This window comes from Myroides sp. LJL115, from assembly GCF_054871665.1.
On sequence record NZ_JBTXLS010000010.1, the window covers coordinates 1 to 57671 of the forward strand.

50 protein-coding genes, 1 tRNA gene and 1 pseudogene (1 of these 52 running past the window's edge) are annotated in these 57671 nt (G+C 33.2%); 18 read left to right on the forward strand and 34 right to left on the reverse strand.

The genetic code is table 11. The features are described from left to right. Positions 1–607: 607 nt before the first annotated feature. The 3 genes from yfdV to ACYSNX_RS04000 all read left to right on the forward strand — a co-directional run bounded on the left by yfdV (position 608) and on the right by ACYSNX_RS04000 (position 2938). On the forward strand, positions 608–1570 hold the full coding sequence (gene yfdV, locus ACYSNX_RS03990; RefSeq protein ID WP_461753399.1) for a transporter YfdV: 963 nt from the start codon (positions 608–610) through the stop codon (positions 1568–1570). A gap of 422 nt (positions 1571–1992) precedes the next feature. Further along, positions 1993–2334: a helix-turn-helix domain-containing protein gene (locus ACYSNX_RS03995; RefSeq protein WP_461753400.1), complete on the forward strand. Its 342-nt coding sequence runs from the start codon at positions 1993–1995 to the stop codon at positions 2332–2334. After that, a complete protein-coding gene (locus ACYSNX_RS04000) occupies positions 2327–2938 on the forward strand; it encodes an ImmA/IrrE family metallo-endopeptidase (RefSeq protein ID WP_461753401.1) in 612 nt (203 codons plus the stop codon). Before ACYSNX_RS03995 ends, ACYSNX_RS04000 begins: the two co-directional genes overlap by 8 nt. 18 nt (positions 2939–2956) lie before the next feature. Here the strand turns inward: ACYSNX_RS04000 and ACYSNX_RS04005 are convergent, their stop codons facing one another. Continuing rightward, complete coding sequence (locus ACYSNX_RS04005) at positions 2957–3481, reverse strand: alpha/beta hydrolase (RefSeq protein WP_461753402.1); 525 nt, start codon at positions 3479–3481, stop codon at positions 2957–2959. 664 nt (positions 3482–4145) lie between these two features. Here ACYSNX_RS04005 and ACYSNX_RS04010 point away from each other — a divergent pair. From ACYSNX_RS04010 to ACYSNX_RS04020, 3 genes are all read left to right on the forward strand, one after another. After that, positions 4146–4838 carry an HAD family hydrolase gene (locus ACYSNX_RS04010; RefSeq protein WP_461753403.1) on the forward strand — a complete coding sequence of 231 codons (693 nt, stop codon included), beginning with the start codon at positions 4146–4148 and terminating at the stop codon, positions 4836–4838. Between the two features lie 577 nt (positions 4839–5415). After that, positions 5416–5994, forward strand: coding sequence for an HPP family protein (locus ACYSNX_RS04015; RefSeq protein WP_461753462.1), 579 nt, complete (start codon positions 5416–5418; stop codon positions 5992–5994). 231 nt (positions 5995–6225) lie between these two features. Beyond that, on the forward strand, positions 6226–7488 hold the full coding sequence (locus ACYSNX_RS04020; protein WP_461753404.1) for a chloride channel protein: 1263 nt from the start codon (positions 6226–6228) through the stop codon (positions 7486–7488). Between the two features lie 242 nt (positions 7489–7730). On the opposite strand, the gene ACYSNX_RS04025 is transcribed toward ACYSNX_RS04020, so the two are convergent. Next, complete coding sequence (locus ACYSNX_RS04025) at positions 7731–9458, reverse strand: amidohydrolase (protein WP_461753405.1); 1728 nt, start codon at positions 9456–9458, stop codon at positions 7731–7733. 61 nt (positions 9459–9519) lie between these two features. Continuing rightward, entirely contained in the window at positions 9520–10293 is a 774-nt protein-coding gene (locus tag ACYSNX_RS04030; RefSeq protein ID WP_461753406.1) for an SDR family oxidoreductase, read from the reverse strand. Positions 10294–10798: 505 nt separating this feature from the next. Between ACYSNX_RS04030 and ACYSNX_RS04035 the strand changes: the two genes are divergently transcribed. Then, positions 10799–12760 carry an oleate hydratase gene (locus ACYSNX_RS04035; RefSeq protein ID WP_461753407.1) on the forward strand — a complete coding sequence of 654 codons (1962 nt, stop codon included), beginning with the start codon at positions 10799–10801 and terminating at the stop codon, positions 12758–12760. A gap of 495 nt (positions 12761–13255) precedes the next feature. Here the strand turns inward: ACYSNX_RS04035 and ACYSNX_RS04040 are convergent, their stop codons facing one another. Next, positions 13256–14626 carry a glycosyltransferase family 2 protein gene (locus tag ACYSNX_RS04040; RefSeq protein WP_461753408.1) on the reverse strand — a complete coding sequence of 457 codons (1371 nt, stop codon included), beginning with the start codon at positions 14624–14626 and terminating at the stop codon, positions 13256–13258. Between the two features lie 457 nt (positions 14627–15083). Between ACYSNX_RS04040 and ACYSNX_RS04045 the strand changes: the two genes are divergently transcribed. Next, entirely contained in the window at positions 15084–16070 is a 987-nt protein-coding gene (locus ACYSNX_RS04045) for a lipoate--protein ligase (protein ID WP_461753409.1), read from the forward strand. A gap of 120 nt (positions 16071–16190) precedes the next feature. Here ACYSNX_RS04045 and ACYSNX_RS04050 read toward each other — a convergent pair whose 3' ends face one another. Both ACYSNX_RS04050 and ACYSNX_RS04055 read right to left on the reverse strand, forming a co-directional pair. Beyond that, positions 16191–16613, reverse strand: coding sequence for a DUF4199 domain-containing protein (locus ACYSNX_RS04050; RefSeq protein WP_461753410.1), 423 nt, complete (start codon positions 16611–16613; stop codon positions 16191–16193). A 74-nt stretch (positions 16614–16687) separates the two neighbouring features. Then, a complete protein-coding gene (locus ACYSNX_RS04055) occupies positions 16688–17113 on the reverse strand; it encodes a DUF1801 domain-containing protein (RefSeq protein ID WP_461753411.1) in 426 nt (141 codons plus the stop codon). A gap of 270 nt (positions 17114–17383) precedes the next feature. On the opposite strand from ACYSNX_RS04055, the gene ACYSNX_RS04060 reads away from it, so the two are divergent. Beyond that, positions 17384–17809, forward strand: coding sequence for a RidA family protein (locus ACYSNX_RS04060; protein WP_461753412.1), 426 nt, complete (start codon positions 17384–17386; stop codon positions 17807–17809). 201 nt (positions 17810–18010) lie between these two features. Next, positions 18011–18508: a GNAT family N-acetyltransferase gene (locus tag ACYSNX_RS04065; protein WP_461753413.1), complete on the forward strand. Its 498-nt coding sequence runs from the start codon at positions 18011–18013 to the stop codon at positions 18506–18508. 43 nt (positions 18509–18551) lie between these two features. Here ACYSNX_RS04065 and ACYSNX_RS04070 read toward each other — a convergent pair whose 3' ends face one another. After that, the gene (locus ACYSNX_RS04070) at positions 18552–18896 is read right to left on the reverse strand and encodes an SdpI family protein (RefSeq protein WP_461753414.1); all 345 of its coding nucleotides are present in this window, start codon (positions 18894–18896) and stop codon (positions 18552–18554) included. Positions 18897–19112: 216 nt separating this feature from the next. Here ACYSNX_RS04070 and ACYSNX_RS04075 point away from each other — a divergent pair, with 216 nt between their 5' ends. Further along, positions 19113–20129, forward strand: coding sequence for a PTS transporter subunit IIC (locus ACYSNX_RS04075; RefSeq protein WP_461753415.1), 1017 nt, complete (start codon positions 19113–19115; stop codon positions 20127–20129). A 58-nt stretch (positions 20130–20187) separates the two neighbouring features. On the opposite strand, the gene ACYSNX_RS04080 is transcribed toward ACYSNX_RS04075, so the two are convergent. The 3 genes from ACYSNX_RS04080 to ACYSNX_RS04090 all read right to left on the reverse strand — a co-directional run bounded on the left by ACYSNX_RS04080 (position 20188) and on the right by ACYSNX_RS04090 (position 23109). After that, entirely contained in the window at positions 20188–21339 is a 1152-nt protein-coding gene (locus ACYSNX_RS04080) for an immunity 26/phosphotriesterase HocA family protein (protein ID WP_461753416.1), read from the reverse strand. Positions 21340–21500: 161 nt separating this feature from the next. Beyond that, positions 21501–22046, reverse strand: coding sequence for a hypothetical protein (locus ACYSNX_RS04085; protein WP_461753417.1), 546 nt, complete (start codon positions 22044–22046; stop codon positions 21501–21503). Between the two features lie 163 nt (positions 22047–22209). Continuing rightward, positions 22210–23109 carry a LysR family transcriptional regulator gene (locus ACYSNX_RS04090; RefSeq protein ID WP_461753418.1) on the reverse strand — a complete coding sequence of 300 codons (900 nt, stop codon included), beginning with the start codon at positions 23107–23109 and terminating at the stop codon, positions 22210–22212. A 154-nt stretch (positions 23110–23263) separates the two neighbouring features. Here ACYSNX_RS04090 and ACYSNX_RS04095 point away from each other — a divergent pair, with 154 nt between their 5' ends. Then, complete coding sequence (locus ACYSNX_RS04095; RefSeq protein WP_461753419.1) at positions 23264–23869, forward strand: NAD(P)H-dependent oxidoreductase; 606 nt, start codon at positions 23264–23266, stop codon at positions 23867–23869. A gap of 225 nt (positions 23870–24094) precedes the next feature. On the opposite strand, the gene ACYSNX_RS04100 is transcribed toward ACYSNX_RS04095, so the two are convergent. The 5 genes from ACYSNX_RS04100 to ACYSNX_RS04120 form a co-directional block, all read right to left on the reverse strand. Further along, on the reverse strand, positions 24095–24676 hold the full coding sequence (locus tag ACYSNX_RS04100) for an SMI1/KNR4 family protein (RefSeq protein ID WP_461753420.1): 582 nt from the start codon (positions 24674–24676) through the stop codon (positions 24095–24097). 351 nt (positions 24677–25027) lie between these two features. Beyond that, complete coding sequence (locus ACYSNX_RS04105; protein WP_461753421.1) at positions 25028–25765, reverse strand: RloB family protein; 738 nt, start codon at positions 25763–25765, stop codon at positions 25028–25030. After that, positions 25749–27065 carry an AAA family ATPase gene (locus ACYSNX_RS04110; protein ID WP_461753422.1) on the reverse strand — a complete coding sequence of 439 codons (1317 nt, stop codon included), beginning with the start codon at positions 27063–27065 and terminating at the stop codon, positions 25749–25751. The genes ACYSNX_RS04105 and ACYSNX_RS04110 overlap by 17 nt, the downstream gene beginning before the upstream one ends. A gap of 756 nt (positions 27066–27821) precedes the next feature. Next, entirely contained in the window at positions 27822–28112 is a 291-nt protein-coding gene (locus ACYSNX_RS04115; protein ID WP_461753423.1) for a DUF805 domain-containing protein, read from the reverse strand. A gap of 588 nt (positions 28113–28700) precedes the next feature. Continuing rightward, positions 28701–29426: a lysostaphin resistance A-like protein gene (locus ACYSNX_RS04120; RefSeq protein ID WP_461753424.1), complete on the reverse strand. Its 726-nt coding sequence runs from the start codon at positions 29424–29426 to the stop codon at positions 28701–28703. A gap of 463 nt (positions 29427–29889) precedes the next feature. On the opposite strand from ACYSNX_RS04120, the gene ACYSNX_RS04125 reads away from it, so the two are divergent. After that, entirely contained in the window at positions 29890–30177 is a 288-nt protein-coding gene (locus ACYSNX_RS04125; RefSeq protein ID WP_461753425.1) for a putative quinol monooxygenase, read from the forward strand. A gap of 5 nt (positions 30178–30182) precedes the next feature. Further along, complete coding sequence (locus tag ACYSNX_RS04130) at positions 30183–31169, forward strand: aldo/keto reductase (RefSeq protein WP_461753426.1); 987 nt, start codon at positions 30183–30185, stop codon at positions 31167–31169. 176 nt (positions 31170–31345) lie between these two features. Here ACYSNX_RS04130 and ACYSNX_RS04135 read toward each other — a convergent pair whose 3' ends face one another. From ACYSNX_RS04135 to ACYSNX_RS04155, 5 genes are all read right to left on the reverse strand, one after another. Then, positions 31346–32485, reverse strand: a complete 1140-nt coding sequence (locus ACYSNX_RS04135; protein ID WP_461753427.1) for a zinc-dependent alcohol dehydrogenase family protein — start codon at positions 32483–32485, stop codon at positions 31346–31348. A 12-nt stretch (positions 32486–32497) separates the two neighbouring features. After that, positions 32498–33292, reverse strand: a complete 795-nt coding sequence (gene attM / locus ACYSNX_RS04140; protein ID WP_461753428.1) for an AttM family quorum-quenching N-acyl homoserine lactonase — start codon at positions 33290–33292, stop codon at positions 32498–32500. Between the two features lie 668 nt (positions 33293–33960). Continuing rightward, positions 33961–34743, reverse strand: a complete 783-nt coding sequence (locus ACYSNX_RS04145) for a hypothetical protein (RefSeq protein ID WP_461753429.1) — start codon at positions 34741–34743, stop codon at positions 33961–33963. A 218-nt stretch (positions 34744–34961) separates the two neighbouring features. After that, positions 34962–36230, reverse strand: coding sequence for a Shedu immune nuclease family protein (locus ACYSNX_RS04150; RefSeq protein ID WP_461753430.1), 1269 nt, complete (start codon positions 36228–36230; stop codon positions 34962–34964). Between the two features lie 217 nt (positions 36231–36447). After that, a complete protein-coding gene (locus ACYSNX_RS04155; protein WP_461753431.1) occupies positions 36448–37431 on the reverse strand; it encodes a hypothetical protein in 984 nt (327 codons plus the stop codon). A 399-nt stretch (positions 37432–37830) separates the two neighbouring features. On the opposite strand from ACYSNX_RS04155, the pseudogene ACYSNX_RS04160 reads away from it, so the two are divergent. Continuing rightward, positions 37831–38294, forward strand: a pseudogene (locus ACYSNX_RS04160) (transposase); the annotation flags it as partial. Between the two features lie 546 nt (positions 38295–38840). On the opposite strand, the gene ACYSNX_RS04165 reads toward ACYSNX_RS04160, so the two are convergent. After that, a tRNA-Ser gene (locus ACYSNX_RS04165) sits at positions 38841–38925 on the reverse strand. A 489-nt stretch (positions 38926–39414) separates the two neighbouring features. Between ACYSNX_RS04165 and ACYSNX_RS04170 the strand changes: the two genes are divergently transcribed. Beyond that, positions 39415–39708, forward strand: a complete 294-nt coding sequence (locus ACYSNX_RS04170) for a VF530 family protein (protein ID WP_461753432.1) — start codon at positions 39415–39417, stop codon at positions 39706–39708. A 130-nt stretch (positions 39709–39838) separates the two neighbouring features. Here ACYSNX_RS04170 and ACYSNX_RS04175 read toward each other — a convergent pair whose 3' ends face one another. The 3 genes from ACYSNX_RS04175 to ACYSNX_RS04185 all read right to left on the reverse strand — a co-directional run bounded on the left by ACYSNX_RS04175 (position 39839) and on the right by ACYSNX_RS04185 (position 42822). After that, the gene (locus ACYSNX_RS04175; RefSeq protein WP_461753433.1) at positions 39839–40501 is read right to left on the reverse strand and encodes an ankyrin repeat domain-containing protein; all 663 of its coding nucleotides are present in this window, start codon (positions 40499–40501) and stop codon (positions 39839–39841) included. Between the two features lie 22 nt (positions 40502–40523). Then, the gene (locus ACYSNX_RS04180; protein WP_461753434.1) at positions 40524–41873 is read right to left on the reverse strand and encodes an amidohydrolase; all 1350 of its coding nucleotides are present in this window, start codon (positions 41871–41873) and stop codon (positions 40524–40526) included. Between the two features lie 79 nt (positions 41874–41952). Next, positions 41953–42822 (reverse strand): helix-turn-helix transcriptional regulator, encoded by an 870-nt coding sequence (locus tag ACYSNX_RS04185; protein ID WP_461753435.1) that lies wholly within the window; start codon positions 42820–42822, stop codon positions 41953–41955. Between the two features lie 293 nt (positions 42823–43115). On the opposite strand from ACYSNX_RS04185, the gene ACYSNX_RS04190 reads away from it, so the two are divergent. Both ACYSNX_RS04190 and ACYSNX_RS04195 read left to right on the forward strand, forming a co-directional pair. Beyond that, positions 43116–43451: a hypothetical protein gene (locus ACYSNX_RS04190; protein WP_461753436.1), complete on the forward strand. Its 336-nt coding sequence runs from the start codon at positions 43116–43118 to the stop codon at positions 43449–43451. A 59-nt stretch (positions 43452–43510) separates the two neighbouring features. Further along, positions 43511–43804: a cupin domain-containing protein gene (locus ACYSNX_RS04195; RefSeq protein ID WP_461753437.1), complete on the forward strand. Its 294-nt coding sequence runs from the start codon at positions 43511–43513 to the stop codon at positions 43802–43804. A 216-nt stretch (positions 43805–44020) separates the two neighbouring features. Here ACYSNX_RS04195 and ACYSNX_RS04200 read toward each other — a convergent pair whose 3' ends face one another. From ACYSNX_RS04200 to ACYSNX_RS04245, 10 genes are all read right to left on the reverse strand, one after another. Then, a complete protein-coding gene (locus ACYSNX_RS04200; protein ID WP_461753438.1) occupies positions 44021–45478 on the reverse strand; it encodes an amino acid permease in 1458 nt (485 codons plus the stop codon). A gap of 542 nt (positions 45479–46020) precedes the next feature. Beyond that, complete coding sequence (locus ACYSNX_RS04205) at positions 46021–47448, reverse strand: amino acid permease (protein ID WP_461753439.1); 1428 nt, start codon at positions 47446–47448, stop codon at positions 46021–46023. 181 nt (positions 47449–47629) lie between these two features. Continuing rightward, the gene (locus ACYSNX_RS04210) at positions 47630–48901 is read right to left on the reverse strand and encodes an ABC transporter permease (protein WP_461753440.1); all 1272 of its coding nucleotides are present in this window, start codon (positions 48899–48901) and stop codon (positions 47630–47632) included. Further along, positions 48894–50060 (reverse strand): ABC transporter permease, encoded by a 1167-nt coding sequence (locus ACYSNX_RS04215; protein ID WP_461753441.1) that lies wholly within the window; start codon positions 50058–50060, stop codon positions 48894–48896. The genes ACYSNX_RS04210 and ACYSNX_RS04215 overlap by 8 nt, the downstream gene beginning before the upstream one ends. A gap of 12 nt (positions 50061–50072) precedes the next feature. Beyond that, positions 50073–51059 carry an HlyD family secretion protein gene (locus tag ACYSNX_RS04220; protein WP_461753442.1) on the reverse strand — a complete coding sequence of 329 codons (987 nt, stop codon included), beginning with the start codon at positions 51057–51059 and terminating at the stop codon, positions 50073–50075. 10 nt (positions 51060–51069) lie between these two features. Further along, positions 51070–52464 (reverse strand): TolC family protein, encoded by a 1395-nt coding sequence (locus ACYSNX_RS04225; protein WP_461753443.1) that lies wholly within the window; start codon positions 52462–52464, stop codon positions 51070–51072. Positions 52465–52634: 170 nt separating this feature from the next. Continuing rightward, on the reverse strand, positions 52635–53723 hold the full coding sequence (locus tag ACYSNX_RS04230; RefSeq protein ID WP_461753444.1) for a porin: 1089 nt from the start codon (positions 53721–53723) through the stop codon (positions 52635–52637). Between the two features lie 100 nt (positions 53724–53823). Then, the gene (locus ACYSNX_RS04235; protein ID WP_461753445.1) at positions 53824–55218 is read right to left on the reverse strand and encodes a glutamate decarboxylase; all 1395 of its coding nucleotides are present in this window, start codon (positions 55216–55218) and stop codon (positions 53824–53826) included. Between the two features lie 381 nt (positions 55219–55599). Beyond that, positions 55600–56733, reverse strand: a complete 1134-nt coding sequence (locus ACYSNX_RS04240; RefSeq protein ID WP_461753446.1) for a linear amide C-N hydrolase — start codon at positions 56731–56733, stop codon at positions 55600–55602. A gap of 19 nt (positions 56734–56752) precedes the next feature. After that, positions 56753–57671, reverse strand: the 3' portion of a protein-coding gene (locus tag ACYSNX_RS04245) for a linear amide C-N hydrolase (RefSeq protein ID WP_461753447.1). It continues 134 nt past the right edge of the window; only the last 919 of its 1053 coding nucleotides appear in the window; its start codon lies beyond the right edge, outside the window; it ends in the stop codon at positions 56753–56755.

Sequence of the window (57671 nt, forward strand, 5' to 3'; positions counted from 1 at the left end):
TTAAAGAATGTACATGGTTATAACCGTGCGGATTCTTATGGCCTTTCTTGTATGGAAATGCAAGGAGCTATCACGATTTTTACCGTAAATATTAAAAGAATACTCAAAATAGTGGATAATGAGTAGCGAATGGAGCTACTTTGTATAAAAGATAGTATAAGGCCTTTTTTTAGGCTGTTTAAGCCACCCAATAGTACAGCTAGAAAACAAATAACGCTTACAAAGAGACTTAAAAAAGTCTTTTATAAGCGTTATTTTTTGTCTTTAAAAAAGCTATTTCCTAAAAAGAGGCTACTTTATCAGTGCCCTCACAATTACCCCGAATTTTTTGAACTTCTCTGAAAATAATAAGTAATTACTTACTCAAACAATCCTTTTTTTGGCTACCTCTTGCTAAATACCCATATAGTCTTTTTTAGCTTCTATTTTTATTCAAAACCAAGATTTCTACAAGGGTTTTCAATTTCAAAAATAGGTATTAAGACCTATAAAATTCTATTTACATAATATAACTATGGGAGATATATTTTAATATTAGCATGGTTTTAACTATTTTAGAGTCATATTGACCAAATAGATTTTATTTAAACAATAACAAAATACTCATATGGAAGATTTAATGTCTAAGATACTTTTTAATGATCTTATACCAATTATAGCAATAATGCTTATAGGTTACCTTAGTGGTAAGAAAAATGTTTTTCAGCAAGGACAATCCCAAATTTTCAATAAACTTGTTTTAAATTATGCCTTACCAGCGGCACTATTTATTTCAATTGTTCGCGCTGATAGAAAAATGTTATTTCAAAATGCTACTTTAAGTATTATATCTCTTGTAGGATTAGTAGCTTTATTTATGGTATCTTACTACACTATACAATGGTTTTTCAAACGCACTAAAGCACAAGGTGCAATATGTGGCCTAGTGGCAGGGTCTCCTACAATAGGTTTTCTTGGTTATGCTGTTCTTGATCCAATTTATGGTACTGGAATTGAAACAGGCTTAGTAATTGCCATTATTGCCATTGTAGCAAATGCCATTGTTATTCCAATAGGGTTATATCTTTTAAATTCATCTAATGACTCCAACTTAAATCAAAACAATGACCACTCAAGCGCCCTAATCGAATCTTTAAAACAACCTGTTGTTTGGGCTCCTATGCTTGCTGTTTTGTTTGTCCTTATTGGAATCAAAGTACCTTCACAGATAGATCCAACTTTCCAATTACTTGCTCAAGCAAACTCCAGTGTTGCAGTTTTTGCTTCAGGACTTACCTTGGCCGCTTACCAATTTGAACTTAATTGGGAAACTGCTTATAATACGGTGTTTAAACTAATTATAATGCCTGGTATTTTCTTAATTGTAGGATTAGCATGCAAACTAGATAGCACGGTTTTACAAATGCTAGTTTTAGGAGTTGCTTTACCACCAGCATTCTCTGGTGTAATCATTTCAGGAAAATATAATGTTTATACTAGAGAGGCTACATCTGCCCTAGCTGTTAGTGTTATTGGTTTTATCATAGCTGCTCCGGCTTGGATATATATTACAAAAACACTGAGTAGTTAAGTTAAAAGCTACTTCCGATTATATAAACAAATGCATAACAATGCATATGGCAATAATCTAAACAAAATGACCTCCGTAGTACTACAGAGGTCATTTTGTTTAATACTCTTTCTCATTGGAGTGTTTCTATATTTACGTACTTGGAATATTTCTGCTAGAATATCTCTTTAATAAATACAGATTTTCCTAAATTAAATTTATCATTTCACCGATAAAGAAAAAGAAGCAAAGTCTTCGAGCCTTCTAAATCTTAAAAACTTAGCAAATATCTGCTTTGAATACGGAGTTTATCAACACCAATCTTAAACCGTAACCGCCTGGTATAAAGAGCACTAATTTCACTTTTAGCTAATAAAAAGCATGTTACAAAATACATACAAACATTTTTATCACTATATATGTAACATATAAAACTAGGAATTATGGACGCAACTATCGGAAAGAACATTAAATTACTTAGAGATAGAATTGGCATATCTCAAGATGATTTAGCTAAATATCTAGGTTTATCTAATAAAATGAAAATATCTAGATATGAGAATGGTACAGCCACTGTACCAACAAATCAAATGACTAAATTAGCAAATTTATTCGGGGTTGATGAGTATGACTTTTATGAAGAAGATGAAAATAATATTAAACTAAATGTCGCATTTGCTTTTAAAGCTAAGGAATTAGATGCAACAGACATAGAAACAATGGCTTCTTTTAAAAAACTTGCGATGAATTATTTGAAAAGGAAAAAAGCTATAATAGATGAATAATTTTATTCTTGAGAACAAAGCCAATGAGTTTAGAGTTAGGAATGGAATCGGAGCAATTGAGTCTATTCGCCTTAAAAGCTTATTAAGCAATTTGAATCTAATTACCGTATATAAGCCTTTAAGTAACGAATTTTCAGGAATGGCTTTAAAAATCAACAATGCTGACTCTGTAGAAAGATTTATACTCATCAACAGTAATCATTCCTTAGGAAAACAGCATTTTACAATTTGCCACGAACTTTATCATTTATTTGAACAGCAAGAATTCAATTATATGATATGTAGAACTGGTCTTTTTTATCAAAAAGACAAAGAAGAGTTTTATGCTGATTATTTTGCGGCAGTATTACTTTTACCTGAAAGTGGGATAAAGTCTTTGATACCAGAAGTAGAATTAGCTAAAGATAAAATTACAATTAAAACAATTTTAAAGCTTGAGCATTACTATTCTTGCTCGAGAGAGGCTTTATTATATAGATTACAAGATCTTATGTTGATAAGTAAATCATACGCTGAAAACTTTAAGGCATCTGTAAAGTTAAATGCTATAAGACATGGTTACAATACAGAGTTGTACTCAGCAGGTGTATTGGAATATAAATAATGTGTTTTTAGAAACAAGTTAACTAATAACGTCAAACATTTGCTGACAAATACTCTTAGCTACCTCCCTTTTCTGGTATAATTCATGTCCTTGGTTTACATAAAGCGTATATATGATACTCATTTGCTTGAACCAAGCATCGGAAGGTCTAAACTTATCTTCTTGTCCAAAAAACACCTGGATTTCTCCTTGGGGTTTCTGTGTTTCATACCTCAACCTTGTAGAAGATATTGCAAACAAATAATCGACTTTTAAGCCCGATAAACATGCTTTCCACGCAATATATCCACCAATACTAAAACCTATGATAGCAAAAGCTTCCTTTTCTAATTCTAGTAGGTTCTTGACAGCTTTATCAATACCATTCTTTATAAATTCTAGGTGAATATCCTCTTGGTTATCTTTACCTACAGAAACTCCTCCCAATTCTTGACAATCATAATATTGTAGATCAAAACACTGACCCAATATGGTGGTATAATAAGCCATCCAAGATGATTTCCCCTTTCCCCAAATATCAGAGAGTATAATTATTTTTTTCATTGTTATACTTTTTATGTCCTACATCCAACTAATAAATGCAATGGGTTGAAAAAAACTAGCGAAAGACTTTAATTGATAAATTAAAATGTTTCTGCTAGTTTAGCTAAAAATTTCATCTTCTTTTTGAGTTCCTACACTTAGAAACAGATGTCATATTTAACATTAAAACAAAAATATAAAATAGAGTACAAATTCCTGTCCTACTGTCAAATAAAACTACAGCCAAAGGATAAAAGATGTCATTAATTTCTACTTACAAAACCCTATCATATCTAACTAATAATTATCAATTGACTATATTCTAAGGCTAAGTTGATGAAACTTTCTTTTTAATGGATAGTAAGGCTTACCTTGTTCTAAGAATGGAGTTTGAATTTGTCTTAACTCCTCCTTGAGTTACATGAAGCAGAATATTCCCTTTACACGAAAACACATAAAAATATGGTTAGACTTACCAATGTTCCAATCTCTATAAAAAAATAACCACCTTAGATCATTGTCTACTTGCTTACTCTATAATAAAACACACAAATTGCCTTGTTTTTATTAAGGTAATAAATCAAGGCCTGCCTGCATTTATCCTATCTATTAAACTACTGGACAAATGTCTTTTTTATTTAATTAATACTTAATGAATTTTGTCCTTTAGAAAACATATAAAAAAATGAAGAAGGATATCCACATAATCGCTTTTGATGCTGATGACACCTTATGGGTAAACGAACCTTATTTTCAAGAAGCAGAACGACAATTCTGCGCTTTACTTGAAAGTTACCAGCCCCCATCTATTATTTCCCAAGAGCTTTTTAACACTGAAATGAAGAATTTACATCTTTATGGTTATGGCGTAAAAGGCTTTGTGTTGTGTATGATTGAAACAGCAAATATAGTATCCAACACAAGTGTTAGTTCAAGTATAATCGCTAAAATAATTGAAATCGGAAACCAACTATTACAAAAGCCCATTGTTCTTTTACAAGGCGTGGAGGAAACATTAGAATCCCTACATAAAAATTATAAGCTAGTCCTTGCCACTAAAGGAGATCTACTTGATCAAAAGAGAAAATTACATAATTCAGGCCTTGAACATTACTTTGACCACATAGAGATAATGAGCGAAAAAAAGCAAAGCGATTACAAACAACTACTATCACAGCTCGATGGTAAAGCTGAGAATCTTTTAATGCTTGGTAACTCACTCAAATCAGATATTATTCCCATCTTAGAATTAGGGGGATATGCAGCCCATATTCCATACCATGTAACCTGGGCACATGAAGAAGGTCAAAGTGAATTGGAGCATAAAAAATTACTTCAATTAAAATCTGTGGACCAGATCTTAAAATACTTACTATAAGCTCTCTTATCACCAATTACTCCTTACACGCCTGGCTATATTTTACTGGACTATACCTAGGGTAAATTCTTCCTTTCACAGCAACACTAAAAATCCTATCGTAGTAAATAGTTTGCCATAGCAATAGTGTTGCTTGAAAAGGTAGTCTCTAGAATTTTAACATCTATGCCTTAAAACAAAAAAGACAATTAGCTAAATGCTAAAAAGCTATTCATTATTTTTTTCACTCACAAGTCTATTTATACCAGAAATAATTACTTTATACCTCCATTTTATACCATATCATTTTACAAAACACATATAAAAAGCAATTTTTAAGCCTCCCGGTAAAAAATCTATTACATTTTTTGTGGATATGGCATTCTTAAAAGTGAAAAAAAAAGCAATTTACAGATGCTAATTGCTACATATTTTTTATTATATTTTTTAAATATACAAGCTTTACCAAACAATATTGATTTAAAAACAAACTTTGTTTTTGAAGAAAAACTTTACCTCAAATCCCCATATAAATCGCCTATTAAGTAATATCTTTGCAGTTCATTATAAAAACAAAATGTACATTAAAAAAAATAAAATGTTTCGTCGGACTCGGTATCTACTTTACAAAGAGACCCTTGTAGATTTCAACGAACATATTTGGGCCTTTATTGGGTCATTTATAGGTTTAGGTATTATTAGTTATTTGCATTTTGAACTATTTTCAAAAGCAGATTTCACTCTTTTAATTGGTTCCTTTGGAGCTAGTTGTGTTTTGATTTACGGAGCTATTGGTAGTCCCTTAGCTCAACCTAAAAATTTATTTTTAGGGCATATTATTTCCGCTATAGTTGGGGTGACCATTTATAAGTTAATAGGTCTTCATTTATGGGTAGCCGCGCCTTTAGCTGTTTCCATATCTATTATTGGCATGCAAATGGCCAAGGCATTACATCCTCCTGGTGGAGCTACAGCTTTGATTGCTGTAACAGGTGGGGAGAGTATAACTAGCTTGGGGTATGAATATGTTGTTTCCCCAGTAATAACTGGAGTATCCATTTTATTTGTAGTAGCATTGATATTCAATAACATACCTCATAAAAGGCAATATCCTGTGAAATCTTTTATTCGCATACACAAAATATCGATAAGGAAGTCCTTTTCAAAGCAAACATAAATACTTAGAGCTCTACTTTATGGTATGTATTATCCATAAACTATTTATTATTAGGGCATATAAAAACTTTAAACTAACCTAAATATAGCTATATAGTTAGGCCGTATCTAAAAAACGCTCTATTGTTTGTTTAGCTAATAAAGCAAATGGAGAGTTGAGATGCTTTAGCTATTTTACAAGTTGCATTTTACTTGTGAAGATGCATTAAAGCTTTATTAAAATCAAAATTCAATGATTACTAGAAAAAAAATCACTTATCATAACTTATTCAGACTAGTACTTGCCTCTAGTATGGTTAGTATTGTTAGTGTAATATTAGTTTTTATTACTCAGCAACTAACAGAACACCTAGAAGAATATATTTTCCATCAGGTAAACAATACTCAGAAATTATTATTTATATTTTTACCTACACTAGGAATAACAACGATATATTTTCTGCGTAAATTCCTTTTTAAAGGTCGTAAAAACAAGGGAATAACAGAGATTTATAAAACCTTAGACCAACGAAAAGACCATTTACCTTTATTTAAAATACCCTCCCATTTGATTAATGGTTTTCTTACAGTGATAACTGGAGGTTCCACAGGTATAGAGGTATCCTCTGTGGTGGCTACAGCTACGGTTGGAAATGCAGCCTATACTAGCCATTTTTCTGCTAACGTTTTTAAAAAAGAACTAATTTGCGCTGGTGTCACAGCTGGTGTAGCAGTATTGTTTGCCAGTCCCCTAGCAGGTTTACTTTTCGCTTTAGAAGTGATTGCAAGAAAAAAAAGTAAAACTTTAATTATTAGCTGTGGTACTTCGGCTTTATTAGCTTGGGTTTTCATCTACGCTCTTGATTATAAACCTTTAATAGCAATTCAAGTAGAAAACTGGAATGTATATGCACTTCCTCTTTTTTTAGTACTAAGTATATTTGCAGGATTGCTATCCGTGTATTTTACTTTATTGGTTACTAGAGTAAAAAAAATATTTGGTAATATTAACAACAATTTCATTAGAGTTAATTTAGGGGCAATCTCAGTTGGGTTATTTATATTTACCTTCCCAGCATTATATGGAGATAGTTATATGGGGTTAAAGCAAATTTTATACCAACCTGAGTCCATTTCTTTACTAGGATTAATGCTTTTAATTCTATTAAAGCCTTTGGTAGCATCCCTTACTTTAGGGGCTGGTGGAGATGGTGGAGTCTTTGCTCCAAGTATAGTTGTGGGGGCGTTTTTGGGACTTTTCTTCGCTCAAATATGCAACAGTGTGTTTGACTTTCAAGTAATTCCCATTAATTTTGCTTTAGTAGGGGCAGCAGCGACGCTTTCGGCTTCTATCTACGCTCCCTTTACAGCATTATTCCTCGTATGTAGTATTGCTCCTAATGGTTATCAACTTTTTATTCCAATATTATTGGCAAATCTAACGGCCAATTATTTCTCTAAGATCATCCTACCATACAACGTGTATACGTATGATTTTTATTTAAATAAGAAATAATTACTATTGTATAAAAAACATTATTCCAAATTTGCTTTTATAATATAAGGGTACAAATGAAAGCTATTATATCGGTGGACTTTAACTTCGCCTATTTTTCGAATTAATATAGCATCCCCTAAGTCATACAAACAGACCATACAATAGACTCTTAATCCTAAAGAACTTTATAGTTTAATTCAATAAAATATTTAGCAGTTTATTACTTAAGAGTCTACTAGCTGTTATTTAATTATTTGCATTTATTCACGCAAAAAGATGCTTTGGCCTTCTTTAATGGTTTGCACTACTTTAATGTCTTTAATATCTTGACTACTCACTTTTAATGGATTCTGATCTAGAATCACAAAATCAGCTAATTTTCCAGTACTTAATGAACCTTTTGTATCCTCTTCAAAAAATTCATAAGCAGCATTTTGTGTAATAGCTTCTATGGCCTGATAAGGAGTAATTCTTTGCTCTGGTCCTATGACAACTCCCGAGCGTGATTCTCTATTTACAGCCGTCCAAATAGTAAAAAGAGGATTAATAGGTGTTACTGTAGCATCGGAGTGATTGGTAGGTTTTAATCCTAATTCAATAGCACTAGCCATTGGACTTAGGAAAAAAGCTCTTTCACGACCTAAGTTCTCTAGGTGAACATCTCCCCAAAAATAAGCGTGATTAGTAAAAAAGGAAGGCTCCATATTATACTCTTTAAGAGCTACTAATTGATCAGGTCGCACAAACTGAGAGTGAATAACAATAGTTCTTCTATCCTTATCTAAAGGTTCACCAAGCTTTTCACTAGCATACTGGTGAGCATCTAAAATCATATCAATAGTAGCATCTCCATTACCGTGAATAAAGAGTTGATTATCCTTTGCATATGCAGTTAGGAATATATCTCTTAACTCCTGGGTATTTAAACTAGGAAGTCCTCTACAATCATGACTACATCCAGGAACCTCCGTTAAGAAAGGTTTGGTAAAATAGGCAGTTTTTCCCTGGGGAGATCCATCTGCAACGACCTTAGTTCCTTGTACTTTAAAGTGATTTTTATACGTTTTGAAGTTCATAGTAGGATCACTAAGATTTTGCTCTAAATCATTACTTCCCCCTAAAGCTATTAGATCTATCTTTAACTTGCCTGCATCTGCTTGAGATTGAAAAAAATCAATACTACTACAATCACTCATTCCATCTTGAGCTGTTGTAATACCATTGGATGCATAATATAACTGTGTAGCATCAAAATACTTAGGCTTCCCTTTGGCTAAAATCTCTAACATATTACCAACAAAGGGGTACATGGCTGTTTCTTGAACTAAACCATCTGGCTCATTTGAGTTAGTCATACGTTGAATATTACCCCCTGGTGGATTAGGAGTGTCAGCCGTTACATTCATAAGCTCTAAGGCCATGGAATTGGCTACTCCCATATGTCCACTAATATGTTGTAAATAAACAGGGTTATTAGGTAGTACACGATCTATTTGCTCTTTGGTTGGATGGGTTCTTTCCTTTAACTGTCCATCGTCATAGCCCCATGCAAAAATCCACTCTTTATCGGGTATATTATTTTCCACCTTATAGGCTTTAATCCTAGTTAGGATATCTTCTATATTAGTAACATCACCAATAGGAGCAGGACTTAAGTCCACTTGTCCCATGGTGTTGGAAACCATACCAAAATGGCTGTGAGGATCAATAAACCCAGGTAATAAGGTTTTACCCTGTAAATCAACCTGAGTGGCAGTAGAGTAATTCTCAAAGGCCTCTTCTTTGCTACCTACAAAGACAATCTTTCCATCTTTCTCTACTATAGCCTCGGCATAAGTTGGGCTAGAAGACTCCATGGTAAGAATATCTCCATTGAAATAGACCTTAGCACTTTGCTGCTCTTTTACTCCTTGATCAACTAGAGTAGCTCCGTCTTTACAACTATAAAACAATACCAGCACCAAGGCGCTATATAATATCTTTTTCATTTAATTGCTTTTATATTTTTTCTACTTTTAATCAATTATAATTGCTTCTACTTTTTGAAGTTTATTCCAAGGTTTGCTGGCCTCCTCCGTTTACAAAAATCGTTTGTCCACTTACCCACTGGGAAATAGGGCTAGCAAAATACAGCATCGCCCCTGCAATGTCCTCTGGGGTACCCAAGCATTTAATTGGGGTGTGCTTTAACATAGAGGCTTCTATCTCTGGAGTAAGCACACTTTCTAAGGCCGCTGTTCTTGTGGCACCTGGACCAACTGCGTTTATACGTACTATTGGACCAAAATCATAAGCCAGATTTGCTACCATATGGTTTACAGATGCTTTAGATCCTGCATAACCACTCATATTAGGACTTTTATTTATACTTGCCATTGAGGTGGTAAATACAATAGAGCCATAACCTGCCTTATTCATATGAGGAACGACCAATTGACACAATCTCCATCCACTAAAAACATTTAACTGATAGTCTCTTTTAATGTCCTCTACAGAGATCTTAAAAGGATTTTCACGTCCTCCTCCTCCTCCCCCGGCATTATTGATTAAGATGTGAATACTGCCTAATTCATCTAGGGTTGTTACTACTAGATTCTCTAGGTCCTTATCTTGTAAAACATTACAATGAACAGCTATAGCTTTTACTCCTAACTTTTGTATTTCTAGGGCAGTCTTTGTTGCTTTTTCAATATCGTAATCTCCTATACAAATAGATGCTCCATACTGGGCTAACAAAAGAGCCGTGGCTTTTCCTATGCCACTTGCACCACCTGTTACTATGGCTACTTTGCCTGTTAAATCGAATAATTTATTTTCTTGCATATGCTTTGTTTAATATAGGTTTACTTTCCTATAAAGATACCCCTATTTTAACCATTGCACTAAGCTTTAGATGACTTTTTGGCACAAATACACTTTTTAAAATTATGTGTTTTCCTATTAAAACTAGAATTGTACAACTATGCCAATACCTATATACTATATTTTCTTTTTACAAAAAGTTATCTAACACACTCTTTTTACCATACTTAAAAGTATTCTACTACAAACTACCCATACATTTTACTATTGACTTATCCTCTAATAACACTTTTTGTTATTGCACAAATCCAAATGATAAAATACCATCTACATAAAAGCAAAAAGCCAACAAAGCTCCTTACTAAGCCAATAGTAAAGAGCAACAACACCTTTACAAAAACACACTATCAGTGCTTATTTTACATAAAAATCAACCATACATTGACTTAATTATCAATAAAATTTAGACTTAATAAATATTTTATGTTAATTTTAAGATGTATATTAACCAATATAATTAGAATCTATGGACAATGAAAACCCAATTGTAAAAAAAGTACTCAGTGACGCGTACACTTTAAATCCTGTTGATCACCAGCCAGATGCAAATAAATCTGCCCCTGTGAATAATAAACAGAAAACCATGCCATGGGCAGATGAAATAGGAAATTACCAAAGAAATAGAGGCATACCCACTAAATGCATCAAGGACAGTAAAATCTATATTGTTGGTTCGGGAATTGCAGGTTTATCTGCTGCATATTACTTTATAAGAGATGCTGGGGCAACACCTAGTAATATTGTCTTTTTAGAGCAATTAGACGTAGAGGGAGGTTCTTTAGATGGAGCCGGAAATGCTACAATAGGTTATCTATGTAGAGGTCAAAGAGAAATGGACATGACCTATGAAAACGTTTGGGATATGTACCAAAACATTCCTGCTTTGGAACTACCACCTCCATATAGTGTGCTAGATGAATACCGACTTATCAATGATAATGATAAAAACTATTCTGTATCTCGTTTAATTCATAAAAAGGGAATCATTCAAAGTTTTGATAGTTTTGGGCTAAGTAAGAAAGACCAATACGCTATTGTAAAAATTCTTTTAAAAAGAAAAGAGGAGTTAGATGATATGACCATTGAAGAATACTTCTCAGAGAGTTTCTTAGCTAGTAAATTCTGGACTTTTTGGAGAACCATGTTTGCTTTTCAAAATTGGCATAGTTTATTAGAATTCAAACTATATGTACATCGATTCTTACATGATATTGACGGATTACATGACTTCACAGCGTTAGTATTCCCTAAATACAACCAACACGATACCTTTATTAAACCTTTAGGAGGTTATTTAAATAAGCAAGGGGTAAAACTAGAATTAGACATTCTAGTAGAAGACTTGGATTTTAAAGAAATAGATGGTAAAAAGTATGTAGATACTATTCACACCGTTAAATCTGGCCAAAAACAAACCATTGCAGTTAATCCACAAGATTATGTTATTGTAACTACAGGATCCATGACAGAGGATACTTTCTATGGAAATAATGACAAGGCACCGGTTGTGGAAATTGACAACTCTACAAGTGGAATGAGTCCAGGTTGGAAATTATGGAAAAACTTAGCAGCGAAGGATAAAACCTTTGGTCATCCAGAGAAATTCTGCTCTAATATTGACAAAAGTGGTTGGATGAGTGCTACTCTTACTTGTCGCCCATCTGCCTTTGTAGAAAAACTTAAAAAACACGCTGCCAACGATCCTTATTCTGGTAGAACCGTAACAGGGGGAATTATTACCATTACAGATTCCAATTGGATTTTGAGCTTTACTTGTGAAAGACAACCACACTTCCCTGAGCAACCTAAAGATGTATTAGTAGTTTGGGTATATGCTCTACTAATGGACAAAGAAGGAAATTACGTTAAAAAATGTATGCCAGAATGTACCGGAGATGAAATTCTTGCAGAATTGTGTTATCACTTAGATTTAGAGAATCAATTTGATAATGTAAAACAAAATACTATCGTTAGAACTTCTTATATGCCGTACATTACTTCTATGTTTATGCCTAGAAAAACGGGAGATAGACCTGCTATTGTGCCTCAAAATTATCCTAACTTAGGTTTAGTAGGACAGTTTGTAGAAACAGACAATGACGTAGTATTTACCATGGAAAGCTCTATTAGAACAGCAAGAGTAGCTGTATATGGGTTAACTAATTCTAATAAACAAGTTCCGGATATTGCTCCGTTCCAATACGATATCCGCCAGTTATTAAAAGCAGTTAAAGCTCTTAACGACGGTAAGAGTTTTGTTGGAGAAGGAATTTTAAAACGTTTATTAAAAGGAACCTATTACGAGCATGTCTTACCTGTTGACAAAATAGAAAATCCAGATCCTAATGAAATTGATCCACACAAAGAACCAGAGGGATTCTTTGCTGAACAATTCACCAGATTAAAAGACTGGATGAAACATATGTAAAATTTTCTTGTCTAAATCATTCTTAAACAAAAAAGGGGGAGAAATCTTTTAAAAAGAGGAACTCCCCTTTTCTTTTATCCCTGTTTTCAGCCATTTTATGCGCCTTTTTTGGTGAAAAAAAAATATCATCGTACTATTGTAATGCAGTTCCCATTCTAAAAAAGGTAGAAGCGGCATTTGTTTTAAAGTTGCAAAAAATCGCCTCTCCTTTTTTAAAACTAGAAGTACAAATTGAATTGAAAATCAAAATAGGTGGATTTTATAAAGCATAATTAAATTGGTTTAGAAAGACCCTTGAGGTAAATAATTATTTTTTATAAAATAAATCGCTGTTAGAAAAGACTTGTGGATATATCTATAGGTCTTTTTATTTTTATGGCTTTTAAAAACAAAAAAGGCAGAATTCCCTATGGGGATTCCTACCTTTTTAATAATTTATTTTTCTTATTATAAATGCGATAAGACATAGTGTCTAGTAATGCACGTATTATTTATTTATTTTTTAACCGGTAAGCTTCTAGTAAGCCATCCGCTTCTACTAGCTGTAGCAATAGCATAAGGAGTTATCCAAAATAAAGTAAATGCATAGAAGATACTATAGGTATAGGCCCATAGAGAGTTTTTAATGTTGTATTTTCTAGCATAGAATAAAACCTGAATACTAGAGAATACAAGAATACCTACCAAAGCAGTTGTAATGGATCGCACTGGAAAAGCGATTAAAAAGTAAAGCATTGAGATACATAAAGGATAAGCTAAAATAACTTTAATCCATTGGTTTAAGAGTAAAACCCTTGCCCCTATTTTACTGCTTTCTCTAAAATTAGAAAAGGCAAATTTACTCATCATGATATTTTCTCTAACATTACTTCTCTCCCAACGAATAAACATCTTATAAAGTCCTTTATATTGCTTAGGCGTATTAGTAAGTACATATGCATTCTTTTGAAATAGTACATGATAACCTTGTTTTAATATAAAGTTAGTCATTGATCTATCTTCTCCAATATCCGAGGCCACTCCCATAAAGGTTTGGTTTATCCACTGCTCTAAAATAGGTAAGACTGCCTTCTTTTTGTAAGCCGCTAAGGCCCCTGGAGTACATAAAACCGTTTTTATAGCACTTTGGGCAGAGCGAACAAACTCGAAACTAAACACAAAACTAACATTAAGCATCTTTGGGATAATCCCCTCTTTAGTATTTAAAACCAAAACATTACCCGCCACAGCTCCACATAAAGGATCTACAGAGAATGGACTCACTAATTGTCTAAGGGTATCTCCTTGTACAATAGAATCGCTATCTACTGTTACATACACTTCTCCTTTACCCATTTTAAAACCTCTGTAAAGAGCATGGCGTTTTCCCATATTTTTGGGTTGTTGGAATATTTTTATGCTTTGTCCTAACTCCTTAGCTGCTTTTTGCATCCATTGCCAAGTATCGTCCTTACTTCCATCATCAAAGGATAAAATTTCCAACTTATCCTTAGGGTAATCACTTTGTGCTAAACTATGTAAGGTATCATATACTAAGCGTCCTTCATTATAAGCGGGAACTATAACCGTACAATAAGGTAAATCTTCATCCAAGGCCATATCAACTGGCTTATATCTTAAGTAATTGTAAAACAAATACAATAAAAACAATACCTCTATAGACAATAGTATTCCACTTATAATCACAAGAATTTCTGTAAAACCTCCAAAGTTTGGTGTCTCTTGAAAATAAGAGGAATTGGAGAAATTATACACAAAAAAAGCGCTGGAAAATAATAAAGCCAAACTACAAAAAAGTACTAAGTAGTCTTTTTTGCCCATGGCCTGGTTATTAAAATTAAATTTTGAAAAATCTTTTGCCTGCATAACTCTATAATTATAATTAATTCTATCCAAGCCCTGAATTGTTCTCTAGGAGTATCGAGTTGTTAATTTAACTTTTAACACCAAGACTTGTATAGTATAGGAAACAACATATATGCCAATACCTACGCTAGGTGCAAACCATGGCTATATATCTTATAAAGTTTCTCATTATGGGGTTTATCGCTACATAGATTAACCCTTATGGTGGTAAACTTTCCCTTATTTAACTAACTGATAACAAACATCTTAATTGTTAAATTTTAACATAAAATGATTTTCACCTGACTTTATTTACTTGTTTTGCTCTTATTTTAAGCAAGGATCTACTTCCCTATTGTTACTTAAATTCTCCTTTAGCTGTATAAACAGATTCTAAAAAAAAGCTTGGTTAGTAATTACCCTTATAAAAGACTCTAATGTTATTTTACTTTATTATTTTTGTCAAAAACACTACAACATGATAATCATAGATTCCTTTTCTAATGACGCTTATTTTAACATAGCCTTAGAAGAATACTTATTATATAAATACCCCAAGAAGGATATTTTCCTTTTGTATATTAATGCTCCTTCTATTATAGTGGGTAAGTTTCAAAATACCTTAGCAGAAATCAATCTAGAGTATATAGAACAAAATAATATAAAGGTAGTTAGACGCATGAGTGGCGGTGGGGCTGTGTACCACGATTTAGGAAATTTAAATTTTTCCTTCCACAGTGAGCTTAACCAAAGTGAATTCATGGACTTCTCTAAGTTTACCAAGCCTGTATTAAATGTATTACAAGCCAAGGGAGTACCAGCGGTATTAGAAGGTCGTAATGACTTATATGTAGATGGTAAGAAGTTTAGTGGGAATGCAAAATTGGCGCGCAATGGTAAAGTAATCCAACATGGAACTATCTTATTTGATTCCAATATGGATATCTTATCTGATGCTTTAAAGGTTAATCCATTAAAGTATAAGGACAAAGCTGTTAAATCTAATCGTTCTAGAGTAATAAACTTAAAAGAATGCTTTAAAGATCCTATTACAATTACGGATTTAAAAGAAGCTTTAATCCAAGAAATGATTAGCCTATTCCCAGAATCTACTCAATATACTCTTACTAAGGAGGATGTCAAAGAGATAATGGAATTAGTAGAACAAAAATACAATACATGGGATTGGAATTTTGGTTTCTCTCCAAAATACAATTTCAAAAATGCCATTAAAGTACCTGCTGGATACATTGAAATTCACCTAGATGTACAAAGAGGTGGTAAAATAGAAGCTGCCAAGATTTTCGGAGATTTCTTTGCCTCTAATCCAATTGAGGAATTAGAAGAAATGCTACTAGAGAAAAACCATGATGTGGCTGAAATACAAGAGCTTTTAGAGAGTATAGATGTAACTAAATACTTTGGAAAAGTTACTCCTTTAGAAATCATAGAACTTTTTAAATAGAACAATACTAGAGAGATTATCTTACTTAAATAAATAACAAAAGGTCTATAAAACTAGTTTTATGGACCTTTTGTTATTCTTATACCCAAGGGGGGATAGTTTTAGTAGAGATTATAAAATCTAACTCTTCTTACTCTTTAAGAAAATCATGGCTACAATCGTTGTTGCAATACCAAAAATCATGGCAAAGCTACTAAAGCCTATGGCAAAACTCTCATAATTAAAATACTCCTTGGCTAGATCAACACTTGGATAATAACCTAACTCCACACTCCTTTGAATGGCATTTTGAAAATAATCAGGTGTGATAACATAGGAGATAATCCACTGGGTTAAAGGACCTAATACAGCAATCAACACCGATAACACACTACCACAAAGTAATCCTTGTACATAATTCATAGAGTTATTATACAAGGTCTTTTTGCTATCCTTTAATGCCAATACCATTATCCAAACCGCTGGAATAGCAAATAGATTCGTCCAATACATATGCTGATCGATATAGGTAGAATGAAGACCAACTATTCTCTCTGCTACCATCTATACTAAGGTCATAATACTAAAGTAGATAGCCCACTTAATTTGTGTTAGAATCCATTTCATAACAAGAAGTTTTAAGGTTTTTTATAGAGGTTGTGGATGTCCTTTATGGTCTCTTGGCAAAGTTTGCCTAATACCTCTAGATCTATATCTTTTAGTTTATTGACATAAATACATGATTTTCCCATTTTATACTTCCCTAAAGTCTGTAAAAGAATATTACTTTGAGGGGTATCGCTATAGACATATAAACTAAAGGCTGCTTTTCGAGGAGAAAAGCCTAGTATTGGCGCCTGTCCACTATGTCCGCTTTGGTAGGTATAACTATAACTACCAAAGCCAATAATACTTGGTCCCCACATTGTAGGGGTCAGTCCGCTTAGATTTTGGAAAAAATCAATAAGCTCAAAGGCTTCCTCTTTTTTTTGTTCTGTGGTACAAAAAGAGTTTATAAAGTCCTTTACCTGAACAGAGCTCGGCATTGTTTTATTTTTAGCCATAGACAAAACGCTTGCTTAATCAATACATTTAATACTCTAACTCACTACTACTTAATAAAACAAATCACAAAATAGTCCTTAGTTAAAGTATACTCTAAAGTACTAAATATACTTGCAGCTTTTTTTAAAAAGCTCCACTTTAACACTTGTGAATTTATGGGGCTTTTCCCTAGTGTTTTACTTAAAATCTTTTAATTGTTTAATAATTGCTATTTTTGAAGCTATGCCTTGAAAAACGGGGCTAAATACAAAAAAGAAAAAAATACAACTATGAAAAAAATGATTTTAGCTCTTTGTCTTGGAGCTTTTACTTTAGGAGTTCATGCACAAGAAAAAAAGCAGAACCCAGTTCCTTATACTTCGTCTATAAAAACAGGTGATCTTTTATATATTTCTGGCCAAGTTGGAATTAACCCTACTACTTCTACTCTAGCTAGTGAGAGCTTTGAGGTAGAAACAAAACAGGTAATGGAAAATCTTAAAAGTGAACTTGCAAAACACGGACTTACAATGGATGATATAGTAAGTACAATTATTTACTTAAAAGATATGGACCACTACCAAAGACTTAACCAAGTATATGGTAGCTTCTTTAGCGAAAGATTCCCTACTAGAACTTGTATTGCTGTAGCAAACTTACCTGCTAATGCATCGGTTGAAATATCAGCTGTTGCCGAGTTTAAAAACAAAAAATAACCTATACAGTACATTGTCTATTTTGACAGATAATACTCTAGAGGAAATACCTAAAAAGGTTCACCTATTATGGGTTGAGCCTTTTTGTCTTTTTATAACGTCTTGTTTTTTATTTTTCTATACATTTAAGCAGAGATTTATAGTCGATGAAATCAAATAAAAATACTAACGCATTATCCAACCCCCTTTAAAGTATACTAAATGGATTTCCCAAACACTATCACAGGTAATGATATAACCTTAGAAAAAATAAAAACAAACCAAGCTGGCTTTATTTTAGAACTGGTAAATACCCCTACTTGGCTGGAGTTTATAGGACAAAGGAATGTACACACTTTACAACAGTCGGTAGAGTACATCGAAAAGATAATTCAAAATCAAGACTTTGAGTATTATTGTATCCTAGATAAAGAGCAACAAACCTTAGGGGTGATTAGCTTTATAAAAAGAGATTATCTTCCTCTATGGGATTTAGGTTTTGCACTACTACCTACCAACGCTAAAAAAGGAATTGCCTTTTTAGCCTGTAATCTATTTATAGACTACCTGAAAGAAAATACTTCAATTAAAGAAATTTGTGCTATCACAGATCCTCAAAACCAAAGATCTATCTCTTTACTGCAAAGGCTTTGTTTTAACAGGATCAAATCCATTAGGATAGACCAAGATTCTTTGGAGTATTTTATTTTAGACCTATAGCTTATCTTACACCCCTTACAAATGGATACTCAAAAAACAGGCCTTAGTCTAGTGTTTTTTTAATCTTCTTCTCTGTTATAATAATCAATAAGATAGAATAGCCCACAAATAACCCCATAGATACCTCAGTGACAAACCTATTGCTATAATGATCTAAAAGGATGAATTGCATCCCATAAATAATAGGCAAGATATATATCCACCTCTTAAAAAAATACCGTTGAGAAAATGTCCATGATGCTTGACTTTTCATAGAGCTATTAGTTCTATAGCCTATCCATGTATTTATTTTTTTTACTTGATAGAAGTAAAACACAATAACAATACAAGATATTAAGGCATCAACTATAATTATTTCTTGATAGTTATTTATAAAAGAACTAAACACATTACACTGTATTTAAATAAATTACATCCAAAAGTAAAGATAAATAAAATCCTCTTTTTTAAAAATAAATTCTTTTACGAATACTTAATAAAAGACATATAAAGGTAAATTCAATTTCTATTGTTCCAATTGCTGTTTATTTATTGTTAATTTTGTCTTTGAGCACAAAATAGAAAATTTCAATCCAGCTATAACCTTTAAAACACACCACCACTTATGCAAAAATTTCTACAAAGAAAAGATATCCATATCTCAAGTAAACGCTATTTTATTGATGCTATGGGAGCTATGGCTTATGGATTATTTGCAACTTTACTAGTAGGGACAATTTTAAAGACTATAGGAGAAGAATTTCATATTCCTTTTTTAAATGAGGTCATCTGGCCTTTTGCCAATCAGGCAACAGGTCCTGTTATTGCTCTTGCAATTGCCTATAGTTTAAAAGCTCCTCAGCTTGTTTTATTTTCCTCTGCCGTTGTGGGAGTAGCCTCTTACCAATTAGGTGGTCCATTAGGAGTATTTATAGCCACCATTATAGCCGTAGAAATTGGTAAAGCCATATCTGGGGAAACAAGAATAGATATTGTAGTTACCCCTATTATCACTGTGGTTACAGGAGTGGTATTAGCTCAATTTATTGGACCTAGTGTTAATAGTCTTATGCAGTGGATAGGACAAGTTATTATTTTAGCAACCGACGCTAATCCACTTATAATGGGTGTAGTTCTCTCGGTAGTAGTAGGTATGGTTTTAACCCTTCCTATCTCCTCTGCAGCGCTTTGTTTGATGCTACAATTAGATGGTATAGCTGCTGGAGCCGCAACTATTGGTTGTTGCGCTCAAATGATTGGTTTTGCAACCATTAGTTATAAAGACAATGGTATAAAAGGAGTTTTAGCCCAAGGTCTTGGAACTAGTATGTTACAAGTTCCTAATATTTACAAGAACTGGAAAATATGGATACCACCTACTTTGACTGCTGCTATAATAGGCCCTATTGCTATTTTGTTTTTTAATATGCAAAATACTGCCTTAGAATCTGGTATGGGAAGCTGCGGACTGGTTGGCCAAATTGGTACCTTTAACGCTATGAAAGAGTCCTATTCTATGTCCTATATTGTAATGGCTATTCTAGGCCTTCAGTTTATCTTACCTATGGTAATTTCCTATCTTATTTACCTAGTTATGAAAAAAAGACATTGGATTAAAGATGGAGATATGACTCTGTTTTAACCTCTTTCTAAAAACATAAAATAGAGTTCGCATACTAGAAACCCAACAATATACCATATTACCTTAACTGCGCTAAAGCTATATTTTGCTCATAACTCTTGCTTGCATCTAAGCCAAAGAAAGAGAAAACCTCTTGTTTTATAGCCATATTATTGGGGTTGCGTAAATCGAATTCCCCTTGCCAGTTGTTCATATCATTCCAATAAGGATCATTGCTATTGGCATCTATTGCCTTTTGTAAATAATCTGTATCCAATCCAAAGCCCACCCAAATATTAGTGTAAGGATTATCCATTCCATTATCATCCACATTACAAAGGTACTTATCCAACTTATCTACAGTAGTTTGCTTAAAAATAAGTCCATATTGCAAATAAACGCAATCACTATCTTTAGAATTTATACTTCTCCCATAAGAAATAAGCATATCTAATTCTCCTGGTTCTAAGGGTAAGTTTCCTATAATGGGATTTTGACCATAGAAAAAAACATTGTCCAAAATACTTTGAGAAGGTAATGCCTGACAAGAAGCTAACTCTTTAAGATCAACCATTGGAGTATCACTTATCTTATGATACACTTTTACAATTAAAGCAGTACTCATAATATTGGTTAGTCCATAGTTCTTAGCCTTTTTAAACTCGGGATCTTTTTTCAAACGCGCTACATCAAGCAAGATTCTACCAAAGCCCCACTTTCTACGTTCTATTTTAAAGCTAAAAAAGTCTCCTTCTTTATATTTATAACGCTTACGAGTAGCCATTGAAAAAGCAGTAATCTGCTCTAATTCCTCTTTAGTTGTATCTTTTATCCAAGTATCTAACCACTTTTGCAAAAAAACAATATCCTTATCTTCAAAGGACTCACTATAAAAGGTAGTCTGAGTAGAATAGTTTGCTATACACAAATAAGAAGAGGAGAATTTGAAATAAACTCCTTTATCACTAAAAGAGTTCATAGCTGTGTAATTAAGCTTTTTAGGCTTCCCCTTGGCTGTCTTAGGTAGTAGGATTGACCTATTGTGGCTAGTATGCTCTTGAAGTTCTTTCTCAAAATAGTAATCCTTATCTACTTTAATTTGCTTAACAATAGTATCCTTATCAAAATATAAATAAGAGTCATTTAAAAAAACTAGCTCCCAAGAATCTTGCACTGGTTGTAATCCCAGGTATTTTCGCTGCTCATTATTTAGTAAAAAAGGTGTCTCCATGATAAGTAAAAGTATAATTAAGTCCCTTGAAGAATTCAAGAAAGAAGAAAGAACAATGCACTAATCTAATATAAAAATAACGAGTACATTAAAAAAACCTTATAATTATTGTGTCGCCTACAAAATAGATGGAGTCCATTATTTGGTTAAAATGGTATATTCTATTTCTTTGTCTTTTGTAAAACAATGGTATCAATTTTCTTTTGAATTAGATTTATTCTCTCCAGCCAATAAGCAATACCTTCTAGGTTAGTAACCCCTTGCTTTAGATAGTTTCTATTTACTGCCTGGAGTTTGCCACCATGGCGCTGACCGTCTTTTATTTTCTCTATTTTTGTGGTAGGTTCTACCCTAGAGCGCCAAAACTCTAACTCTTTAAAGTAGCCTTTTTGAATTTTTTTAAAATAAGCTAATAAAGCCTCTTTATCCTTGGGAATATATCCAGGCCCAGTACAGCCACAAGAAGAAAAAACAATTCCAACTTCATATAGATTTCTAAGGTGTTGCCAAGCCTTATCATCCTTTTGCTTAGGGGATTCAAAATCTTTACCAAGATTTGCCATCTCTGACTGACACTGAGGACATACTGCTATAGAATCTTGTTTATTTCCCTTTCGTATATCATAATACAAGCGTCTTTTAAAGGTCTTTTGACAAGTAAAACAAGCAAAGTGATCTTTATAGGGAATCATTGCATACTTACACATATTCTCTTTTTTAAGTGTTCAATAAATACCTCTTCTCTTTAAGTCCTTTTTACTTATTTCTATCCATGAGAAAGACAAAGGGTATTTCCTTTACAAAAGTAATCATCTGAAAAAGAAGTGTACCTCCCTATTTTCAGGGAAAATTACCTTTGTAGAAAAGATTTTATTTCCATTTTTGTTTTAGTAAAGTCTCTAATTTGTTTATCTCGTTGGTATAAATTGTTTTTTTACGCTTTCCAAAGTAAAGGGTATTTTCCAGTGGGGTACTTCCTTGCCAAACTACTTTGATATCTTTATTAAGAACTGCCTCTTTACATAAAAAATCTGGTACTATAGCAAACCCTTCCCCTTGACTAATGCAGCGAATAATGGATCTAATATTAGGTACAATATAATTAGGTCTAAAATCAGGGTGGGTTTTAAAGTGAGCAAGCCAAAAGTTTTTCAAATGCTCCATATCAGCAGCTGTACTATACCATAGCTTTTGTTTTAAAGCATGTTCTAACTCTTCCCACTTAGATTCTTTTATTAGCTTTTGAATTTCAGTGGTATCCGTATTACTTCCTGCCACTAGTATAAGGCGTTCTTTAGAAAAGGCTTCATAACTAATATTGGGTTGATTTCCTTTTTGTGGGGTGATAATCAAATCCAGTAGTCCGTTATCTAAATCTTGTTGCATTTGAGGGTACTCCCCAAATTTAATAATCAAATTAAATGGTAAACTCGCTACATGTTCCTCTAAGGTATATTCAAATGTTTCAAAACACATACCCACACTAATAGTGATACGCTCTTGCTTGGAGCGTTGATGAAAATGCTGTTCTGCGCTTTCGAGTCTTTGTAAAGGATCCAAAACAGTATTGTACAGAATTTTTCCCTTTTCTGTAGGTATCATCTTTCTGGCAGAGCGGTCAAATAATTTAAACCCAGTATATCCCTCCAAAGAGTTTAAATGTAAACTAACTCCTGGTTGTGAAATAAACAACTCCTTAGCAGCACTTGAGAGGCTACCTGTCTCATAAATAGCCTTAAAGGTTCTAATCCATTCTAAATTCCAGCGCATAATTGTTGATTTTATTAAAATCAAAAATAAAACTAATTATTAACCTTAACTACTATTATCTATTATTAAAATAATACAACCTTATTATTTAAGTTATTTTTAGAATACATAAATATCATAGAACTTTGCCCTATCATTCATTAAAATAATAAGCATGAAAAATATATTTATTGTAAACGCAGCTCAAAGTTTTGCACACTCAGGTGGTTATTTCAACAAAACACTTACTACTTGGACACAACAAACTTTAGAAGAATTAGGTTATACAGTTAGAATTACCAATACCGATGATCCCTTTGATCCAGCTGTAGAGGTAGAGAACTATAAATGGGCAGATACCATTATCTACCATACCCCTATTTGGTGGTTCCAAGTTCCAAACAAATTAAAAAAATTCATTGATGAAGTATTTACCTACGGACACAACAATGGTATGTATGCTAGTGATGGAAGAAGCAGAAAAAATCCAGAGATTAATTATGGAACAGGCGGATTAATGCAAGGAAAATACTATATGGTTACTACTTCATGGAATGCCCCAGAGACAGCTTTTACCCTACCTGGTGAATTCTTTGATCAGCATAGTGTAGACAAAGGAGTTCTATTTGGTTTCCATAAAATGAACCAGTTCTTATCTCTAGAGAAAATCGATGGTTACCACTTCCATGATTTAGAGAAAAACGGTAGTCTAGAAAGATTACAAGCCTATGAAATAGATTATAAAGAGCATTTAAAACAAAACTTTAAAAGCATCGTCTAAAACTCTGTTTTATTGAGGTGTTTTTAACCCACATAAATATACGATCTACTAAAAGTAAAATAAGAATTTCTATTGAAATTAGTAGACAAAAAGCAAAAGGCAATAGTTTAAAAACTACTGCCTTTTTTGTATAGTAAAATAATTCGTATCTATTTCTCTAGAAAACACACGAATCCTGTTTTGTTTTAAAAGAAAATAAAAGCCTATCTACTAAGAAAACTTTTCTTAAAAACCATCTGCAAAGGACTCCTCTTCTAAATCATCCTGCTCTTGCTCATCCATAAAATCTTCTTCCTCTACAAGACCGCGGATAAAGGTTTCAAAATCTTTAGCTAAAAATGTCTTTCTATAATCATCTTCTTGATCTACATGTACTACTTCTGGTTCTCCATCTTTACCACATTTCTCATAGTCTAACATAACCATATCATGTCCTGCAGAAGGGCAATCACAGATGTAAATTCCAGTGTCTGGATATCCCCACTCCTCTATCATAAACTGACTTCCTAGTTCACCGCATAAAGAATAGGTTTTGTCTTTTCCTATCCCCATAATCCCAGTAATTGCGCAGTGATCATCTGACCAAGATGTCGCTTGTGTTGTAGCAAAGCAATATTTCTTCACTAAGCCACCATTATGCATTTGCATTAATTCAATATAAGCGGCTGGTAATTTATAGCCAAGTTCTTTTTCAACAGATGCAATAATCTCCTGGGTAGGAAAGGGTTCTGTATACTCTTTTTTAGAGTAATCACAATCGTCCCAGAAATCTGTAAAATCAAAGTCGTGAAATATTTTGTGTTTCATATGAATTGGTATATTCTAAATTTTTCAAATGTAAAAGAGTGTTTAACCTGTAAAAAAATAATATCAAAAAATGGATATATACTTCAATCACATCCCTGATATAAGGAACAGTCAAAATCTTAATAAAAAGAGTAAGTCATGAAGTTTAAGCCACTTTTGCTCTATAAAATAGTGCAAATATTTTCAAAAAACTTTGTCTATGGTTGACATCCCAACCCCAATCGATAAATATCTAATTTATATAACCTATTAAAGAACGGGATCATAAAGTCTAGTTCTTAAAATATATACTAGGTAACACAAATTTATAGTTTATTAAGGCCACAATATCCTCTATTACATAGAGTATTTTTATTCTATATACTTTAACATTTCTTGAACTAACAGATGAACAGTAGTTCCAGAACATCTTTGAGAATGACTAGCATTTATTTTATTATATTCAACCTCTAACCTTTTAGCTCTATTAATAGCTAAATCGATTCTAGTTTGATTTTGGTACCTAGCATCCTTTGCTAAAAAGATTTCAAATATTTCGTCAGTAATAATTTTCCTTCCATTATCTCCATAGGTAAGATTGAATGGTTTTAAGGCATTATTAATCATATCAGCATAATTAACTCTATTGATAGCCCCCCCTTGATGATCATTTAGATGCAAAAGCAACCAATATTCGAAAGCTTGGTTGGAATACGCTACTCTAAAACCATAATGCTCAGCTAAAGATATTGCTTCCTCAAAAGCTTGATTAGAAAAATCATCTTTATCAAAAACGCACCAAACATCAGAATAATCAACTTTTGAAGATTGTTGAATACGATAAGCCTCGTTTACTAAGGAAAGAGTATTAAATCCCTTCCCTACAATTTCCACCGTAGCAGATGTCAACCTAAACTGTTCAAAATAAGAAGGTTCAGTAACTTCTCCTTCGCAAACAATTAAAAAAGTAGGTTTAATCTCTAGACTAGGAATCTCGTTTCTCTCAATTATATTGGATTCTTTTCTTTTTCTCCTTTTCTCTTCTTTTAAACGCTCTAGATGTTGCTGCCTTCCTATTTTATCTTCTTCTCTCTTATTTTTCATTTTCATGGCCAACAAAATTTAGATATTTAAAATAGTTTAAGAATGGAACTCCTCCATATTTTCCCCTAATATAATTCTCTTGAAAATCCTCATTTTTACTCACTTCCTTGGATTTAAAACTAGCTAACGAATATAATTTAGATTCACCATATCTATTTTTTTCCACAAACCAAACTTGATCGCGCCTTAATAAACCTGATTCTAATAAATTAGAATTATGAGTGTTGAAAATTAATTGCGCATTATTCTTATTATATTCTGTTGAATTAAACAAAGCCACTATTTTTTCAACTAGGTTAGGGTGTAGTTTTGCATCTAATTCATCAATAACAAAAATGTATCCATTTTCTAAAACATCTAAAATGGGTCCAGTTAATGCAAAAAACTTTTTCGTTCCTGAAGATTCATCATCGTCTAATGATAAATTAGTAGTACCAACAATCTCATTATGTACATTATACTTATTATGAATTGTATAAATATCTGATAAAAGAGTTGTATTTTCCTCTTTCATTTCAGTGATAATTTTTTCTCGAATTTCAATAGGTAAATCTTTCGGTAACTTAGAAATATCTAGCTTCTCTAAAACAATATCTTTTATTCCTAAATCGGCGGCTTTTAATAAGCTTAAAATCTTTTGTTTATAATTATTATCTCCAGTTTTATTTAACGTAAATCCTCTGAATCCTAATTCATTTAATCCACTTAGTATTCTAACATTTCTAAACCATGTAATAACGTCACTTGTAATTTCATCATTAAATTGTGCAGCAACAGAAATCAGTAAAGCATTGTTTCTAATTAATCCTTCTTTAACAAGAGTTCTTCCTTTAGAAAAAACTCTATTAGTATTAATATTTTCTTGATCCCTATAAAAAATTTCACTTTCCTTTTTTGAAGTACGTTTATATAACCACTCTGATATTACCTCTTCTTTTGTAACCTCAAAACCATATCTGTAAATCGTATCCTTATGTAAGAAAATAATTTCAAATTCGGATGGCTCAAATTCCGTTTCTATGTTTAAAAGGAATGGATCAACATCAATAGAATCACCTAATTGCGTATCCTTTGAACTTGAAATAACAAGTTTTTTCATGAATCCAATAGCTTCAAATAGTTTAGTTTTCCCACTTGCATTAGCTCCATATGTTGCTCCGCTTTTAAGGATTCTAATTCCGAACTTCTCATCTAGATAAACATTCTCTGATTCATTTACCTCTTTATCATAGTTTGAAGCAATCAAACTTAATGTAGCTTTTTCTTTAAATGATCTGTAGTTTTTTACTGAAAATTGTAAAAGCATATGTATATTAATTTTGGTTCTAAACAAAATTAAGTATTTATTTTGAAATAAAAGACATTATTAATATATATTTCAACAATTAATTACTCAAAACAAGGTTTATATTGTCATACTGCACAATATAAAATGCTTTTATGTAATTTATATTTCATTTTTTTGAAGTGTGTATTGCACTCTATAGTGTATAACTACCTAGAACATTTTTCAGAATTTCCATTTGGAGTACATTATTTTCTAAACCTATATGGAACCAAAACTCCTTTTCGTAGATTTAACAACCTTCTCTACTGATAATGAAGTGGAATAAATAAACTTTATTATATTTTAGCTAGTCGCACTAAATTATAATTCGAGGGGTAGTCGTACTATTGTAACTCCCTATAATACATTTTATCAAAAAAATTAATAATGGAACTTTGGCCTAACAATTAAAAGAAAGGATAAATAAAATACATTTATTTTCACTACTCAAAATAACAACGAGACATTCTCTGTTTAACTTAAAAAATACTGTTTGAGCTAGTGAACTAAAGAACAAAGTTTAGGAAAGTAGAATTTGCTTAGCAATGGTACCGTATTACAATGATTGTTTCGAAAAAACAAACAATTTAAAATAACTTATTGAGCACCTTATCTATAAAATCTACCAAAAGTAAAATTATATGTTAATAGTATTTCCTTCCTCCGACCTAATTTACAGAGTAATAAATCCTTGTGCTTTGCTATTCTTTATCAAAATCCAAGACCTTAATTATTTTATTTTTTTGCTGGTAAACAAGCCAATATAATATTTGCACCTGGTATTAAAAAATAATATTTATTAATGCCAGCATCATTTAATCTTCTAAATCCAAGGGCCAAATAAGGCAAAAAAACCATAACCCAAAAAGCATATTTAAGGTTATAATCTAAGTTATAGTGATTGGATAAAATGTTAAGTAAAAAAGAAACAAAGTAGATGAAAATGGTAAAAAACCAAAACTCATTAACCGTTGACTTTCCCTTAAAATCAAATAATTTCACAAATGGAGTAATTAAATAATACATACTAAATAATATTTTATCATTAAAACTTTTTTCTAATTAAGAACTCACTATCCAAGGCATATCCTGGTGAATTATGCACTTTACAACTAATATTACACTTAGCAATCTGCCTAATAGTTACAATAAAGAGAGCTTTAATGTACCCAATTTTTTATGTTCTCTAACAATAGACTTTGTTGATCTAAAAAAACATTGTGAGAGCAGTCCTCTAGGTACTTTACATTACTATCTGTAAGTAGCCTTCTAATTGTATTTATTTCACTTTGCACAATAATCCCAGCCTCTTGAACATAAATTCCATATAGCTTTATATTATTTGCTAAAATTGTTTTTACTACATTTTCTAAATATATAGATGTATAACTTTCATTTTTCCAAAAGCCTAAAGGGGACTTATAATCTAGTGACTAAGAAAATAGCATATAGTAAAACATATTATCTACACACTTTTTTATAAATATATTACTTTAAATACATCACTACTAATGAATTAATCTTTTATGTAAATAAGTATCCAACAAACTATCTAAAACCTTAAAAAAGAAACCTGTTTAAAAATTACCTGATTAGATACTGTATTTGTAGCTTTTACTTAATCATTGTTGATAAAGTCCCAAAAAAGTTACTGAAATTATGAGATAGAATAGCTAACAAAATACTGCGACTTTTTATAGTTATCCATCCCCAGATATATCCAGCAAAACCTGTTTGCACAAAATAAAATAGTTCAAAATCAATAGAATAATCTTCACCAAGAGTTAAGCCATGGGTAAATCCAAAAAGAATTGCAGTTAATAATACACTTGGATTCCCCAAGAGCTTTATTCTATCTTTTAATGAAGTGGCTAGAAGCCCAAGTAAAACTCCACGGAACATAATTTCTTCATCAATCCCGGGAAGCGAAATTTGAAAAGCTAATGTTTCTATATTAAAGTCTGATTTACCTAATATAAACCAAGCTATTGTGGATAATAAAACTATTGCTACTGAACCAAATAAAGCAGGTCTGAAGTTCTTCTTATTTTGCTTAAGGGTTAAAAAATCGTTTTCACGAAAATATTTTCTGAACAATAAATAAGCCAAAACTCCACAAATAATACCGTAAATTTTTCCATCCCAATTCCAGCTACTCTCTATAAAGTCAAAACTTGCATTGATCCTTGGAAGTACGAGGGCTACTTGGTAAACAACGAAAGTTATTGTAAAAATAAAAAGACGTTGAATATTAATCTTAGATCTTTCTCTTAGCAATATAAAAGCGAAAGGGAGCAAGATTATCACTTGTAAAATGGCTTCAAATAAGATTTTAGTCATAATGAATTTCGGTTCTAATTTGCTGGTATAACAAATATTATGTTTTTTTAAAGAAACAAAATACGATGAATTTTTCGTAAAATAATACCTATCTCCATATTTGATAAAAGTAAGGTATAAGAATTTTATTTTTTTGTTCTCTAAGCAATTAAAATGAGAATATTTGAGCAATAACAAAATTCACCATTTAAAAATAAAGCTGTATAGATATGAATTACCAAACAATTCGCTAAAAACAGTACACTAGGACTTGTAGATCAAAATAATTCCATGCATCTAGACATCCTTTTTAATACCATCTTTTATCCAAGACATAATTATTATGATACTTACCTATAATATAACTTATTTTTATAATAAAAGTTAATGATAGAACTTTGCCCTAACAATCATCAAAGTAGTTTACCATCACAACAAAAGAACAATTTCTTATAATACAAACGCAATTAAACACAGATTAATTATGAAATTATATCTAACGGCAGTCATTAAAGCAAAAACACAATTCCGCCAAGAAGTGCAAAGTATGCTTGCAAATATGGTACAAGAAACTAGAAAAGAAAAAGGGTGTATACAATATGACTTACATCAAGAGATAAATGATCCAAACACTTTTATATTTTATGAAATATGGGCAGATCAAAAAGCACTAGATAGCCATAATGAGCAATCCTATATAAAAGAATTTGTCGCACTTATAAACACTAAATTACAAGAACAACCAAATATATATTTAACACACAAAATATAATTGCAATGGAATACAGAAAATTAGCAAATACCGATTTAGAACTATCCGCAATCACTTATGGGGCTTTTGCCATTGGTGGAACTATGTGGGGAGGTAATGAGCAAAAAGACTCCATCGACTCAGTAAGAGCATCTATAGATCACGGAGTAACTACATTAGATACAGCTCCTTTCTATGGTTTTGGTTTAAGTGAACAAATGATTGGGCAAGCTATCAAAGGATATGACAGAAGTAAGATTCAATTACTAAGTAAATTCGGATTAGTGTGGGATGGTAGTAACCAGGGAAAAGGAGAATATTTCTTTGATGCGCAAGAAGCTGGGAAAACCTACCCAATCTATAAATACGCCTCTAAAGCAAATGTAATTAAAGAAGTAGAAGAAAGTTTAACAAGGTTACAAACCGATTATATTGACTTATTACAAATCCACTGGCCAGATAACACCACTCCAATTTCTGAGACAATGGAGGCTTTAGATATTCTAATTCAACAAGGAAAAATACGCGCTGCTGGAGTTAGCAACTACAGCTTAGATCAAGTCAAAGAAGCACGTGAGACTTTGAATATTACAAGTAATCAAGTAGCTTATAGTATGCTAAATAGGGAAATAGAACAAGATTTAGTACCTTATGCATTAGAAAATGATTTAGGTATTATTGTCTATAGTCCTATGGAAAGAGGCTTACTAACTGGAAAATATTTTAATGAAAGTAAACTAAAAGATAATGATCACAGAAATGGGTACTTTCAACAATTTGATCTAGCCAAGGTAGAAGCATTTTTAAAGGCAATCCAACCTATTGCAAATGAAAAAGACGCTACTCTTGCTCAATTAGTATTAAGATGGACAAGCCTTCAACCTGCTATTTCTGTTGTCTTAGCAGGTGCTCGTAATGCAAAGCAAGCAATAGCTAATGCCAAGGCCATGGACCTTGTATTGTCTGAGGATGAAATCCAATTTATCCATACAGAATTAAACAGGATTAAGTAAGAAAACAATAAAATAGAACAGACTACCTCAACTGTTATATCAATGAGGTAGTCTGTTTTTATATTATTATAAACCTGAGAGAACTACAGTCGAGTTGAAAAGGAATTATATACTATATGTATTTACTAACTAAACAAAAAAGGCTGTCTCAAATGAGATAGCCCCTTATGTAGAATTTAATCAAATACAATTATTTGCCTGATAGCTTCTCCACTTGCCAATCTTTCAAAGCCTTCATTGATATCTTCTAATTTAAGTCGATGAGTGATTAATTTATCCACTGGTAGACTTCCATTTTTATATAATTCCAAAAAGTTTGGAATATCAATTTTAGGTACGCAGCTACCTAAATAACATCCTTTCAACGTTTTTTCTTGGCCTACTAAAGTAAGTGGATTTAAACTTAATCTTGCCTTTGGATTGGGAAGTGCACCAGTTACAGTAACACCTCCTTTTTTTGTTGCATTAAAGGCGAAATCTAATGCAGGCATTGCCCCAGCGAATTCAATGGATTTATCCACTCCCTCAGATGGTTTTACCTGATCCTTTAAATCTTCTAAAGCATCTTCACTGCCAGAGTTCAAAGTATGAGTTGCCCCAAAATCTTTAGCCATAGCTAGTTTAGAATCGCTTATATCTGCGGCAATAATCTTAGAAGCCCCCGAGGCCTTGGCTCCTAGAATAGCAGATAACCCTACCCCTCCTAAACCTACAACAAGTAAAGATTCTCCTGCTTGTAGTTTAGCAGTATGTACTACAGCACCAACACCAGTCATAACGGCGCAACCAAATAAAGCAGCTATCTCAAAGCTATATGCCTTATCTATTTTGACTAGAGAATAAATAGAGGCAACACTATACTGTGCAAAACCTGAAACCCCTAAGTGATGATAATATTTCTCTCCTTTGTCGTTTACTATTTTTCGTGTACCATTTAATAATACGCCTTCGTTATTGGCTTTTGCACCTTCAGAGCAAAGTGCAGCTCTACCTGAGACGCAATATTCACAATGTCCACAAGAGGGTAAAAAAGCAAAAACCACATGATCGCCCACTTCAAATCCTTTTACATCCTGTCCAAGCTTTACAATGATACCTGAGGCTTCATGTCCTAGAACCATAGGGGTTTGTCTTGGACGATTACCATCAATTACAGACAAATCCGAATGACATAATCCAGCTGCTTTTATTTGAACTATAACTTCTTCCTTTCCGGGCTCTCTGAGAGTTACCTCTTCTATCTTTAAAGGTTTAGAAGTTGTATATGGCCTTTGGTGACCACCTATTTGATGAAGTACTGCTGCTTTAGTTTTCATAACAAATACGATTTAATTATAAAATTCATTAGGTCCCTTTTTAAACTCTTTCCATTTTTCAGGGTCATGTCCCGTAACAACAAGAGAGTTATGTTTATCGGCAAGCTCACGCAACTTTTTAACCGAGCGAACTGCATCTACTGTGGAGGCTAAGAAACCTGGCAAAGCTTTTTCATCCCAATGATCGGTTGTATAAGCAGCATCTACTGCCAAAATTATACTACCAGTATTGGGTAAATTAATTAAAAAGCTGCAATGCCCAGGTGAATGTCCAGGAGTTGGGATCATTTGAATTACTCCATCCCCATATACATCAAAACTGTCATTATAATTCAGTTCTAAAAATTGCCATTTTAATCCTGGCTTGTCAAAATCCTTTCTAATATATCCACCATCCGCAAACCAATCTGGAGTAAAAGCATATTCATATTCTTTTCTCTGTACAATATGAGTTGCATTTGGGAAATGTCCTATGGCTCCTGTATGGTCTAGATGTAAATGAGATTGTAAAACATATCTTATACTTGAGGGCTCTACTCCTAGGCTTTTAATTACGTTCAAACAACCTTCTGATTCTTGCATCACTGGCCAGTATACTTCTGTAATACCTCCCCAGTGAGCTACAGGATCCTTGGCACAAAGCACAGAGTTTCCTCCATCTATAATAATATTTCCTTTTGGATGAATTAGTAAATACCAAGGCACAGGTATTTCATAAGGGTCCAAAGAAGCATTCATTTTAATGTTGTTTTCCTTACATTTTAAAACTCCTGTTTGGAACATAAAAAGCTTAATTTGATTCTCCATAATTACTTGATTTTTGGTTAGTTGCTGTAATTTATGGATTTTTTTCCATAGAATAGGGAACTTGTTTTTTTTTAACAACTAATACAAAAAGTAAAAATTACTATAAAATCATTTGAATAATGTAAGATAACTTTGTCTAAGTTTTGGGATGTAGTCTAGATTAGTGGCACACATTCATCGGAATGTCCAATATCTTTCTTATTGATTAACCAAATTATTTGCATAAAGAAAGGTTTAGAGGTTAACCCAAACTGATCCCGAATCTTCAATAGAATAATAGGATATCCCTAAAAAGGGGCTATCTCATAAAGGTTACCTAGCTGTCATTCAGGAGTAAATTATTAGGTATAATTTATATTTCAGATTAAATAATTAAATTATACTAAGTAAAGCACGATATTTATTAAGTAAAAAAGGGGCTGTCTTCAATTGTGAGACAACCCCTTTCTTAATAACTTTTTAAAAGTTATTATTTATAATTTCACGGAGAAAGAGGGATACCCTCTTTCTCCGTGAAATTATAAATAGGGATGTTCACTTTTTTCAATTGTAGTGAGCAGCTTATTACGAAAGTTTTAAACTATGATTGAAATCGTTTGATTCTTTAACAAAGATAAATAATCTATTCCAATTCCTAATTATATAGACCAAACACATTGTAAAAAACTTTATGATATTCTAATAATTTCTGCATCAAAGTCAGTCATTAAATATACTCTATCAAACTCAGATAACATTTCATAGTTTTCATTTTCCTTTAATTCATATGATGCCGATGAAAGTGAACCAATGAAAAGCACTAACCAATACTCAAAAATTTCTGTTTCTCCTTCTTTATAAATTTTAAGTCTTGTTTCTTTTTTTCGAATTGCATCTTCTAAACATTCTTTAGGCAAGTATCCAGATTGCCATTCTTTTTCTTTATAAGTAAAGTTAATCTGTGAATGGATTGTTGTTTTAATATTTTCAATAAATACTGGTTTTTCTACTTCAATTGAATTTTTTACGCAGTTAACATATTTAGCAATTTCGATTGCTATTGTTTTTTTCTCACTCTGTTTATATTCAAGATTATCACTAACGATTGAAATAGTTGCGTGAAATTTATCTTCAGGAAACATTTGTTTATAAACTTTTTCTGAATATTCTATTATAGATTTAGTACGATTATAATTATCTGCATTTTTACTAAATATTCTTGTGTGTTCTAATCCTATAAGTTTTGAGTCATATTCAATTATAAAGTCTGGTCTTGGAGGTTTTGGTTTATCTACAATATTTATTTCGCAATCTATTTTATATACAAATTTTCCTATTTGACAAACTTCTATAATTTCCTTTTCTTGCAAATTGTATTGCTCTATAATTGGATTAATTATTCTGCCTAAAACTTCACTTTCTTTTTTTGAACTATCAATCAAGTCTTTTAAAGCTTGTATGTTTATCTGCATTTTTATAAAGTTTATAACTAACGGGCAGAGTATCGGAAATAGGAGATAGTGATGACGAGTTAGCCCATTCTTATACTTTATTAAATAACAGCTTTTTTATTTTCTAAATTTATGAATAAGAAAATATCTAAGATTGCTGCTACAAAAAGTAGAATCTTCTAATTTCTCCCTTAATCCGACATTCACAAAACCGATGTTGTGTGTGCGTTCTTTTCAATTTATTTGGTTGTCATTACTTTTTGTAAACTTTCTATTTTTGTTTGAAGCTCGTCAAACGTGATTATCTCAACATCTCTACTGTTGCTACGAAAAAGTTCAAAAGAATATTTTTGATTTTCGTCTAAATCTTTTGTAGAACCAATAAGTACTACACATTTAGAATTAAAAGTCTCAAAATTCCCCTTTCCTTTGCTTTTACCTTTTGTTGCATAAAATTCCTTTTGAAAATTGTCGCGTTGATTTAAAACTTGAACAATGCAACCAGATAAGTCTTTTGTAGTACTGAAGACATCGTCGCCACGATATGCCGTTTTATCTAATAATTTAGTTTTATGTGTTTTTAGTTCTAAAAAAGAAACGTTATCACTTAAACTATTTTTTATTAAAAAGTCGTTGAATTTGCCATTATGGTTATCAATAGTTTTTCCTCCGACATATGCTTCTCTTTGGAATAGAATAACAGGTTGTGCAAATATTGATGAGAAAATCCAACTATTGTCTTTTAAAAACACTTGCCACTGCCTTTCTAAACTTTCACCATCAGTTCTTAATGCCATCAATTCCTTAAACTTTTTTAAGGTCGCTTGAATATATTTTGTATCAACTAATTCTTTTGTTTTTGCTAACGCTTCACTTGTTAGAAAATCTGTTCCAATTGAGAGCTTATCAAATAAATCTTTAATGGCGTTTTTATCAGCATCTGAAAATTCATCTATACTGTTCCCCCAAGAAGCTAATGAGTTTGCTAAAGCGTCTGATATGTAGTTTTTTGTTGGTTGCGAAATTGTTGATGGAAAAATTTTATGAAGATTTACTTGTAATACAAAATCAACTTCCGCTCTATTTTTTTTAAATATACTTTTAAACGAGTTTTGTAATAAATCTAAACTCGTTTCATTTAAATATAGTTTTTTGTTTTTTAAGTCCATTTGGACTTTTCCACCTTTTTCAATTATTACTTCATCGAAATCATAATTATCGTCAATATATTCAGTAAATGGATATAATGGTTTTGTAAATCCCCATCCATAATTTTCTGATTTGAAAACGCCAACAGGAAGTTTTCCTTTGAACCCGTTATAAATGATTTTTTTAATTGTTCTATACTTATTGCCACCATCAAAACCTCTTGGATAATGAATTACTTGGTCTTTATTTAAAAATATTTCTCTCGAAATTTGATTAATTCCTTTTTCAGTGTCAATGTAATCATAAACCTTTTTTGTCGCTAACGTCTTAACTAGCTTTTCTCCTTTAAAGTCTACCATAGTTTATTTGTTACTGTATTTATTTTCCTAGGCTTTGCGAAGTGGTGCGAATTGAAGTAAAAGTTTCAATTCAGAACAGCATAGAGCAAAAACTAATTAATTGATTAAATTTAAGAAAAAAAGTCAATATAATTGGTTTTTGCGGAATAGAAAGCAGAAACTTTAAATTTTAACCTTAATTCAACATTGCGTCAAATCCCTGTTACAAACTGCCCTTTTACGCCTGATTATTATCATTGCGTCTTGTTAATAAATTTGGAATTACCAAACTTAATATAGTTCCGAATATTGCTATTAAAACTCCTAACATCCAAGCATTTTGAACTTCCATTTGTTTATGCAAGGCGTCAAGTTTAGATTGTGTCAACTCTTTGGTATGATCATATGTTTTTTTTAGCACTTCAATTTCTTGTCGGATTTGCAAAAGTGATAAAGCTTTTTCTGGATTATCTGATATACCATCTTCAATCGTCTTAACTCTTTTTTCAAGTTGAGAAACATTTGAGTTAAAATAGATTGTGTCAGTTTTATTCTTAGTTTTTTCGATTGCAATTACTTGTTTTTCGAGTAAGCCTAGTTTTTGAATTAGTTTTTGGTGTTTAGCTTCCAAGCTGTCACAACAAATTACTAGTTGATTTGATGGATTGTCAAATACTTTTTGCTGAAATAAAATTGCAATTAATGACGTCGAAACACCAAGTATTAAGCTTACAATAGTAAAATACGCACTTTGTCTTGACCTTCTTTTTTTATCTTCAAGTTCCTTGGTTTTCTTTTGTAGTAATTCTCTTTGTTTATGTTTTTCTTCTGTAATTCTTAGGGCAGAAAGTGTTTCAAAATTTGGGAAGTCCTCTTTTGTGATTGGTTGAAAGTAATTGTCTTTTGTAAGCTCAAAGATTTGAAAGTCGTACTTTTCTATGGGAACAATTAGATATGCTGGTATATTTTTAGTCCCTAAATAACCAAAAAAATTATAGAACTGTCCAACTGTACTTTCTTCAATTCGCCTGTCAAACCGGTTTTTGAACTCAATCAATCCTATATATTCTTTATTAATAGTATCTAGAATAATTAGGTCTGGGCGGAACATCGTTCTTTCGCTTTCCGAACGGATAGCAAATTGAGACAATAAATTGTCCATTGTGTAACCACGCTCAAGAAGAAATTTAATAAATATATTTTCAAGTTCTCTTTCTAACATAATGTCGTCATTTTAGGGTTGCTTGTAACGTTTCGGGTATTTCCAAAGGCTAGGTTTTTTAGTATAAAAGTTCAATCGAAGTATGAAAGTAGAGCCTTGCTAAAATGTCCAATCGAAGCTGTTTAGCCCCGTTTTGGAGAATACCATGTTGTACGTAATATTTTATAATTTTTTTATTCTATATTGCTCAATTTGTATAGAAAACTGATAGGTGGATTTTCACCTTAAATCCGCGCCATTAGGAGGAATAGAAAGCCGAAACTTTAAATTTTTAGCCTTACCCTGTTATTGTGCCAAACCGTAGCGCCTGTTGCACAACTCAAAAATAGATAAAAATTGGTATCTTGTTGCATGCAAGGATGAAAAGATTCTACTCCACAATTATTTTACGAACTAAACTTGGACAGATTAGTTCCATCAGATAACTTTTATCGTCGTGTAAATCAAGCATTAAATTTGCATTTTATATACAAATCAACACAAAAATATTACGGAACTCAAGATCAATAAAGTATTGATCCAGTGGTGTTTTTTAAAATTTAATTAGTTGGTTATTTAAACAATATTAATAGCGATAGAGCCTTGATTCGTTATTAATATTGTTTAGATGTTCGTTTGTTTTTGGGGTACGATTTAAATGAAGAGTTACCGTGGGATTCGACTATCAGCCGAACACGTGCACTTTTTGGTGAAGAAGTTTTCTTCCAGCTTTTTCAGTTGGTTTTAAAACTGTGTATAAATAATGTCATGGTTTCAGGCAAACGCCAAGCGGTAGATTCAGCTTTTATCAAAGCCAATGCAAGCATGGGTTCTTTAGTTGAAAAGAAGTTTTAAAAGATGCTTCAGCTTTTGTGAATGAGTTGGTGGACATTCCGGCAAAAGTGCGTCAGAGTTTCTAGTAGTTCAGTTTGGAGTGGAATATCCAGATAGCTCTTCTCTACTCAAAGTTTCTTATTTAGCTTAGTTTTCTTGAGTTTATATTGTACAAATGGATTAGAAGCAATTATCCCTTTTATGACTTAAAGAAGTCTCTTTGCGAATACCATCTACTGTAATTCTAAGGTAAACACCTCTGAAATTACTTTTCTCTTTACTTGGTTTGAGAAAGAAATTAATTGACAACTGTTTTCCTAACATAATTCAACTGTTCTAAATATTAATAAATGTCGAATTAAAACACCCAAAATCACAGTCTAAAACTCTCTGGCACCCTTTGGCTTCTGGGTTTGCTAATTTGAAAGGTGCACATCGCTTACCTATTTTTTTGTGCACCGAATCCCGAATCTTTTTACGTGCACTTTTGAACAGAATGCGATACACCTAAAAAAGAAAAAACCTATAACTCGTTGTGAATCATAGGTTTTGTGCTTTTTTGATGACTTTTAAAAAAGTTATCTTTTATAAATCAGCGGAGAAAGAGGGATTCGAACCCCCGGACCTGTTACAGTCAATAGTTTTCAAGACTACCGCAATCGACCACTCTGCCATTTCTCCAAGGCTTTACCTTTGGTATTGCGAGTGCAAAAATACAATTATTACTTATACTTCCAAACCATTTTCAACCTTTTTTTATTGCTTTAAAAAGCACCGAATTTACCTATCTACAAATCAATACTTTATACTATAAATGAAATATAATCTTTTTACACTCCCCTATCTCAAACTACTTTTTAACTAAAAAGAATTTTTTCAGACATAAAAACAAAAGAGGTAGAAGTTTTCGAATTTGAGAGAAACGACTCAACCAAACTGGTAAATTCAGCTTTAGACAGAGTGCAGTATAATAAAGAATTTTGGGATAATTATACGCCAGATCCTAGTTTAGAAAGCATCTTCAATTAATTTACCTCTTAAACTAAAGAATAAAACGGATCCAAATAGCTTATAAAATATAGACAAAAAGAATATTTTCTGTAAATTACATATAGATTACTACATTTGCTAACTTGTTATATCCCTAGCAAAATAAACAAATAACTTCTTATGCAAAGCAACAACCCATTACACGGAAAAAAACTAGTAGATATTTTAGAGGAACTAGTAGACTATTACCAAGGTTTTGAACAATTGTCTCAGCAAATAAATATTCGCTGTTTTACCCACGACCCTAGTATAAAATCAAGTTTAACCTTCTTGAGAAGAACTCCTTGGGCAAGGGAAAAAACAGAAAGCTTATACCTTTATGTACTGCGTCAAAAAGCAAAAGAAGCTAAAAAACAAAACCTTTTACAACAGCAAAAAGACACTCTTGATTCACCAGAGGCTTCTAAGGAGTAAACCCTCAGTGAAGACTTGTATAAAAAATAAAACTCTAGCTATAAGGTAAACAAACCTTTTAACTAGAGTTTTTTATTTTACTTGTATAATTATTACTTACAAAAAGGCAAACAAGCCAACCTCTAAGTACCTAATCCTCTAACATTTGAGCTATTTTAGTATACCCCATTCTTTTGGCATGGGTTAGAGCGCTCACTCCCTTAGAGTCCGGAATATTTTTATCCGCAGATGCATCTAATAGAATTTGAATAACATCCTGGTAGGTCTTTGAACCATCTCCTAAGACAACTGCCTCCATTAACGCTGTCCATCCTAGACGATTAACGTGATTCACTGGATACCCTGGCCAATTGGCTAAAAGCTTAACGGTTTCTATATGTCCTTTTTCACTTGCGGGAATTAAAGCAGAGCCATTATAGCGATTAAAGACATCAAACTTAGCCCCATTGTTTAAATACAGTTCTACTAACTGGGTTTGTCCACTAGCTCCAGCGTACAAAAAGGCGCTATCTAAATTATTGCCCTGTAAGTTGACATCTGCTTTATAGTCTACTAATAAATTAGCCATAGCATTATCTTTATTTAAAGTTGCTATAAGTATTAATGGGTTATTGCTGGAATCTGTACTATTAACATTAGCTCCTTGTTCTAAAGCGAGTTTAACCTTATCTAACTGTCTGTTTTTTACTAAATCAACTATATCCATATCTACCGTATTTTCTATTGTTCCATTTTGACTTTGACAACTAGTGCTTATGAAGACTAGTGTAAACAAAAAGAGTAATTTTCTCATAATACAATCGTTTTAAACTTTATTAATACACTACTTTTCCTTTGTGAATCAAGCTCTTTACAGGCGATATTCTAGATACTGCCTCTGCAGAACAGCTTGCATCTAAAAAGGCAATATTTGCCTGTGAACCTTTTTGCGGCCATTGCACTTGTCCTTTATCATCTAATGGAGTAATCCCCTGTGTAGCCAAAGCAAGATTTCTGGACAATCCAAATTCATCTGTTTGATTATACAGGGCGCTAGCTAAATTGGCTTTTTGCAACACGCTTCCCGTTCCCATGGTATTCCAATGATCCACTATACTATCATTTCCAGCGCTCACCCTAACTCCATACTGTTTTAACAGTGGAATTGGCATAATTAGTTTACCCATTGGAATAGTAGACATAATACCAATATCATTAGCCGCTAAACCTTGGGCTAACTCTTTTTGTTTCTCTGGGGAGGCAACTGCTAGAGCAAAAGCGTGACTTAGGTATGTTTTTCCTTTTAATTCAGGGTTTTTATCTACTTGGTCTATTAAATATTCAATGGTCTTAATTCCTGAAGGGCCTGTTTCATGTAAGTGGATATCTATTCCCTTATTGTAATCTAAGGCCAATTGCAAAGTTGCATCCATGCTCTTTTGTAAATCTCCATCGATGCTCGTGGGATCAAGACCTCCAATAAAATCGATATCCATTTTTGCAGCTTCCACCATATAAGGCATGGAATCGGTATAAAACAATCCATGTTGAGGGAAGGCTACTAATTCAGTTGAAAAAACATCTTTATTATTCTCTAATACTTCTTGTAAATTAGTCAAGGACTTTAATTTAGAAGTAGGTTCAATATTGACATGACTACGTGCAAAATAACTCCCCTTACTATGTAAAAGCTCGATTAAGCTTTGGGCATTATCTTTAGAGTGCTCTAGCATTTCTCCTAGAGTCTGCTGCTCTAAAGCAATCATTTGCTTTACACCTCCTTTTCTTGGTCGTACAGCTTGCCACTTCTGGCCATAGAATGTTTTATCAAGGTGAATATGCATATCCTTAAAAGCTGGCAGGGCCAGTAGTCCATTGGCATCTAAACAATCTTCACTTGGGTTGTTTTCTCTTACATTTACAATCTGATCCCCTTGTATATCTAAGGTAAATAGGTTTGTCTTAGTAGCAATAACCTGATTGTCTTCATACTCAAATCCCGTCTCTAAACGTACGTTTTTTATACTATAGTTCTCTGGAGAGTTTTTTGTTTGCAGTTCAGTCATCGTTTTGCTATTACTATTATTATCTTTAGCATATAACAGGCTTGGCGCAAGAGAAATACTAGCCATACCCAAGATAGAATTTCTTAAAAAATCTTTACGTGATATATTATTTTTATTCATATAAGTGTTTTATTGAAATACAAAATTGCAAAATAAAGAAAGAAACTATCTTTAGAAATCCACCTGATATTTGTAATTTTTATCTATTTATACGAAAATCTCTTGGTGACATAGAGGTGTGGTTTTTAAATACATGGGAGAAATAGGCCTGGTCCACAAACCCTAACTCCTGAGAAATCTCTTTAATAGATAGATCTGTATTCTCTAATAAACGCTTTGCCTGAAGAACCACCCTACTAGTTATCAAACTATTAGCAGACAGCTTTAAATGTTTTTTACAAAGCACATTTAAATAATTAGCCGTAATATGCAGCTCTTTAGCATAAAAGCCAACATTTTTATGCTCTTTGTAAAACTTATCGATTAGCATATTAAACTCCGCCAAACGGGTATTGCTCTGATAGACTTTAAACTCAGAAAAGCATCCTTGGGCTTGTTTGCTTAATATAGCCGCAATTACCCCAGCTCTAGCCCTTATAATATCCAATAGGATATCTCTATTTTCTAGTTCATTTAAAATAGCCTCAAACTCATAATGCAATAAATCATAAGTAGATGAGTCTAACTTTATTACAGGGTTGTTTTGATAATTGGTAAAGGAAAAACGAAAATAAGGAGCAAAACGCTCAAAGAAACTTCTCTCTACCATGAGCTGATAGGCTTTAGTAGAGGCGTTTATTTCCCATTTGTGCAACTGATCGGGAAAAAGTACATGTATCTCTTTATCGCCAATGGGATAATCCACTGCATCAATGGTATGGACTCCACTTCCTTTATCAAAGAGAATGATAACGAAAAAATCATGGCTATGGGCTTTTTTAATACTTCTTTGCCCATCTAAAGTATTGAAAATAACCTGTTGATTACCCGCCTTTTGTTCCGATCGAAACGCTTGCATTTGAAGTAACTCTTTGGAGGATAAATCCATATGGCCTTGTTTGTTATTCATTCTATAAAAATTTTAAATAGTTTGCTTGCTATTTGGGACTATAACAAAGTAAAAATACAAAAACCTTGTGAGAAACCACTCTGTAAACCAATACTCTTATAGGCACCCCTTTATAAGATAAACTTCTACCCAGTAGGATTACCGCCTCAAGTGTACAGGGCTGTTTTTTTATTCTAAAAATAAACCAACAAAAGAAGAAAAAAGTGACTAAAGTGCGAACATTTAACCAAATATTTTTTTATAACCCGCTTAATATGCTTAAATTTAAGCAAGTAACCTAAAACCATACAATCATGATACACACAGAAAAAACCTTATCTCAAGTGATTAATATCCTAAAGAAAAGAGGATACACAGCGGACTTTAACTTACTGGAGGTACAAGAAAGAGATCAGAACAACCATGACCTAGGAGAAATTGAAGACTTAGTGATTGATAAGATTTACCGTTTTGCACCACAAAATGATGCCGATGACGAGTCCATCTTGTATGCTATTACCAATAGAAAAAACAGCGTTAAAGGTGTATTTGTAAATGGTTATGGTATTTCCTCTAGCGATAAAGCATCTGCAATTGTGGATCAAATCACTGTTGAGATTATTGACCAAAAAGATGATTGGACAAAATAACATCCAAAAGATTAAAGATTGTCCCATTATGGCATAACTAGACACCTTATTTGATAACTATGGCTAAGAATTTAAAAGACCTCCATGAAAAAGAAAGCGATTTTTCAGCAAAACTTCTCTTTGAAGGGAAAACAGGTAAAACCGTTAGTATTTACCTGCAAAAAGGCGCTATTATAAAAGAACATACTACTGCTATAAAGGCGCTGCTTATTTGTGTGCAGGGCCATTTGGTATACCATCAAAAGGACCAGTCTCCTATATCTTTACAGCAAGGACAATATGTAAATATACCACAGAATGTACCCCATTGGGTAGAGGCCCTTAAAGATAGTGAGGCCCTATTATTGAAATAAATAGGCAACAATGAAACTTCTAATTTTAAAGCAAAAGCTAGTACTAAAAGTAAAGAGTACTAGCTTTTATTTTTTGTAGGCAACCCATTCAAGCCATTATGCACACAGGTCTATTATATAATTAAAAAAACCCCTTCTAAGCTACGTTAATAACTCAAAGGGGCTTTTGACTATAAAAAAATGGATTCGTTTTCTTATTTTTAAAAAACTAAATACTTACATTTTAGAATCTTTTCCTTTATTAAATATCCAATAGATAATAAATGGGGCTAAAATAGTACCTATAAAACTGCATATTAAAATAACCATGTAGGTTTCTCCTTCGGATTTACTCATAGAAGAAGGTATAGAGAATGCCGCTGAAATAGCCAATACAGACATAATTAAACCAGCTCCTCCGAATAGTATTTTACCTATTTTTCCACCCGGAACAGCATAAGCTCTAGGCGCATCACTATGCCAGAAAATAACTACAAAATAGGCAATGAAAAATAAGATATAGGCACTTAAATAAATTAGAACAGTTAAAGAGATGGCAGTTTGGAAAGAAATGTTAGCACTATTACTTCCAGATCCAAAAGTTAACACTGCAGCCCAAATAGTAACAATAATACCTTGAATAATAAGGATAAAAGTAGGTACACCTTTATTGTTTTTCTGAGCAAAACGAGCTGGAAGATAACCTTGCTCTGCTACATATTGTAATCCAGAAGTAGGTCCCACTACCCAAGAGGAAACTTGTCCAAAAATTCCAAAGCAAATCAATAATCCCATGAGTATCACAGCCCATGAGTTTTTCCCAGGAGAGATTAATATTCTAAAGGCGTCAATTAACCCCTCGTTAGAAGAAATATCCCCAGTAATTACCATAGCTACAATACTTCCGCCAAGAGTACATAAAACAACTCCCACAACCACACAACCAAGCATAATTAAAGGATAGGTTTTCTGGAAGTTCTTTAAACCTGTTGCATGAGGAGCAGAAGCCTCTATTCCCATATAAGTTAGTACAAAAGCAGTCATTGCAGCAATGTTTCCATCTTTTGGAATAAAAGGTACACCTGTGAAATCGGTAGATATCGTATGACCATTATTAAAGTAGATAATCGCCAAAATAGTCAAAGCACCAACTGGTAAAACAATTCCCAAAGAGAAGGCGTACTTGGCAATTTTTGCCGTGAAGTCAGTACCTCTAAACTGTATAAATGTGGTACACCAAAATAATACTAATACTACAGAGAATTTAATCCAAGGTACTTCATTAATAACGGGTACATCCAAAATAGAAGCAAGTACTCCAATAATAAAATAAAACATAGTCACAAAGCCTACCGTTATCTGGAACCACTGAAAAAATATTGCAGCAAAACCAACAGGAGCCCCCAGAGGTTTACCTACCCAAGAGAAGATCCCTCCATCTGAATAACCCTTGACTGTTGCTAATTCCCCTGCACATAGAGCTACGGGCAAAAACCAAAAAAGTCCACAAATAATAAGGTAAAAAATTAATGTCTGCCCACTTTGAGCAAAAGTAGGATACTCATAAACGGTTAAAAATAAAGAAGCCGTCATTGCAAAGAATGCAAACTTCCCCATCGAACCAGGTACTGCTAGGGAGCTAGATGCTGTTGAAGCAGGTGCTGAGCTAGCACTTGAATTACTTGTTTCTGCCATTGCGTAAAATTATAGTTAATAAATTGATTCGTGGTCAAACCAAACTATCTTAAGTAAATTCAAAAGAGAGATTGGGTCATAAAGCTCTTGTGAAATGATGGGTGAAGCTAATTAGTAAAAGAAAAAAACCTTGATTGTTTTCAAGGTTTTTTTCTAACTCAACACTTAACCTTAAAAAATACATAATTTATAAAGAGCACTGCCCCTCATGACTATAACCAAATATAATAAATTTTAACATACTTTTATACACAAAACTCTATTATTTTTACAATTAATTCACAATACTAGATTTCTATTAACAATATTAATTACATAATTTCGCAAAAAACACTAAAAACTCCAACTATAGGGCTATTGCACTATAGGTGCGACTAAATACAATAGAGCAATCCCAAGAGAAAGTAGTTCGCCTTCAAAAATCTACTTACAAGCATATTACACACACTCCTAGTCAATTTGACTATAGAGAATAAAAAAAGCTTCCAAAAACAAGCAAATGTTTCTGGAAGCTTTTTAACTAGTAAACTACTTATTAATTACTAATTCCATTTTTTATTGTAAATATAAAAAAGAATCAAGGGGGCTAGTAATGTGATGGCAAAACAAATCAGTAGTAAACCAATATAAGTCTTGGCTTCCACAGCAGACATCGTACTAGGAACAACAAAAGCACAAACTAAAGCTACAATGGATAAGAGTAGGCCAATAGAGGCTATGGTAACCTTACCAAACATTCCACCTGGTACTTCATAGGCCCTTGGTATATCCTTATGGCGAAATAACACCACAAAATAGGATATAAAAAATATAATATAGGCGCTTAAATAAATTAACACAGTTAAAGAAATCGCCGTTTCAAAAGACATATTACTTCCATTACCACTGGATCCAAAAGTTAAAATTGCCGCCCAAACCGTAACAACTAAACCTTGAACAAATAAGATATAGGTAGGTACCCCATTTTTATTTTGCCTTTGGAAACGCTTAGGTAATAATCCTTTAGTTGCTACATACTGTAGCCCTGCTGTTGGACTAACAATCCAAGAGCACACCTGGCCTATAATACCAAAGCAAATTAATCCCCCTAATACCAATACCATCCAAGACATTTCTCCTGGAGATATAAGAGCGCTAAAAGCATCTATTAATCCCTCATTAGAAGAAATAGGCCCTACTAGCACCATAGAGACAATACTTCCTCCAATAGTACTTAAACTAATTCCAACTACCACAAGGGCAATCATAATTAATGGGTAACTCTTTTTAAAGTTGTTTAAAGAAGTAGCATGTGGAGCGGAGGCCTCTACCCCCATATAGGCAAGAACAAAGGCAGTAATAGCCGAGAAATCACTCCATTTAGGAAGCAGATTACTTTTTGCAAAATCGGGAGACACTGGGTGTCCTTTACCAATATAGATAAAAGCTAATACCAACATAACACCCACAGGTAAAATAATACCTATTGTAAAAGCGTACTTGGCAAAGCCAGCAGTAAAGCTTGTCCCTTTAAATTGCAATAAGGTAAAGAGCCAAAACATCCCAACTACCATGGAGAACTTTATCCATGGATTATTGTTTAAGGCAGGAATATCAAAAATCGCCGATAGAGTACCTATAACAAAATAAAGCATCGTTACAAAACCTACCGTAACTTGGAACCACTGGAAGAACAAGGCTGCGAATCCTGCTTTTGTCCCTAGGGTATTACCTACCCAAGAGAAAATTCCTCCGCTTTGATCACCCTTTAAAGTTGCCATCTCTGCGGAGCATAATGCCACTGGTAAAAACCAAAAGAGTCCGCAAGTTACTAAAAAGAAAATCAGTGTTTTTCCACTTTGTGCAAAGGTAGGATATTCATAAACCGTCACGAACAAGGAAGCAGTCATGGCGAAAAAAGCAAACTTACTGATGTTCTTTACCCCAATTACCCTAATGGGTAAATTATTATTATTTGGCTTATCAATCATATGATTTTACGAATTATTTATAAAACAAAAAATGTTAAAGCTGAGCGCAATACCATTCCAATATACTAAATTAAAGCGAATTACAATAAATTTCTGTTAAAAAAAAGTCCAAAACAATCATCTGTTTTGGACTTTTAAATAGTTAATAAAGTTTTTGATACCCTAAAGGTATACGTATATTTTAATACCCATCTTGCTTGGCTTGCGCCTGATCTTCTTTGGTTACTTCTTGAGTATGCTCATTGGCCTGTATTACTGTTTTATCCCCTTTATCATCTTCTTTCAATAAGCGGCGATTGGTCCAACATGCAAGAACAAAGTAAAAGATAGCCAAAGCCCATATTTGAAAATACAAATCTTTAATTTCACTTAACTTAGCTCCAAATTGAGATAAGGCAACAAAACCTTGCACTCCAAAGGTAGTTGGAACAAATTTAGCTAAAATAGCCAGCCATGCTGGAAAGGAAACCGTTGGCCAAGAAAGTCCACATAAAGCTAAAGTTGGGATAGAAAATATGGTAACGGTCATAATAGCATCCTCTCTACGTCTGAACCAATTGGTTAAAAACATACCTAAAAAGGTGATGGCTAAAATAATTGGAGTAGCATAAACCATTATCTCCCATAAACTTCCCCTTTGAGGAAATCGGTTAATATGGGTTACTACTGTTAATTCAAACAAAAGAACTAATAAAGAGAAAAACAAATAGGGAATTGCTCTACCTAAAGTAAGAAAAATACTTCCAAATCTTCTTCTTGCAAAACTATAGGTAGAGGCAAATATGCCTCTTTCTCTTAAAGTACCATATAAAATTCCTTGCCCTGTTAACTGCAAGGTTTGAATAGCAATAATAAACACCACAGGTAATACGAAAGTTCCATATCCATCAGCAATATTAAAAAGTGGAAATGCGTTAACATCAAACGGTCTCCGTGTAGCAATAGCCTCCGTTTCAGGAATGCCTGCACTCATCATTTTACTAAGCTCCAATCCTCCACCATAGGTTTGAACCACAGTCATTAAAGTAGACAAACTTTCTTTATAATATAAAATATTAGCTGTATCTATGTAGCCCACAATAGTGGGAATGTTTCCGTTTTGAATATCTCTGGTAAAGCCTTTTTCAATAACGACAATTACCCTTACCTTTTCTTGATTAAAAAGCTCTCTTGCAGCCTCTAAAGAAGTACTTTGTACATGAACATCTAACTCTTGAGAAGCATCTAACATTCTAGTTACTTGCCTACTCATAGAGGTCTGATCATTATCAACTACAGCTATAGGAAGGTTTACAAATATCTCATTGGTGTATACATAAGAATACAAAAGCGATACGGCCATAATGGCCAATATATAAATACTGTATACCGCAAAATCTTTAAATATCAATTTTGTCTCGGTAATAGCCGCTGTTATAATAGAGGCGAAATTTTCTATTGTTCCTTTAAGCATCGTAACCTCCTTTTTGTAATTTTTTCGCATAAAATGGTATGCCTATCATACCCATACAAGTAAATACAGCGATTGCTATGGCATAACCGTATTGGTTAGTGTCAAACATTATCCCTCGCATAGCATAATCTACAGTGAAACGCATATAGGAGGTAAATGGAAAAATGTAATTAATCACTTTTATAAAATTACTCATCCCATCTTCCGGGAAAGTATATCCTGCAAAAGAGAAAGCCAAAGCTGCGTAATCTGCCCCAACATTCATAGCTAGCCTTAAACTATCAAATATAGATGCCAAAAAGAAGGCCATAGACTGAATAGCGATTACAAAACTTAAAAATATCAGGTTAACAACTAAAAAGCTACCATTTAAAGTCACTCCAACCCCATAATACAGCAAACAGTTCATGAAAAAACCAAGAATCATAAATATAATGGTATATGGCAAAAGGGTAGCAAGCATTGCTACCATAACATTTCCATTTGCTTTATCAAGTAACTCCCGACCTCTTTGGTATTTTAAAGTTCGTCCTATAGCATAAACACTAACTATCATCATAACAATCTGAAAGGCCATTGGCATAAAAGACAAGTTCAGATAAATAGCGTAGCTAGTATATGGATTAAACAATATATGAAAGTCGGTATTAATTGGGTTTACCATAGCTAGAGCCTGATCAGGGGTTAAGCCTCCCTGTTCTAAGGTTTGTATCCTAGCTCCAGCGGCGAACATCATTCCCAAGGTTTGAAACTCCTCCATGATTAAACCTCCAGGTAAAATATACTCCCCATTGTAGTAACAAGTTACACTTGTATAAGAATTTTTCTGTATGTTTTTTTGAAAATCTTTCGGAATAATAATCATGGCAAATGCCTTTCCTTGTCGTATAAGTTTCTCTCCCTGCAATGCATCGGCAACTTCCTCATAAATTGCTAAGGTAGAGGTAGACTGTACCATCATCTTTAACTGTCGCGAAAGTTGACTTTTATCATCATCTAAAACCACTATAGGCAAGTTGGTGGGAACTCCTTGATTAAATAAAGAGATATAAAATATAAAAAGGAATATAGGTACCCCAAAGGTTAATAAAATCAACCGCGGAGTAGTAAAAAGCCTTTTTACCTCTTCTTTAAAAATTACTGAAAATCCTTTCTTCACGTTAAATTAATTTTACTTCAAGTTCTTTTGATCAATTAAAGCGCTCATTCCTGGGCGTAATCCCTCTACTTTAGTAGTAGGATAAGCCTTGATTAAGAAAGTCTTCATATCAAAATCACCCTTTGTTTTAGTCGCACTCCATGTAGCGTAATCTCCTTGAGCTGCAATATAACGTACCTCTAACATCACCTCTTGATTGCCCAATCCAGGAATAATTGCTGGTATTTGAGTATGCATTTTAAAATGTGGCATTAAATCTTCTCTTACATTAAAAAACACCCACACATCGTCTAAGTCTACTAAATTAACAAGTGGATAACCTGCGTTAATAATTTCGCCAGCATTAGGCATAATAGTAAGAACTTGTCCATCACGAGGCGCTTTTACTTGGCCTTCTGACTTAAAGATATCCGCTTCTTGTACTCCGGCCTGTGTTTGTTCCACAATGGCTAAAGCAGCCTTTTTATCTTCCACTCTAGCGCCATCTTTAATCATTGTATAATTAGATAAAGCCACCTTTTCCATTTCCATAGAAGCTTTATATTGAGCAAAAGCCTCATCTCTTTTTTGAGCAGGTACAACTTTTTCATCATATAAATTTTGCACTCTTTCATAAGTACTCTTTGCTAAATCCATTCCTGTTTTAGCTTGTTGCCACATATTGAAAGCTGCCTGCACTTCTTCTTTTCTTGCTCCAGCTTTTACTTTATCATCTACCGCTTGGGCAGCTTTTTCTAAAGCTTGAGCTTGGGCTAGTTTTGCATCAATCTCCGGTGTACTGATTTGCATCAATACATCTCCTTTTTTTACATCCTGCCCTTCTATGACAAAAATCTCCTCTACTCTACCTGGAATTTTTGAAGCTACATTAATTTGCGTTGCATCTACTTGTCCTTGCATATAAGACTGATCCGGAGCCGCCATATACCATAAAGAGACACCTAGAACCACTCCTATGATTAATATACCTACTAATGCATTTATAATATTTTTTTTCATTGTCTTGAATTTAATTAGTGTATTGTAAAAAGTTCTTACTCATTCCAGCTAGTTCTAATAAAGCAGCTAATTCCACTGCATACTGAAAATGAGACTCAAGGGTTAAAAGTTGTACTACAGATAAAGCAACTTCAGCATCCACTACATCAGAAGAGGTAGCAAATCCTTCTGCAAAGGCTCTTGTTTTAACGCGTACAAACTCTTGAGCCAATTCTAACTGTACTTTAAGATTAGCAATTTGCTCTTGTTGCTTTTCTAAATCTTGGTATAATTTAGCTACAAGCATTCTAACATCACTAATAGCCTTAGTTTGTAAGTATTCTACTCCTTCAACAGTTGCTTTAGCAGCTTTTATTTCATTTTTAGTTTTAAACCCTTCAAATAAAGAGTAACTCACTCCTACACCAATGGTCCAAGGTTTGTTGTTATTATATAAAATATCTAAACCGCTTATTGGGTTATTATGAGCTAAAATAGTTTGACCAAAAGCAACAACTGTTGGTAGCCTACCACTTCTTGCTACTTTAACCCCTTGCTGGGCTAACTGTTTTTCTAATTCAATTTTTTGAAGTAATGGATAATTCTCCTGAGCTGCATTACGGTAAAACTCCATTGTCTCTAAGTTATCTACTTGAAAAAACTCACTAGATAAATCTTCTTGTACACTATCTACTTCTAGAGTATTAGCTAGAGCAATACGAGCTAAAGCAGCATCTTTAATGCCAGCTTCCAATTCTCTATTCGCCTCGGAAACAGCAACCTCTGCTACTAATTTCTCTACTGGAGCAATCATTCCATGTGCTTCTAATTTTGTAGCATCTGAAAGGTGTTTCTCCATAGCTTTAAGCACTTGTCTTTTTACCTGCACAGCTTGCTCGGCTAGCTTAACCATAAAGTAACGCTCAGCTAGTTCGGTTACTAAAGCACTTTGCACATTGTCTAATTCAGTCGCCGCAATTTCACTTTGGATCTTCTCTGCATCAATAGCTGCGTTTATTTTACCACCTGTATAAAGTGGCATAGTAGCTAAAAAGCCTCCTAAGACCATATCGCGTTTATTGAAATCCATTTTCCAATCCCCTAGTGCATTAGCATCAGGAATTTGGATAAAATCAGCTACGCCATTACGAAGCCCATTTAAATTGATTCCCAAAGAACGGTCCGTCCAAAGCCCCATACCATAAGCCTTGATACTTGGATAGCGCAAACCTTTAACGGCTTTTTCCTTAAAACTTTGTACTTGCTCCATCTTCTCCGATGCCTTCAAGCTACTATTATCCTTATTCATTTGCTGATAAGCCTGTGAAAAGGTCATACTTTGGCTATAGGCAGTACCTGAGAAAAACAAACAAGTAGCTCCTATTATTGTGAATAAAAGGTAGCTCCTTAACTCTAAAATTTTCATTAAATTAAATTCTTGTTTATACTTTCAAATATAAGTACTTTTTAACAATTAAACCCTATTAAATACCAATATTTTTAACTTATCATTACCATAATTAATGTAAAAAGCACCATTATTAGTGGTGCTTTTTCTAATTTTTATATATTAATCTACTATAGGTAACTGCCTAACTATTTAACTTTAAACAGCCAGCGAATTCCTACTAATATTCGGGTTTCGTTTTTAGTAGGTAAACTTTCATACTCATTTTTGAATTCCGTTGAAGTATAAGAATAAGCGGTATGAAAACGCAAGTCTTTCAAAAGCTCACTGGTAAATGGATAAAATTCCACTACAGCCTCCCCTCCTTTTACATTATAAGCTTGAGCATTTAACTCTTTATCAAAACGCTGGCTATATACCCCTTTGATAAAAGGACGCCATTTTCCAAAATTATATTCGAATTTAGCAGATACTGCTTGATCTTCTACTAAACGCAATTCATTAGGAGCTATAGAAACAATAGAATTATAATCCATTTGTCTATCTCCTATATAATAATCCAATTCGGTTGTGAATTTACCAACGTTAATTTGATTACCAACGGTAAACCAATTGTAGAACTGACTATCGGTATGCTCAAAAAGTCCGTATCCCCAACGCGTTTTATAAACTCCATCAAAAAGACTTCCTACCCATAAAACATTATAAGCTAAAGTTTTATCCTCGTTCTTCTTATCGGAGAATTCGCTATATGGAGAGTTGATAATTTGAGCATTGAACACTTGATTTTTCCATTGATAGGATACATTAACTCCTACAGCCGAAGAAGTTAAGTCGTTATAAATAGTAGTTGGAGAGTAAACATCAGCAGAGTTGTAATTATACTCAAAGGTTCCAAACTGAATGGATTGCATACCTACTTTAACATTCCAATTCGGGGCAAAATCAAAACTAACCCAAGCCTGATCTGTAGCCGAGGATAACCCATCGCGATTATCCGGTGATTGATCTTTATTTAAACGTTGACGAAGGCGATAATGGACCTTAGGGGTAATATCTCCTACAAAGAGTACCTTTAATATATCGGCATGAAACCCCTTATTATCATTTTTACCATTATCTAAGATATAGCGAAAATCATAACGAGTATCTAACATAATATTTAGCATCTCATCGTCCCACTCCAGTTTTTTATTTAAATCCTCGTCTTCCCTATGTTGAGCATATCCTGCTGTGGAAAGACAGATAAAAGCAACAAAAAATAATATTTTTCTCATAGGCCTAGTTTAAAATTTGCAATTAAAAAGCCAAGCTATTTAAAAAAAAACAGCTTGGCTTTTATATTTACATTAATTCATTACAATAACGAACTTCTTCCTAGTGGTGGAAGCTAGTTCCTTCCTCTTTAGTTAAAGGAACAGAAACTGGATGTTTCTTAAAGTAGTCAATACAGTGTTGTAAGTCTGTTAACATTAAGTCAGCCATATCTCTAGAGAAACCATGGCGGATTAATACACGTTGGATTACTAAATCCTCACAGTTATTTGGTAAGCTGTACGATGGTACTTGCCATCCGCGTGTACGCATACGGTCCGATAACTCATATAGGTTGAACCCTGGATCGATTCCTTTTTTAAGAATCCAAGCAGCCCCAGGAACTCCTCCTACCCCATCATAAACAATGTCGAAAAGTCCCATTTTTTTCACTTGCTCAGCAATATACTGTCCATGATCCGCACAAGCCTGCTGAATCTTAGTATATCCTTCACGACCATGGGTTAAAAAGTTATGGTATTGCCCCATTATTTGTCCTCCTGGACGAGAGAAGTTAAGTGCAAAAGTTGCCATGTTTCCACCTAAGTAGTTAACATTAAAGATTAATCCTTCTGGTAAATCTGATTTCTCACGCCAAACAACCCATCCCACACCAATTGGTGAAAGTCCGAATTTATGCCCTGAACTATTAATAGATTTAACTCTTGGAAGTCTAAAGTCCCATACCAAATCTCTTTGGATAAATGGAGCTAAGAATCCTCCTGATGCACCATCTACGTGAATAGGAATATCTAATCCTGTATCTTTTTGTAATTTATCTAAACAATCATGGATAAGCTTAACATCCTCATATTGTAAAGTAAAAGTAATCCCTAAAGTAGGTACTACTCCGATAGTATTCTCATCTACTCTTTTTAATACTTCTTCTGGGGTCATAACCATTCTTCCGTGCTCCATTGGAATTTGACGAATTTCTACATCAAAATAACGTGCAAATTTCTCCCAACATACCTGAACAGCACCAGTAATAATATTTGGTTTATCCGTTGGCTTTCCAGCTTTTTGCATTTTTTCTCTCCATCTCCACTTCATCGCTAATCCTCCTAGCATCGCAGCCTCAGAAGAACCTGTAGTAGAACATCCGATAGTTTCAGATGCCTCAGGAGAATTCCATAAATCTGCTAAAATATGCACACAACGCGACTCAATTTCTGCAGTTTGCGGATATTCATCCTTGTCAATAGCGTTCTTGTTAATACATTTATCCATGATAATGTGAAGATCCTCACTTACCCCTGTCTGACAAAATGTGTTTAAGTTTTGTTTCGCGTTTCCATCTAGTAACATCTCATCTAGAATTAAATCGCGTACTGTAGCTGAATCGCTTGACTTCTCATTCAATTTGTACTTCGCAAGTCCTTTTAAAGAAATCTCTTGAGAATATTCATCTGAATATTGCCCGTCTTTTCCACCAGGGTTTACAACGTGTAATGCCATAATTTTTTATTTTTTGTGTTAATTTAAATATTCAATCAAGACCCAAATCTTAATTACAATACAATATAATGATTTTTAACATAATTTCAAGATTAAATTATAATTATTTTAGATATTATTCACTCTTTATAGAAATGCCCTATCTTCAATATTTTTTCAACTACTACACTATTTATAAACTCTCTCTATCATCCCATGCATATTGCATTATTTTGAGTGCTATTAAAGACCATACCTGCAAAACGAAAGAAATACCACCTATTTTATAGGTTTTTGATAGTTTTAAAAAAACAACAATCTCATGGAAATTAGTACACAAAAAAAGCTTCTTGTTTAAAACAAAAAGCTTTTTTTAAAATATTCACGTTAAATATTGATCTATTAATATAAAGGTACACTCACCATCTGAGTACTTTGAGCATATTGAGCAAAAGTGAACTTAGTATAATTCATATCTGCATAAGCTCTCACGTATAGTTCTCCTTGGCTTAAATCTGTTAGTACAGTCCAAATGGTAAATTCTGTCATGTACGTTGTTTTGCTAGGATCACCAGGCGAGGGAACATTCATTGCAGAAATGTTCTTTGGTCTATCAAAATTATTCATCACATGAGCAAGTTCAACAACTTGCTTTTGTGGAGTATCTACTACATTGGCAAAAGTGGAAAAGAAGAATGCCTTAACAAAACGCCCTACTGAAGTACTTGAAGAAGGCAGTACAGAAGTGGCAGTTCCACTATCTGGCTGCATTAAGGTCATTTTTCCAATTTTACTTACATTAACCTCCATATTATTCATATTAGAATAGTTATTTAAGTTTGTTAGATGCCATGGAAATGCAGGACCATTAGTCATCACTCCTGTGGGGTTATCATAGATAGTTAATGCCCCTTGACTTACCTCTACCACTACACTTTGTCCTGATCTATCGTATAAAGCAAAGTGGAAAGGAGCTTTTAATCCTCCAATTAAAGCAATAGACTCACTCCAAAAGCTAGCCGTATTAATACCTTGCTTTAACTCTGTTATATTAGCAAAGTTTGCAATAGCCCATTCTCCAAAAGAAGTAAAAGGAACACTATTTGGGTAAGCAGAACTTGGTAGATCTTTTAAATCTGAATCCGTCATCATATTTAAGCTAAAAGACAGTCCTTGATCGTTCACTCCTTGCATAGCTCCCATTGGATCTATCTTACTTACAGGCACTGTTAATGCCATCATAGGATATTTTGCCTGGTAGGCAAGACCTGGAGTATTATCCGGAGCTGGATGTTGAAACTTTTGTCCTTTTGGATAGTAAGTCAAATTAGTTACAATTTGATCGGTTGTAAATTCCATTGTTCTACCATGGTAGACATTATTTTGCTTATCCTTAATCATTAAAGAAGTACAAGCAAAAGGAATATTACTTTGGATTTGTTCTTGGCTAAATGGTGTATACTCAACAAATTTAACTTCTTGCCCACTTTGGGTATCTTGGTTTACACTGTTTGGTAAATGATTTGATGTATTCATCCTATTTTAAGGTTATTAGTTAATCTAAATTAATATATACAGGTGCTGTATTTGAAGTAAAATCAGAAATACTGTGATCTACAAAATTAAAGCTGTTGTAGCTGCGCACTAACAAACGGCCGTTTTTTAAATCCGTTAAACTAGTCCACAAAGTATATTCACATATGAGTTGTCCATTTGGACTTGTTGGATCGCTTTTTGAAACGCTCATGTTTTTTGGTCTATCAAACTTGTTCATAATATGAGAAAGCTCTAAAAGGGCACCTTGTGCACTAGAGGCTTGCTCAGCGAAGCTACTATAGAAGGTAGCACGAACAAATCGGTCTACAGAGGTATCCGAAGAAGGCAAGCTTGCTAAGGCTATACCAGAATCAGGCTGTTTTATAGCCATATTACCTAAAGAACCCTGATTTACATCTAAATTGGTTAAATGGGTATAATTATCAAGATTGGTTAAATGCCATGGAAGTTCAGGTCCATTAGTCATTACCCTAGTTGGGTTATCGTAGATGCAAACTTTTCCAAAATTTATCTCTACCACTAAGCAAGCTCCTGTAGTATCGTAAAACGCAAAGTGAAACGGAGCGCTCATACCACCTACTTCATCCAATTCCCTGCAATAGAAAACTTGGCCTTTTAAAGCTTCTTTGATTTGCTTCACATTAGCAAAACTAGCCAAAGCCCAATGACCTAAACAATCAAAGGATACCACATTGGAATAATCTGTTATTACCTGAGCATCTAACTCTGAATTAGTTTTCATATTTAAACTAAAGGATAACCCTTGAGAGTTTACTCCTTCTAATAATTGTTTTTCAAGTCCTTTACCATTATTGTCCATTGGCATCCCCACTCCAAGCATAGCATACTTACACTCAAAGGCCATTAAAGGTGTGTTGTCCTTAGTAATGGGAGCAAAACTAGTACCCTTTGGGTAA

Excerpts from the sequence above, each read along its gene's own strand:
- yfdV (WP_461753399.1), top strand. The coding sequence starts at position 608 with ATGGAAGATTTAATGTCTAAGATACTTTTTAATGATCTTATACCAATT.
- ACYSNX_RS03995 (WP_461753400.1), top strand. The coding sequence starts at position 1,993 with ATGGACGCAACTATCGGAAAGAACATTAAATTACTTAGAGATAGAATT.
- ACYSNX_RS04000 (WP_461753401.1), top strand. The coding sequence starts at position 2,327 with ATGAATAATTTTATTCTTGAGAACAAAGCCAATGAGTTTAGAGTTAGG.
- ACYSNX_RS04005 (WP_461753402.1), bottom strand. The coding sequence starts at position 3,481 with ATGAAAAAAATAATTATACTCTCTGATATTTGGGGAAAGGGGAAATCA.
- ACYSNX_RS04010 (WP_461753403.1), top strand. The coding sequence starts at position 4,146 with ATGAAGAAGGATATCCACATAATCGCTTTTGATGCTGATGACACCTTA.
- ACYSNX_RS04015 (WP_461753462.1), top strand. The coding sequence starts at position 5,416 with ATGTTTCGTCGGACTCGGTATCTACTTTACAAAGAGACCCTTGTAGAT.
- ACYSNX_RS04020 (WP_461753404.1), top strand. The coding sequence starts at position 6,226 with ATGATTACTAGAAAAAAAATCACTTATCATAACTTATTCAGACTAGTA.
- ACYSNX_RS04025 (WP_461753405.1), bottom strand. The coding sequence starts at position 9,458 with ATGAAAAAGATATTATATAGCGCCTTGGTGCTGGTATTGTTTTATAGT.
- ACYSNX_RS04030 (WP_461753406.1), bottom strand. The coding sequence starts at position 10,293 with ATGCAAGAAAATAAATTATTCGATTTAACAGGCAAAGTAGCCATAGTA.
- ACYSNX_RS04035 (WP_461753407.1), top strand. The coding sequence starts at position 10,799 with ATGGACAATGAAAACCCAATTGTAAAAAAAGTACTCAGTGACGCGTAC.
- ACYSNX_RS04040 (WP_461753408.1), bottom strand. The coding sequence starts at position 14,626 with ATGCAGGCAAAAGATTTTTCAAAATTTAATTTTAATAACCAGGCCATG.
- ACYSNX_RS04045 (WP_461753409.1), top strand. The coding sequence starts at position 15,084 with ATGATAATCATAGATTCCTTTTCTAATGACGCTTATTTTAACATAGCC.
- ACYSNX_RS04050 (WP_461753410.1), bottom strand. The coding sequence starts at position 16,613 with ATGGTAGCAGAGAGAATAGTTGGTCTTCATTCTACCTATATCGATCAG.
- ACYSNX_RS04055 (WP_461753411.1), bottom strand. The coding sequence starts at position 17,113 with ATGGCTAAAAATAAAACAATGCCGAGCTCTGTTCAGGTAAAGGACTTT.
- ACYSNX_RS04060 (WP_461753412.1), top strand. The coding sequence starts at position 17,384 with ATGAAAAAAATGATTTTAGCTCTTTGTCTTGGAGCTTTTACTTTAGGA.
- ACYSNX_RS04065 (WP_461753413.1), top strand. The coding sequence starts at position 18,011 with ATGGATTTCCCAAACACTATCACAGGTAATGATATAACCTTAGAAAAA.
- ACYSNX_RS04075 (WP_461753415.1), top strand. The coding sequence starts at position 19,113 with ATGCAAAAATTTCTACAAAGAAAAGATATCCATATCTCAAGTAAACGC.
- ACYSNX_RS04080 (WP_461753416.1), bottom strand. The coding sequence starts at position 21,339 with ATGGAGACACCTTTTTTACTAAATAATGAGCAGCGAAAATACCTGGGA.
- ACYSNX_RS04085 (WP_461753417.1), bottom strand. The coding sequence starts at position 22,046 with ATGTGTAAGTATGCAATGATTCCCTATAAAGATCACTTTGCTTGTTTT.
- ACYSNX_RS04090 (WP_461753418.1), bottom strand. The coding sequence starts at position 23,109 with ATGCGCTGGAATTTAGAATGGATTAGAACCTTTAAGGCTATTTATGAG.
- ACYSNX_RS04095 (WP_461753419.1), top strand. The coding sequence starts at position 23,264 with ATGAAAAATATATTTATTGTAAACGCAGCTCAAAGTTTTGCACACTCA.
- ACYSNX_RS04100 (WP_461753420.1), bottom strand. The coding sequence starts at position 24,676 with ATGAAACACAAAATATTTCACGACTTTGATTTTACAGATTTCTGGGAC.
- ACYSNX_RS04105 (WP_461753421.1), bottom strand. The coding sequence starts at position 25,765 with ATGAAAATGAAAAATAAGAGAGAAGAAGATAAAATAGGAAGGCAGCAA.
- ACYSNX_RS04110 (WP_461753422.1), bottom strand. The coding sequence starts at position 27,065 with ATGCTTTTACAATTTTCAGTAAAAAACTACAGATCATTTAAAGAAAAA.
- ACYSNX_RS04115 (WP_461753423.1), bottom strand. The coding sequence starts at position 28,112 with ATGTATTATTTAATTACTCCATTTGTGAAATTATTTGATTTTAAGGGA.
- ACYSNX_RS04120 (WP_461753424.1), bottom strand. The coding sequence starts at position 29,426 with ATGACTAAAATCTTATTTGAAGCCATTTTACAAGTGATAATCTTGCTC.
- ACYSNX_RS04125 (WP_461753425.1), top strand. The coding sequence starts at position 29,890 with ATGAAATTATATCTAACGGCAGTCATTAAAGCAAAAACACAATTCCGC.
- ACYSNX_RS04130 (WP_461753426.1), top strand. The coding sequence starts at position 30,183 with ATGGAATACAGAAAATTAGCAAATACCGATTTAGAACTATCCGCAATC.
- ACYSNX_RS04135 (WP_461753427.1), bottom strand. The coding sequence starts at position 32,485 with ATGAAAACTAAAGCAGCAGTACTTCATCAAATAGGTGGTCACCAAAGG.
- attM (WP_461753428.1), bottom strand. The coding sequence starts at position 33,292 with ATGGAGAATCAAATTAAGCTTTTTATGTTCCAAACAGGAGTTTTAAAA.
- ACYSNX_RS04145 (WP_461753429.1), bottom strand. The coding sequence starts at position 34,743 with ATGCAGATAAACATACAAGCTTTAAAAGACTTGATTGATAGTTCAAAA.
- ACYSNX_RS04150 (WP_461753430.1), bottom strand. The coding sequence starts at position 36,230 with ATGGTAGACTTTAAAGGAGAAAAGCTAGTTAAGACGTTAGCGACAAAA.
- ACYSNX_RS04155 (WP_461753431.1), bottom strand. The coding sequence starts at position 37,431 with ATGTTAGAAAGAGAACTTGAAAATATATTTATTAAATTTCTTCTTGAG.
- ACYSNX_RS04170 (WP_461753432.1), top strand. The coding sequence starts at position 39,415 with ATGCAAAGCAACAACCCATTACACGGAAAAAAACTAGTAGATATTTTA.
- ACYSNX_RS04175 (WP_461753433.1), bottom strand. The coding sequence starts at position 40,501 with ATGAGAAAATTACTCTTTTTGTTTACACTAGTCTTCATAAGCACTAGT.
- ACYSNX_RS04180 (WP_461753434.1), bottom strand. The coding sequence starts at position 41,873 with ATGAATAAAAATAATATATCACGTAAAGATTTTTTAAGAAATTCTATC.
- ACYSNX_RS04185 (WP_461753435.1), bottom strand. The coding sequence starts at position 42,822 with ATGAATAACAAACAAGGCCATATGGATTTATCCTCCAAAGAGTTACTT.
- ACYSNX_RS04190 (WP_461753436.1), top strand. The coding sequence starts at position 43,116 with ATGATACACACAGAAAAAACCTTATCTCAAGTGATTAATATCCTAAAG.
- ACYSNX_RS04195 (WP_461753437.1), top strand. The coding sequence starts at position 43,511 with ATGGCTAAGAATTTAAAAGACCTCCATGAAAAAGAAAGCGATTTTTCA.
- ACYSNX_RS04200 (WP_461753438.1), bottom strand. The coding sequence starts at position 45,478 with ATGGCAGAAACAAGTAATTCAAGTGCTAGCTCAGCACCTGCTTCAACA.
- ACYSNX_RS04205 (WP_461753439.1), bottom strand. The coding sequence starts at position 47,448 with ATGATTGATAAGCCAAATAATAATAATTTACCCATTAGGGTAATTGGG.
- ACYSNX_RS04210 (WP_461753440.1), bottom strand. The coding sequence starts at position 48,901 with ATGCTTAAAGGAACAATAGAAAATTTCGCCTCTATTATAACAGCGGCT.
- ACYSNX_RS04220 (WP_461753442.1), bottom strand. The coding sequence starts at position 51,059 with ATGAAAAAAAATATTATAAATGCATTAGTAGGTATATTAATCATAGGA.
- ACYSNX_RS04225 (WP_461753443.1), bottom strand. The coding sequence starts at position 52,464 with ATGAAAATTTTAGAGTTAAGGAGCTACCTTTTATTCACAATAATAGGA.
- ACYSNX_RS04230 (WP_461753444.1), bottom strand. The coding sequence starts at position 53,723 with ATGAGAAAAATATTATTTTTTGTTGCTTTTATCTGTCTTTCCACAGCA.
- ACYSNX_RS04235 (WP_461753445.1), bottom strand. The coding sequence starts at position 55,218 with ATGGCATTACACGTTGTAAACCCTGGTGGAAAAGACGGGCAATATTCA.
- ACYSNX_RS04240 (WP_461753446.1), bottom strand. The coding sequence starts at position 56,733 with ATGAATACATCAAATCATTTACCAAACAGTGTAAACCAAGATACCCAA.